This window comes from Actinophytocola sp., assembly GCF_036002505.1.
In the GTDB taxonomy this organism is placed as follows: domain Bacteria; phylum Actinomycetota; class Actinomycetes; order Mycobacteriales; family Pseudonocardiaceae; genus DASYTH01.
Map to the genome: position 1 here is coordinate 1 of NZ_DASYTH010000195.1, position 49,252 is coordinate 49,252.

The following is a 49,252-nucleotide window of genomic DNA, read 5'->3' on the forward strand; positions in this document are numbered from 1 at the left end:
GAGTCACGATTGATCAACGGAGAGTCGGGGATCAGGTGAACCGCGATGTCGGTGCGCGGCTCGGTCTCGTAGCTCAGCCCATACCGAACATGCGTACCTGCCTCCGACGGATCGGCGACAAGATCGACCGGCAGGCCGGTCTCGGCCAACGCCCTGGCTGTGGCGTGGACGGCGATGCGCGTGTCGGCCAAGCGCAACAGACCGGCGTGATCTTCCTCGTCCAGCCACTCCGACAGCCACTGAGCCGCGTTGATCCAGGCGGGCTCATCGGCCGACTCGAAAGGGGCGCGGAACCGAGGCAGCCCGTCTCCGGGTCGCCACAAGCCAAGCCACGAGCGATGAGCGGCCGGAAGCAGGGTCCGACGATCGTCACTTTCGGCGTAAGCGAGTGGATCAAGGTCGTAGGCTATGGCCAGTGCGAACCACATGCGCATGGTGATGGCGCGCCGACCGGCCCAGAACTCGGGCACGGTTCGGTCCTCGCCTTGCCGTCCGAGCGCCCGAGCGACATCGGCGGCGGTGACGTTGCCGCCAGCCTTTCGCCGAACGGCAGCCACCAGTTGCTGCTGGGCATACGCAGCGGCGACCTCCCCCGGATCATCGTGCTCCGACACCACCCAGCTGGGGTCGTCAGCAAACGATCCCGAACGGATGAACCGCAAGGGCGGGCCTGCCTCCGGCGGCCGGCCCCGGGGCCTTGTTGGCACGACGAACCTCCGGCGAGCCTCCCACCACGAAAATACGTCTGAACGTATTTTCAATGACGTCAGGCGCCAAAAGCCAGCGACGACCTGAAGGCGGACGATGGACATCGAGCAACTGGCGGAACAACTCCCGTCAACCGGGGAGCTACCCGGGATGGCGCTGTTGGTCGCACGCGATGTGATCGAGTCAGCGGTGATCGCTGGCCGCCTTGATGCACAAGCGGCATCCTGCCTGCGCTCCGCGGGCCACCATCTGAGGCAGGCTCGTGGCCGAAACCACGAACTGGACCAGCGCTCCTGGATCGGTGACGATCTCGTCCAGATTGCCGGGCTCGGACAGCTTCCCGATGAGTTCCGGCTCAAGCGGGTCCGAGACACGCTCCGGGACCTGGTTCGCGCAATACCAGCGGAGGGATCTGTTTCACTCGACGTCAAGTACGCGGGCTTTTGATGGCTCCACATCCAGGCGCATCACCCGAACCGGCACGATCCCCAGGACCGTGACGGCGCCGGCCGCACGCGCCGCCTTCACTACTCCAGCCATGGTGTACCCGGTGTGGTAGGCGTCGTCCACGACCAGAACGGTGCAACCCCTCAGGTCGTCCACCACGATAAACTCGTCGAGGAGTGCGGCGCGCTCGGCAGAGGTCATGTTCTTCGCCGAGCGCCTGAACTCCGTTCGAGAGTCCACGGTGACAAGGCTGAGACCCAGCAGTCGGTTAAGTGTCTCGCCGATGCGCACCCCCGCGCTGGGCGGCGCGAACTTGGGGTCGTGGCCTGGAACGGGAAGAACCCCGACAGCCGAACGCAACCAGGGATGCGCGGTAACCACGGCGACGAGCTTCTGGCATGAGTTCGAGACCCGCAGCCTCGATCTGAGCCCGAGGGGCGTACGCGTAGGACTTGATGGTTCGGACCAGAGTGCCCGCCTCGGTGTATTCGAGCCCCTGATCGGCCGCACACGACCGGCTGTAGAAGTCGAGCGCCACCGCACCATCAATGCCGTCGCGAACGCAGAGCACGAGGATGTGCCTCAGCAAGTCCAGATAGTCCCGCAGTCCGGCATCCGGGGGCCCGGGCAGGTGAGCGATGTGACCAGTACGGACCGTGGTGCCGCCGACGTTCAACGAGCTGAGCGCCTGGACAGCCCGCGACGACGTGCACAGCGATCTCCTGTGATCCCCGCAGCAACACGAACCACTCGTGCCCCACCTGCTCAAACTTCCATGCATCAAGCCTGTTGCCGCGGCGATCAGACCTGTACGAAGTGGCTGGTGAAGCTGAGAACAAGCGAGGATGTTCCTTCCGTGCTGCCTCCTCAGTGTGAACGTTCGCCTACGCAGAGAGCGAGAACTGCGCGTCTCGGCGTGTCGGTTAGCCTTGCCGAATTCGTGCACAAGCCGGAATAATAGAACGTATGTTCTAACGCCAGACCATGCCTTAGGGAGCGGCCTCGTGACGAGCACCAGTCCTTTCTCAGGGCATGTGGCCGTCGGTGATGACATGCTGCTCGCGATTCTCGGACCTCGGGCAGCTGGGGGCCCAGACGGCTGACCCAGCATCTGCTCCGCTCGGGGCGTCAGACGGCATGGGCAATGATCACTGAACTGCCCGCGTCCGAGAGAGCGGCGGCGGAGTCCGAAGCGGCCGCGATGAGCGATGACGGTGTCCGGGTGCTGCTCTGCGACGATCAGGCCTACCCCGACCGGCTTCGCCGGGCGCCCGGGGCACCACCTGCCTTGTTCTATCGCGGATCTCTCAAGCTCCTCGACACACCGGCGGTCGGTATCTGCGGCTCTCGGAATGCCAGCCCCGAGGGACTGCGTGCGGCGCGCGCCTGCGGCGCAGACGCTGCGCGGACGGGTGTCACCGTCATTTCGGGGTATGCCAAGGGGGTCGACAGCGAGAGCCACCTGGCCTCGCTCGTCGAGGGTGGAACCACCATCGCGGTACTGGCCGAGGGGATCGGGCAGTTTCGGCCCAAGCGGGCGTACCGAGATCTTCCGCAGGACAACATGCTGGTGATGTCCCAGTTCCCCCCGGGGCAGCGTTGGAACGTCGGTGCGGCGATGACCCGCAATCAGGTCATCGTCGGGCTTAGCCACGCACTCGTGGTGGTCGAGGCCGGCCCGACCGGCGGGACGCTGAGAGCCGGAGAGATGGCCATACAGGCTGGACGGCGGCTCCTCGTGCTGGGATTCGCCGGTGGCGACCCCGATGGCAACACCAAGTTGCTGGCACTGGGCGGACACCGCATCTCGGATCGAGCCACGTTGACGGCGGAACTGCGGCGGCTGCATTCCACCGGCTCGGGTGGACAACTCGTGCTCGTGTGACAACCTCGTTGGGGCTCAGGCCGGCGGCAGGGTGAGGCGGCTGGTCGGGGCGATCCGGCGGCGTTGCTCGCGGAACAGGAAGGCGGCGACGAGGCCGCCGACGAAGCCGGAGACGTGGCCCTGCCAGGAGATGCCGGCGGCGCCGTAGCCGATGGAGTTCCACATGGCGTACCCGTAGGACAGGGCGATGCCCAGGGACACCACGAGGTCGACCGGACGGCGGTCGATGAGACCGCGCATGAGCAGGTAGCCGAAGTAGCCGAACACCACGCCGCTGGCGCCGACGTGGAGGGTGTCGGGCGGGGCGAAGAACCAGACGCCGGCGCCGCCGACGACGATCACGGTAGCGGTCATCAGCAGGAACCGCCTGGTGCCGGTCACAGCCGCGATGAAACCAAGGCTGAACAGCGGAAGGGCGTTGCTGGCAAGGTGTTCCAGGCTGCCGTGCAGGAACGGCGCGGTGACGATGTCGATCAGGCTCTGGGGGTCGTGCGGGCGGATACCGCCGGCGATGGCCAGCCGGCGGTCGCTGGCCTCGTTCAGCAGCTCCACGATCCAGAGCAGAACCAGGTAGGCCACCATGAGGCCGGCGGCCCGGCCGAGAGGACTCCGCAACGATCCGTCGTCGAGGGGCGCCGGCGAGCTCATGTTGCGGAGCGTAGTCCGAAACGGCGGTGCGGCCGCGGAATCGCCGCTACGCTTGCGCTACGCAATTCCCTAGGGGAGAACGGTGGCAGCTCCGATTCCGTTACGGCGCAGGCCGGTCCAGCAGCGCAGTGCGCGGCGGGTCGAGCAGATGCTCGAGGCCTGCGCCGCCTTGATCGACGAGCTCGGGTACGACGGCGTGACCACCACGCTCATCGCCGAGCGCGCCGGCGTCGCCGTAGGTTCGCTGTACCAGTTCTTCCCGGACAAGCGGGCCGTGGTGCAGGCGCTGACCCAGCGCAACGTCGAGCACTTCATGACCGAGATGGCGCGCCGGCTGGACGAGACGGACCTGGCGCACTGGTGGGACGGCGCGGACATCGCGTTCGACATCTATGTGCAGATGTACCGCGAGGTGCCGGGGTTCGCCCGGATCCGGTTCGGCGACGTGGTCGATCTTCGGCTGATCGCCGGCGAGCGGGAGAACAACACGGTCATCGCGGACGGGATCACGGAGCTGATCGCGGAGCGGTTCACCATCGCGATGGACGAGGTGCGGCTGCCGATCGCGGTGGCCATCGAGATCGCCGACGGAATCCTCAACCTCGCCTTCCGCCGCAAGCTGTTCCCGGCCGAGACGGTCATCGCCGAGGCGCGGACCGTGGTACGGGCCTACCTTTCCGGCCGGCTCAACTAACCGAACGTGACTGCCTCGCCGCGGTAGGTGGGCACCGTGCGGCTCACCGCGTCGCCTTCGATCACGTGGTACTCGGTGAACCGCTCGGCCAGCTCGCCGGCCTTGGTGTGGCGCAACCAGACCCGGTCGCCGACCCGCAGGTCGCTCGCTGCCCGGCCGGCCACTGGGGTCTGCACCTCACCGGCGCCCTCCATCGGCAGCAGCCGCAGCCCCGCCGGCAGGTAGGGCGACGGCAGCCGGTCCCGGCCGGCCGGTCCGGAGGCGATGTAGCCGCCACCGAACAGGGTGACGATGCCCCGGGCCGGGCGGCGTACCACGGGCAGCGCGAACAGCACCGCCGGTTGCGGCGAGAACCGTTGGTAGTTGTCGAAAAGCGTCGGTCCGATGAGCCCGGAGCCGGCCGCCACCTCGGTCACCGAACGGTCCGCCGTCGTGGTCTCGATGCTGCCGGTCCCGCCGCCGTTGACGAACTCCAGCGGGCCCAGCGCGGTGATCTCGGCGACCGCCGCGGCCCGCCGCTGCGCCAGCTCCGCGGCCGAACGCCGCTGCATCCAGCGCAGGGTCGCGGCCAGCAGCGGGCGGCCGGCGGGGCTGTCGCCGAGGCCGGCGATCTGGCCCTCGTAGGCCATCAGCCCGACCAGCCGGAAACCGGGCCGGCGCAACACCTCCCGGGCCAGGCCGGCCGCGTCGCGCGGGGTGAACACCGGCGAGCGGCGGGGTCCGACGTGCACCTCGCCGCGGCCGAGCACGGGCCGCCAGGACACGTCCAGCTCCAGGCAGACCCGGATCTCCGGATGGTCGGTGCCGAGCGCGGCGTCGACGAGATCGAGGTGGTCCACCGAGTCGACCATGATCGAGATCGCGGCCCGGGCGGGCTCGTCGGCGGCCAGGCGGCGCAGCGCGGCATGATCGACGGTCGGGTAGGCAACCAGGAGATCGGTGCCGGCGAACTCGGTGCCCGACCAGATCTGGCTCAACCACAAGGCTTCCGGCAAGGTGTACGCCATCACCCCGGCGAACCCCGGGGTATGCAGCACCCGCTCGAGCAGGTACCGGCAGCGGACGGACTTGCTGGCCACCCGGATCGGCGTCCCGGCGGCGCGCCGCACCAGGTCGGCGGCGTTGTGATCGAACGCGTCGACGTCCACCACGGCCAGCGGCGGGTCGAGGTGCTTGGTGGCGGTGTCGAGCCGGGCCCGCGACGGGTTGGGGGACACACGACCACGGTACGGCAGGAGTCTTGAAATGTGAAGTTCTTTCACCTATTGTTCCTCCATGTCCACGGCACTATGGGCACTGCGGCGCGGAGCTCCACCATGAGCGGGCGGGGGCGGGGCAGAGGATGGTGGAACTGGGCCGGCACCGAGTCGGCCGTCGCCGCCGCGGTGGTGAAACCGCGCGACGTCAACGAGATCTGCAAAGCCGTCACCGGCGCCGCCGAGACCGGCCAGACCGTCCGCGCCCGCGGCAGCGGCCACTCGTTCACCGGTGCCGCCGCGGCGCACGGGGTGGCGCTCGACCTGTCCGGGTGGACCGGGATCGTCGCCGCCGACACCACCACCGGCCTGGTCACCGTCCGCTCCGGCACCACCATCCGGGCGCTCAACGCCGAGTTGGACCGGCTGGGGCTGGCCATGACCAACCTCGGCGACATCGACGCGCAGACCATCTCCGGGGCGATCGCCACCGGCACGCACGGCACCGGTGCGGCGTACGGCGGCATCGCCACCCAGGTCGAGGCGCTCGAACTGGTGCTGGCCGACGGTTCCGTGGTGACCTGCTCGGCCACCGAGCGGCCCGACCTGTTCGCCGCGGCCCGGGTCAGCCTCGGTGCCCTCGGTATCGTCAGCACCGTCACGCTGCGCACCGAGCCGTCCTTCGTGCTGTCCGCCGAGGAACGCCCGGAGCCGCTCGACGACGTCCTCGACGGGCTCGAGGAGCACATCACCGGCAACGACCACTTCGAGTTCTACTGGTTTCCCTACGGCGCAAAGGCGTTGACCAAACGGAACAACCGGCTGCCGGCCGGTGCCGAGCCGAAACCCCTCGGCGCGGTCCGCCGGTTCTACGAGTACCAGGTGATGGAGAACGCCGCGCTCGGCGCGCTGTGCCGGCTCGGCCGCCGCGTGCCGGGCACGGTGCGGCCGATGGGGCGGCTGATGTCCTCGCTGCTGTCCCCGCGGTCCTACCGCGACACCTCGCACCGGGTGTTCGTCACCAGCCGCGGCGTGCGGTTCGTCGAGTCGGAGTACGCGATCCCGCGCGGGTCGCTCGGCGCGGTGCTCGCCGAGCTGCGGGCGACGGTGCCCGGGCTGGCCGATCCGATCATGCTCCCGGTCGAGGTGCGGGTGGCCGCCGCGGACGACATCTGGCTGTCCACGGGGTACGAAAGGGACTCGGCGTACATCGCGATCCACCAGTACGTGGGAATGCCGTTCCGGACCTATTTCGACCTGTTCGAGTCGATCGCCGGCGCGGTCGGTGGGCGCCCGCACTGGGGCAAGATGCACACTCTGGACGCAGCCGTCCTGCGGGAACGTTATCCGCGTTTCGCCGACTTCGCCGCCGTACGCGCCACCCTGGACCCCGAGGGACGATTCGAAAACCCTTACACCGCAAAGGTTCTGGGCTCAGCTCGCTGAGACGATCTCCAGCGTCCGGCCGACGTCGTCCGATCGGTCCAGTAGCAGGACCACAGTGGCCGCAACCCATTCGCGGCTGACGGAACCGCCGGGAAGCGACTCGGCGACCCGCACCTGGCCGGTGGCCGGTTCGTCGGTGAGCCGGCCCGGCCGCAGAATGGTCCAGTCCAAATTTGTCCGGGCCCGCAGGTCCTCCTCGGCCGCGGCCTTGGCCCGGAGGTAAGCACCGAACACCTCGTCGATACCCGGGTCCTCGGCCCGGTCCAGCCCCATCGCGCTGATCTGAACGTGCCGCCGCACCCCGGCGCGCCCGGCGTCGTCGGCCACCAGCACCGCCGCCGCGTGGTCCACGGTGTCCTTGCGGGCCGCCCCGCTGCCCGGCCCCGCGCCCGCCGCGAACACGACCGCGTCCGCGCCGGCCAACACCTCGGCGACCTGATCAACGGAGGCGTGTTCCAGGTCGAGCACCACGGCCTGGGCACCGGCCGCCGCGAGGTCGTCGACGTGGTCGGGGTTGCGCACGATGCCCACGGGCTCGTCACCCCGCGCGGCCAGCAGCCGGGCCAGCCGCAGCGCGATCTTCCCGTGCCCTCCGGCGATCACCACCCGCATACGGGCGATGCTAGGCGCTACGAGACGGCGGCGCTGGCGAGCAGCTTGTCGTAGGCCAGCTCACTGATCCACCGGTGGATGCCGTCGATCCCGGCGTGCGCCCGCTCGGCTCGGCCGGGCAGGTCCAGGTCGACTGCGGCGTCCGGCTCGGTGCGCACGACGGCCACGCCGTAGGCCCGGGCCCGGGGCAGGCAGTTCACCACGTAGTCGTTGGTCAGCACGACCGAGGTGGGCAGCACCACGGCGGCGTCCCCGTAGCGCAGGAACGGCACCACGTTGGCCAGACCGGTCCGCCAGTGCCGGGCCACCGCGATGGCCCCCACCACGCGCACCGCCGGCTCCGGCACCATGCCGGCGAACTCCGGCCACACCCAGGTGGCCACGCTCGCCCGGTCGGTCACCGGCAATTGCCCCAGGCAGATCCGCTCGGCATGCGCCTCGGTCATCAGCTCGACCACCAGGCACACCCGCCGGCCCAGCAGCCGCATCTCCGGCAGCACCACACCGGACCAGCCGACCTCCTTGGCCGCCGCCACGGCCAGCTCATCGGCCGGCGCGGGCAACTCGACAGGAGGGACGAGTGGAGCCGGCAGCGCCTTGAGGTTCTCGGGAACTGCCGTGCGCCCAGACATGCCGCTCACGAACTCCGCCCTCTCCACTAGCCAGCTTCAACTCGTGTACATGTCCGGCCTACCAGCCATCCCCTTTGGAGTCGCAGACACGAACGCATCCCCTGCGACCGGCGGCATCCCACGCTCGTTAACCGGTCGCCAACCGGCACTTGGACTTCGCCCCGACTGTGCTGCCACTTGGCCGAACCCCCAGACGACCGGCACTAGCCAGAACGGCCCAACAGAGAGTGCAAGAAAAGGACCCCCGGGGGCCGCTGGTCCAAGACCAACGCGCCCAGCGCCGGGTCAGAAGGAGCCAGCACCGTGGGGGTCTGGGGGGTCGCCCCCCAGAAACGAAATCCGAGCCCACCCCGGTCCGCGCTCTCCGCGGACACGAATACCGGTGGGCGAGGGGGGAGTTGAACCCCCACGTCCTTACGGACACACGGACCTGAACCGTGCGCGTCTGCCATTCCGCCACTCGCCCGAGAAGCGGGAGGAAGCCTAGCACGTGCGGTTACCCGGCTTTGCACATCCCGGTGTCCTACTCGCTGTGCACGGATACGATCGACCAAGGAGCACCCACGGGAAGGAGGTCACCATGGGCATCGGCCAGCGGTTGAACCGCAAGCTGGAAGAGGTCGTGGGGAACTCGTTCGCGCGGGTGTTCGGTGGCAACGTCGTGCCCCAGGAAGTGGCACAGGCGCTGCAGCGTGAGAGTGAGCAGAACATCCGTGAACTGGCCGGCGGGCGGCTGCTCGCACCCAACCACTACGTGGTGCAACTGGGCGCGAGCGACCACCAGAACTTCACCGGCGACGAGCAACGGATAACCGCGCTGCTGGCGGACTGTGTGGCGGAGCATCTCGCCGAGCACGGTTGGGACACTTATGGTGACGTCGTAGTCTCCCTGGAGCGCTCCGACGCGCTGCACACCGGACAGTTTCGAACCCGCTCGACCGTCGACCCTGACGTCAAGGCAACCGGCGCCAGGGGTGCGGGCCACCAGGCCAGCACGCGGTCAGCACCACCTCGCAACGCAGGAGACCGATCCATGAGCCAGCCTCCCGGCCACGCGCCAGATGGCGACCCGTACGCCCAGTACGGGTACGGCCAAGGCCCGTACGGCCAAGATCCCAACTACGGTTACGGTCAGCAGCAGGGCGGTTACGACCAGGGCTACGGGCAGCAGCCGGGGTACGGCCAGCAGGGTTACGGCCAGCAGCCCGGGTACGGCCAGCAGCCCGGCGGTTACGACCAGGGCTACGGGCAGCAGCCGGGGTACGGCCAGCAGCCCGGCGGCTATGACCAGGGCTACGGGCAGCAGCCCGGTGGTTACGACCAGGGTTACGGGCAGCAGGGGTACGGCCAGCAGGGCGGCTACCCGCCGCCGGGCGGGGATCCGTACGCCCAGCAGGGCTACGCGCCGCCGGCGGTGCAGACCGGACCGCGCCAGCTCCAGGCCAGCCTGCAGCTCGACGACGGCTCCAACCGCACCTACTCGCTGAAGCAGGGCGGCAACGTCGTCGGCCGGGGTCAGGACGCCGACTTCCGGCTGCCGGACACCGGGGTCTCCCGCCGCCACCTGGAGATCACCTGGGACGGCCAGAGCGCCACGCTCGCCGACCTGGGTTCCACCAACGGCACGACGGTGAACGGCACGCCGGTGCAGACCTGGCAGCTCGCGGACGGTGACGTCGTCCGCATCGGTCACTCCTCGCTGGTGTTCCGCACCCAGGGCTGACCGCCCGGGGTTCCACGAACCACGCCGGCGAGCCGGTGCGGTGTGGTCAGTTGTCTCTTGATCGGCTGGAGCGTTAGCGACCGGTGCCAGAGCTCATCATGCAGCTGACCAGAGCAGGGTTCCTGGCCCTGCTCTGGTTGTTCGTGCTGGCCGCGTTGCGGGTGGTCCGCTCGGACCTGTACGCGGCCGCCGGGCTGCGGGTGGCGATGCCCGGGTTCGGCCGCTCCCGGGCGAAGCGCGGCGGCAAGGCCCCCCGCCAGCTGGTGGTCACCCACGGCGCACTGGCCGGGACCAGGATCGCGCTGGACGGCCGGCCCATCCTGATCGGCCGCGCCGACGACTCGACGCTGGTGCTCGACGACGACTACGCGTCCACCAGGCACGCCCGCATCTCCCTGCGCGGAACCGATTGGTACGTCGAAGACCTGGGCTCGACGAACGGCACGTACCTGGACCGGGCTAAGGTCACGGCACCCCAACGGGTGCCATTAGGCGCCCCGATCCGAATCGGTAAGACGGTGATCGAGCTGCGCTCATGACCCTCGTCCTTCGCTACGCCGCCCGCAGCGACCGGGGCCTGGTCCGCTCCAACAACCAGGACTCCGTGTACGCGGGTCCCCGCCTGCTCTCACTGGCCGACGGGATGGGTGGCCACGCGGCCGGCGAGGTGGCCAGCAAGGTGGTCATCGCCGCGCTCGCCCCACTCGACGACGACGAGCCGGGCGACGACCTGCTCAGCCAGCTCCGCGAGGCGACGCTGAACGGCAACAGCGCGATCGCCGAGCTGGTCTCCGGCGACCCCGAGCTGGACGGCATGGGCACCACGCTCACCGCGATCCTGTTCGCCGGCAGCCGGATCGGCCTGGTGCACATCGGCGACTCGCGCGCGTACCTGCGGCGCAACGGCCAGTTCACCCAGATCACCCACGACGACACGTTCGTCCAGTCGCTGATCGACGAGGGCCGGATCACCGACGACGAGGCGGCCCACCACCCGCAGCGCTCGCTGCTGCTCAAGGCGCTCACCGGGCACGAGATCGAGCCGAACCTGACGATCCGGGAGGCCCGCGCGGGCGACCGCTACCTGCTCTGCTCGGACGGCCTGTCCGGGGTGGTCACGCACGAGACGCTGAGCGAGGCCATCCAGATCGCCGACCCGCAGGTGTGCGCGGACCGGATGATCGAGCTGGCGCTCAAGGGCGGCGGGCCGGACAACGTCACGGTGATCGTGGCGGACGTGGTGGACATCGACTTCGGCGAGGACGCGCCGATCGTCGGCGGCGCGGCCGGCAACAGCTTCGACGAGCAGCCGCCGCCGGACTCGCCCGCGGCCCGCGCCCAGGCGCTCAACCCGCCCCGCCAGCAGCCCCAGCGGATCGAGCCGCCGGAGGAGCCGCCGGACCCGAAAGCCAAGCGCCGCAAGCGAATCCGGCTGTTCGTGATCTTGCTGGTGATCGGCATGCTGGTGGCCGCCGGCGCGGTCGCCGCGGTCATCGCGGTGAACCGGCAGTACTTCGTCGGCGAGGGCGAGAGCGGCGAGATCGCGATCTTCCAGGGGGTGCGCGGCAGCATTCTGGGCATCTCGCTGAACAAGCAGGTGCAGGGCTCCTGCGACCCGAACACCACCTGCGACAAGCGGTACGTGCAGGACCTGCAGCCGGTCGGCCAGGACTCGGTCCGGTCCGGCACGGAGAGCTTCGAGAGCATCAAGGAGGCGCAGGACTTCATCCAGGAGCTGCGCCGCAAGTACACCCTGCCGACCTGCTCGGAGTTCGCCCGCCGGCAGGAGCAGCAGGCCGGCGGCACGACCACCCCCAGCCCGCCGGCGCAGACCACCACCACGACGGAGCCGCCGGACGCGTCCAACTCGGCGGAGGTGCAGCCGCCGCCGGCCAGGACGGAGCCGGTCGAGGGGCAGAACTGCCGCAAGGACAAGGGCGGCGGCTGATGGCACAGCCGGCAGCCCCGGTGGCGGTGGCGGCGGGGCCGGGTAACGCCCCGCCGGACAGGTCGGCTCCGACCAGGCGCGGCACCGAGCTGTCCATGCTGGCCTTCGCCGCCGGGCTGGTCACCGGCGCGCTGATGCTCGTCGAGGCGAACCAGGAACAGCAGCTGACCCTGCGCATCGTCTGGTACGGGCTGGCTTACCTGGCGCTGTTCGGCGTGGCGCACGCCGCGGTGCGGGCCTGGGCGCCCTACGCCGACCCGCTGATCCTGCCGTGCGTGGCGCTGCTCAACGGCCTGGGCCTGGTCATGATCTACCGGCTGGACCTGGCCTACTCGGAGCGCGCGCTGGCGGCCAACCGCGAGATCAACAACCAGGTGCCCAAGCAGATCCTGTGGACCACGATCGCGCTGGTGCTGTTCCTGGTGGTGCTCAAGGTGTTGAACGACCACCGCACGCTGACCCGCTACGGCTACACCTTCGGCCTGGTCGGCCTCGTCATGCTGGCCCTGCCGGCGATGCTGCCCGGAGTGATCGCGCCGACCATCAACGGCGCCAAGATCTGGCTGCGGATCGGGATCTTCTCCATCCAGCCCGGGGAGTTCGCCAAGATCCTGCTGCTGGTGTTCTTCGCCGCGTTCCTGGTGTCCAAACGCGACCTGTTCATGGCGGCCGGGCGCCGGGTGGCCGGGGTGGACCTGCCGCGGGCCCGGGACCTCGGGCCGATCGTGGTCGCCTGGGCGGTCTCGGTCGGCGTGCTGATCTTCGAGAAGGACCTGGGCACCTCGCTGCTGTTCTTCGGCGTGCTGCTGGTGATGCTGTACGTGGCCACCGAACGGATCATCTGGGTGGTGGTCGGCCTGATCATGTTCGCCGGCGGCTGCGTCCTGGCCTACCAGGCGTTCGGCCACATCCAGTTGCGGGTGCACAACTGGCTGGACCCGTTCGCCGACTACGACGGCGGTGGCTACCAGATCGCCCAGTCGCTGTTCGGGCTCGGCACCGGCGGGGTGGGCGGCACCGGCCTCGGCGCCGGGCGGCCGGACATGGTGCCGCTGGCCAACAGCGACTTCATCACCGCGGCGATCGGGGAGGAGCTCGGCTTCATCGGCCTGGCCGCGCTGCTGCTGGTGTACACGCTGCTGGCGATGCGCGGCATGCGCAGTGCCCTGGCGGTGCGGGACACGTTCGGCAAGCTGCTCGGCGGCGGCCTCTCCTTCGCCTTGATCATGCAGGTGTTCGTGGTGGTCGGCGGCGTCACCAAGCTGATCCCGCTGACCGGCATCACCGCGCCGTTCCTGTCCGCCGGCGGTTCCTCGCTGCTGGCCAACTACGTGCTGGTGGCCCTGCTGCTGCGGATCTCCGACGCGGCCCGCCGCCCGCACGCCGGGTCGCGGCCGCGGATCGTCCCGCAGACGCCGATCGCCGAGGCGCACACGGTCATGGTCGAGCGGCCGGAGGAGCGACCCGAGTCATGAACACACCGCTTCGCCGGGTCGGCCTCGCCATGCTGGCCATGATCATCCTGTTGCTGGCCAACGCCACCTACATCCAGATCGTCAAGGCCGACGACTACCGCAGCGACAGCCGCAACAACCGGGTGCTGTACGAGGAGTACGCCCGGCAGCGCGGCCGGATCCAGATCCAGTCCCAGTACGGCGGGCAGATCATCGCCAACGTCTCCCCCACCAACGACCGGCTGCGCTACCGGCGGCAGTACCCGAACCCGCTGGTGTACGCCCCGGTGACCGGCTTCTACTCGGTGCGCTACGGCGCCACCGGGCTGGAGCGCGCCGAGGACTCGATCCTCAACGGCTCGGACGACCGGCTGTTCGTCCGCCGGCTCTCCGACCTGATCACCGGCCGGGACCCGCGCGGCGGCAACGTCGTGGTGACCATCAACCCGCAGGCGCAGCAGGCCGCCTACGACGCGTTGACCGCCAAGGACTTCAACGGCGCGGTGGTGGCCCTGCGCCCGCAGACCGGCGAGATCCTGGCCATGGTGAGCACGCCCTCGTTCGACCCCAACACGCTGGCCGCGCACGACGCCGAGGACCAGGAGAAGGCCTACAACCAGGTCCGGGACGCGAACGCGCCGCGCAAGCCGCTGCTGAACCGGGCCATCGCGGAGAACTACTTCCCCGGCTCCACGTTCAAGCTGGTGGTCGCCGCGGCCGCGCTGGAGGACGGCAAGGACAAGAACACCCAGCTCACCGGCGCCAACGGGATCAACGTGATCAACGGGCAGCCCTGCCAGGCAGGCGCCAACGAGTCCACCTGCCTGGCCAACTTCGGCAACAAGACCTGCGGCAACAGCGGCGGCGGCAACGTCAGCATGGAGACCGCGCTGCAGTTCTCCTGCAACACCGCTTTCGCCCAGCTCGCCCACGACCTCGGCGAGGACAAGATCCGGGAGCAGGCGCGCCGGTTCGGCATCGGTGAGGCCGACCTCACGATCCCGATGCCCGTGGTGCAGTCCTGCATCGGGCCGCGGACCGGCGGCAACTGCCTCAACGTGGTGGACGGGCCGGCCCTCTACCAGACCGGCATCGGGCAGCGCGACGTGCGGCTGACCGCCATGCAGAACGCCGAGATCGTCGCCACCATCGCCAACGGCGGCGAGCGGATGCGTCCCCAGCTGATCAACCAGGTGCTCGCCCCGGACCTGGACACGATCTCCAGCCTCGAGACCGACCGGGTGGACCGGGCGATGTCCGAGCGCAACGCCGCGACGCTGCGCGACATGATGAAGCTGTCCGAGGAGCACACGGTCGGCGGCACCCCGAACAACAACCCGGTGATCGCGTCCAAGACGGGCACCGCGGAGACCGGTTCCGACCCGAAGAACACGCCCCCGTTCGCCTGGTACGTGGCGTTCGCGCCGGCCGACCAGCCGAAGATCGCCGTGGCCGTGGTGGTGGAGAGCAAGGACGAGGCGGCCACCGGCGGCCGGCTGTCCGCCTCGATCGGGCGGGCCACCATCCGGGCCGCCCTCGCCGGGGGGATCTGAACGATGCTGACGTCGGGGCAGCTCCTCGCCGACCGGTACCGGTTGGCGCGGCGCATCGCGGTCGGCGGCATGGGCGAGGTGTGGGAGGCCGCAGACACCCGGCTGGACCGCCGGGTCGCGGTGAAGGTGCTCAAGCCGGAGCTGTGCGGGGACGCGGAGTTCCTGCACCGGTTCCGCACCGAGGCCCGCACCACCGCCTCGCTCAACCACCCCGGCATCGCCGCGGTGCACGACTATGGCGAGACCGCGGGCGTGGTGGACGGCCCGAAGGACACCGCCTACCTGGTGATGGAACTGGTCGAGGGCGAGCCGCTGGCGGCGATTCTGGCCCGGGAGCGGCGGATCAACGCCGAGCGCACGCTCGACATCCTGGAACAGGCCGGAACCGCCCTGCAGGCCGCGCACGAGCGCGGGTTCGTGCACCGGGACGTCAAGCCCGGCAACATCCTGATCACGCCGAGCGGTCAGGTGAAGCTGACCGACTTCGGCATCGCCAAGGCCGCGGACGCCGCCCCGGTCACCCGCTCCGGCATGGTCATGGGCACCGCGCACTACATCGCCCCGGAGCAGGCGCTCGGGCACGAGGCGGAACCGGCCAGCGACGTGTACTCGCTCGCCGTGGTCGGCTACGAGTGCCTCGCCGGGCACCGCCCGTTCCTGTCCGAGAACGCGGTGACCGTGGCGATGATGCACATCCGGGACCTGCCGCCGCCGCTGCCGCCCGACGTCCCGCCGCATGCCCGCGCGGTGATCGAGGCCACCCTGATGAAGGACCCCCGGCAGCGCTACGGCAGCGGCGCGGAGTTCGCCGCCGCGGTGGCCGCCGTACGTGCCGGAATGCCGTTACCCGCGCCGTCCGGCCGCCCGCTGGCCCGGGTGTATCACACTGGCGCTACGCCATCGAGCCAGGAATTCAGACACGGTCCTCCGACCGGGACACACCCGCGGATCACCCCGCTCGGCCCGCCCAGCCTGCCGGGCATGCCGCCCAGCGGGCCGTTTCCGATGGGTCCGCCCCCGCGGCGGCGTAACCGCACGTGGTTGTGGGTGCTCCTGGCGGTGTTGATCGCCGCCTTGATCCTGCTCGCCGCGTTGGGGATCCCCGCGATGTTGCGGTCGCGTGACTCGTCGGATAATCAGGACAACCCCGGGCCGGGTTCATCCGTCACCAGTCCGGGGGAGAATGCCGAGCCGGGCGGGCCACCCCGCCAGTCCGGCTTCCCCCGATCACCGGGAGCGAAGCCGGGGCGCCTGATCACTGTCGACCCGGCGCGGTATCTGGACCACCCGGCGACCTTCGCCGTCATGGAGTTGTCCAATGCCGGACTGAACACCACAGTGGTGACCCCCGCCGGGGTGGCGCCACAGGACCTGAGCACCTGTGTTGTCACCGAGGTAACGCCGGCCGGTGGGGCGCCGATCGGTTCCCAGGTGACCATCCGGTGCCGACCCAACGCACCACCTGGCTGAACCTCCGCTTGTCGGAGCGGGAAAACCGGCATGATGGGACGCACGTCAAGACGAGGAGCTGAGACGGCCCACCGATGACCACACCGCGACTGCTATCCAACCGCTACGAGCTGGGCGAGACACTCGGTTACGGCGGCATGTCCGAGGTTCACCGAGGTCGCGACGTCCGCCTCAGCCGCGAGGTCGCGGTGAAGGTCCTGCGCGCCGACCTGGCCCGCGACCCTCAGTTCCAGGAGCGGTTCAGACGCGAGGCGCAGAACGCCGCGGCCCTGAACCATCCTGCGATCGTCGCGGTCTACGACACCGGCGAGACCCGCACCAGCTACGGCCCGCTGCCCTACATCGTCATGGAGTACGTGGACGGCCGGACGCTGCGGGACATCGTGAAGACCGAGGGCCCGCTGCCCGGCCAGCGCGCCATGGAGATCATGGCGGACGTCTGCGCCGCGCTGGACTTCAGCCACCGGCACGGGATCGTGCACCGGGACGTCAAGCCGGCCAACGTGATGATCACGAAGAGCGGCGCGGTCAAGGTGATGGACTTCGGCATCGCGCGCGCGGTGGCCGACGGGCAGGCCGCGGTCACGCAGACCGCCGCGGTGATCGGCACCGCGCAGTACCTGTCGCCGGAGCAGGCCCGCGGCGAGGCGGTGGACGCCCGCAGCGACGTGTACGCCGCCGGGTGCGTGCTGTTCGAGCTGCTCACCGGTGAGCCGCCGTTCACCGGTGACTCCCCGGTCGCGGTGGCCTACCAGCACGTCCGGGAGGACCCCAAACCGCCGTCTGCGCTGAACCCGAGGGTGAACCCGGCGCTGGACGCCGTGGTGCTCAAGGCGATGGCCAAGGGTGCGGCCAACCGCTACCAGTCCGCCGCCGAGATGCGCACCGACCTGGTGCGGGTGCTGTCCGGGCAGCGGCCGCTGGCGCCGATGGTGATGACCGAGGAGCTGCGCACCGCGGTGATGTCCGCCGGGCGCCCGCAGCCGGAGCTGCCACGCGGCCGGCACCGCCCTGCGGCGCTGGCCGACGACTACGACGCCTACGACCCGTACGCCGACGAGGAGGAGGACCGCCGGCGCCGGCGGCGCAAGGCGTGGATGATCGCCCTGATCACGATCCTCGCGCTGGCCCTGGTCGGCGTCATCGCCTGGCTGGCCACCCTGGTGTTCGGCAAGACCGACACCCCGGGCGACAAGGTCACCGTGCCCAACGTGATCGGGCAGACCCAGTCCGAGGCGCAGCGGGTGCTGCGCGAGCAGGGGTTCAGCAACGTCACGGTGCAGGCGGTGCCGTGCCAGGCGGCCGCGGACGGCTCGCCGGGGCCGTGCGGTCCGGAGAACATCGGCAAGGTGCTCAACACCGAACCGGCGCCCAACAGCAGCGTCAGGAAGTCCGACAAGGTCACGCTGCAGGTCGGCGGCCAGCCCGACAAGGTCTCCGTCCCCGACGTCAAGGGCTTGTCGCAGCAGGACGCCACCAAGAAGCTGACCGACGCCAAGCTCACCGTCACGGTCAACCCGCAACAGATCGAGACCGATGATGACAAACTCATCGGCAAGGTGGCCGACCAGAGCCCACCCGGTGGCCAGTCGGTCAACGTGGGCAGCGCGGTCACGATCACCATCGGCAAGTCCGCCAACACGGTCACCGTGATCAACGTGATCGGCCAGGACGTCAACACGGCCAAGTCCAACCTGGAAGGCATCGGCCTGAAGGTCCAGGTCAACGAGGTCTCCTCGGACCAGCCCGCCGGCAAGGTGATCGACCAGAACCCCAAGAGCGGCAAGGTAAAGCCGGACACCACGGTGACGCTGAGCGTCTCCAAGGGCGACCAGCAAAAGATCAAGATGCCCGACCTGACCGGCCAGACCGTCAACGACGCCCAGCAGATCCTCCGCCAACGCGGCTGGACCGGTCAGTTCAACCAGATCGACGACCCCCAGTGCAACGTCACGGAGGTCAACAAGATCACCGACCAGCAGCAGCGGCCGAACTCGGACATCACCCCCGACGAGACCGTCGGCATCCAGGTCTGCAAGCGCGCCACCCAATAGTGCCTAGGTAACCATGTTGGCGTCTCACGTCACTGTGTTGGCGTGCCACGTCGTCGTGTTGGCTTGTGGCGTGGGTGTGTTGGCTGGTGACGACGACGTCGGACACCGCTGACGGCGACGCCACCACACGTTCGGCCAACACGGCGACGCCACGGGCCAACACGGCGACGTCAGAAGCCAACACACCGACCGGGCTGGGTGGCGCCTCAGGTGTGCGCGGCCTCGGCGAGGGTGCGCATGGCGGTTTCCAGTTCGACCACGCGGTGTTCGTCGACGGGGTGGCCGCAGGCGGTGAGCCAGTTGGCGAGCATGCGGTGGCCGCCCTCGGTGAGCACGGACTCGGGGTGGAACTGGACGCCCTCGACCGGGAGCTCGCGGTGGCGCATGGCCATCACCACGCCGGACTCGGTGCGGCCGGTGACCTCGAACTCGGCGTCCGGGATCGTCTCCGGGAGCACGGTGAGCGAGTGGTAGCGGGTGGCGGTGAACGGATCGGGCAGCCCGGCGAGTACCCCCGCGCCGGTGTGGTGCACCAGGCTCACCTTGCCGTGCCGTAGCTCCGGCGCGCGGTCCACGGTCGCCCCCCAGGCCACGCCGATCGCCTGGTGGCCCAGGCACACGCCGAGCACCGGCAGCCGGGCGTCCGCGCAGCGCTTGATCACGTCGATGCTCACGCCGGCCCGCTCCGGGGTGCTCGGGCCGGGGCTGACCAGCACGCCACCGAACCCGGCCAGTGCGTCCGGCCCGGACAGCGCCGGGTCGTCGTTGCGCCGCACCGTGCACTCGGCGCCGAGCTGGGCCAGGTACTGGACCAGGTTGTAGACGAAGCTGTCGTAGTTGTCGACGACCAGTACGCGCATGGCCTCAACGTACTGGCCGCGGCAAACGAGAAGCCGCTGCCCGGGAGGTCCGGCCACTCGGGCAGACCTCGCGCCTCATCGGCCCCTCATGAACCGGTCGCCCGATACGAACGTGTCTCTGCTGAGGGTGTGCGATTCGGGGAGGGAAACCGTTGCGGAAGCTTGCCGTGCTGACCGTGGCCGCGGGGTGCCTGCTGGGTTCCGCGCCGGCCGCGAGCGCCGCGGCGCCGGTTGACGAGGCTACCGCGGCGCTGCGGACCACGTCGGTGTACCTGGCGCCGGCCGCGAACCGGAACCTCGACGTCGAGGCCGTCCGCCGGGCCATCGGCAACGAGCCGATCAAGATCGCGATCATCCCCCGGATCGATAGCGTCAACGACGTGGCCGTGCTGCCCCGGCAGATGGCCGCCGCGTTGCCCGGCAACACCATCGGGGTGATCTCCGGGCGGTACTTCTACGCCGGCTCCGAGGTGGTCTGCGCGGGCGCCGCCGGCCGGGCCGCGGCGGACGCGATCAACGGCAACGAGGCGGCGCTGGACGCCAACAACACCCCGGACAACCCGAGCGACCTGACCAAGCCGGTGAGCGACTTCGTGGCCGCGGTCAAGGCCGCGCCGAAGTGCCCGACCGAGGCCGGCCGGCTCGACCGGTACGCCGACCAGCCGGGTGGCGGCGCGGCCGTGGCCGGCCCGGACGACACGGCGACCGTGCTGCCCTGGGTGCTCGGCGGCATCGGGCTCGGCGTGCTGGTCGTGGCCACGCTGGTGCTGCTCACCCGGCGGCGCACCCGCGGCACCGCCACACAGCACCGGGACGAGGCGCACACGCTGGTGCGCCAACTCGGCGAGGAGCTGGCCGAGCTCCCCGAGGAGGGCGACGCCCGCGCCGAAGCGGCCGCCAAGCACGGCGAAGCCGAGGCGATCCTGGTCAGCGCCACCACCGACGAGCAGTTCGCGGCCGCCCGGCAGGCCGCCCTTGACGGACTCACCGCCGCCCGGAACGCCCGCGCGGCCTGGACCGGAGGTAGGTAGCCGTGGTCAAGCAACTCACCCCACGGGCGCGGGATGCCGCACAGCGCAAGGTCAACCGGATCACCATCGGGATCATCGCGGCGAGCATCGCGGCGACCGCCGGCATCGGCGCCGGGATCGCGGTGGCCGCGCCGCCGCCCAAGCAGAACAACAAGACCGACTACGGCCAGAAGACGAAGACCAAGCCGGCCACCAAACCGACGAACGCCGGCCAGGCGCAGCCGCCGGTCAACGACAAGCCGGAGAGCTCCAGCGGCGACGAGACGACCACGTCGGGTGGATCATGAGCGACGTCAGCTTCCCCGCCCTCGGCACCACCGCGCACCTGCTGGTGACCGAACCGGCCATGCTGGCCACGGCCGAGGCGCTGCTCCGTGAGTTCCTCGACGACCTCGACCTGGCGTGCAGCCGTTTCCGGCCCGACTCCGCACTGTCCACTGTAAACAGTCAAGGTGGCGGGTCCGATGTGGACCCGGTGCTGTTTGCCGCGCTCGAGGTCGCACTCCAGGCCGCCCGGGACACCGACGGCCTGGTCGACCCGGCGCTCGGCCGGTGCCTGGTCGCGCTCGGCTACGACCGCGACTTCGGCTCTGTGCCAAAGGCTTCCCGGCGCCGGGTCCGTCCACTTCGGCCGGTTGCGACCTGGCGGGAGATCACCCTGGACGCGTCGGCCCGGTCGGTCACCCTCCCCGCGGGGGTTCAGCTCGATCTCGGCGCGACCGCGAAGGCCTGGGCCGCGGACGTGGCCGCCCGGGAGATCGCCGGGCGGCTCGACTGCGGCGTGCTGGTGAACCTCGGCGGCGACCTGTCGATCGCCGGGCCGGCACCGGCGGGCGGCTGGGGCGTGCGGGTCACCGCGGACCACCGGATCAGCACCGGCGGCCAGGTGGTCGCCCTGCGCTCCGGGGGCCTGGCGACGTCCAGCACCACCGCGCGCACCTGGAAGCGCGCCGACGAGGTGCTGCACCACGTGCTGGATCCGGCGACCGGCCTGCCGGCCCAACGGATCTGGCGCTACGTCTCGGTGGCCGCGGCCGACTGCGTCACCGCGAACACCGCGGCCACCGCCGCGCTCATCCTCGGCCACCGCGCCCCGGAATGGCTGGGCGAAAGGGATCTGGCCGCCCGGCTGGTCGCCGCCGACGGCTCGGTCACCGCGATCGCCGGCTGGCCCCACGAAGCAGAACTATCCACTGTGGAGGTAGCGTGATCACCGCCGCGCCGCTGATCAGCGAAAGCTCCTACTGGTACCTGACAAGGGCCAGCGGGTTCGTCTCGCTCGTCCTGTTCTCCGTGGCGTTCACGCTCGGTCTGCTCACCGCGGGTCGGGTCGTCTCGCCGCGCTGGCCCCGGTTCGTCACCGAGAGCCTGCACCGCAGCGTCTCGCTGGTCGCGGTGTGCCTGATGGTCCTGCATGTGGTCACGATCCTGCTCGACCGCTACGTCAAGATCGAGCTTCAGGACGCGTTCGTCCCGTTCGTCTCGGCGTACCTGCCGTTCTGGGTCGGCCTCGGCGCGACGGCCTTCGACGTGATCATCGTGCTGGTGCTGACCAGCCTGCTGCGCACCCGGCTCAACCGGTTCTGGTGGCGCGCCGTGCACTGGCTGGCCTACCTCGGCTGGCCGATCGCGCTCGGGCACACGATCGGCATCGGCACCGACCGGCTCTGGGTGCTCGGCGTGGTCGCCGCGTCCGTGCTGATGGTGCTGACCGCCGGCGTGTACCGGGTGACCGGCTGGCGGCGCGTGGCAGTCAGGAGACCGTTGTGAGCACACCCCAACTCGTCCACTACGACGGCCGGCCCCGGCTGCTGAGCGGCTGGCTGACCACCGGCCGGCCGGCCGCCCTCGGCGAGCACGCGACGGTGCACGGCCAGTTGCCGCTCCAGGTCGTGCCGCAACTGATCGACATGGTCGGCCGGGCCGGCCTACGCGGGCGCGGCGGCGCCTGGTTCCCCACCGGCCGAAAACTGGCCACGGTGGCGAGGAACGGCCGCGACGCCGGCGGCACACACGTGATCGTCAACGGGGCGGAGAGCGAACCCGCCGCAGGCAAGGACAAACTGCTGCTGCGCGCGGTCCCGCACCTGGTGCTGGACGGCGCGGAGCTGGCTGCGCTCGCGGTCGGCGCGAAGAAGGTGACCGTGTGCGTGCACCGCGGCACCGGCCTCGGCCAGGGGATCGCCGCGGCCATCGCCGAGCGGGCCGCGAACAACTGGGGCGGCAAGGCGATCGGCCTGACCGTCGAGGTGATGGAGCCGCCGCGCTGGTACGTCTCCAGCGAGTCCACGGCGCTGGCCAGCTGGGTCGGCGGCGGCGAGGGCAAACCGCGCGACGTGTCCACGTACAAGGCGGGCGTCGGCGGCAAACCGACCCTGGTGTCCAACACCGAGACGTTCGCCCATCTCGGCCTGATCGCCCGGCACGGCCCGGACTGGTTCCGCCTGGCCGGCACCGGCGACGCCCCGGGCACGGCGCTGTTCACGGTCAGCGGCGCGGTCCGCGCGCGCGGCGTCTACGAGCTTCCGGTCGGCGCCACCGGCAACGACATCCTGCGGGTGGCCGACGGCACCACCGAGCCGCTGCAGGCCGTGCTGCTGGGCGGCTACGGCGGCGCCTGGGTGATCCCGAGCGTTCTCGGGGTGCCGTTCACGCCGGAGGCGCTCAAGCCCTGGGGGGCCTCGCCGGGCGCCGGCGTGGTGGTCGCCCTGCCGGCCGGCGCGTGCGGGTTGGTGGAGACCGTCCGGGTGGCCGCCTGGCTCGCCTCGCAGAACGCCCGCCAGTGCGGCCCGTGCTTCAACGGCCTGCCGTCGATCGCCGACGACCTGGCCCGGGTCACCTGGGCGCGGGACCGGGTTGCCCTGGACCGCCTGCGGTTCCGCATGGGCATGGTGAACAAGCGCGGCGCCTGCGCGCATCCGGACGGCGTGGTCATGCTCGTGGACAGCGCGCTGCGGGTGTTCGGCGGCTGCGTCGAGCACCATCTCGCCGGCCGCGGTTGCCCGGGCCTCTACCGGCCGCCGATGCTGCCGGTTCCGGCCCCGCCGAACGTGAGCGAGGGATGGCGATGAGCGGGCCGGCGGTGTCTGGACTGACGAGCAGCGCAGGGAGCGAGCGCCAGCGAGCGACCGAGCAGCGCAGGAGGGAAGACACCGCGTCAAGGCCCGCTCCCGCGAGCGGAGCGAGCCGATTGGACACAGCATGAGCGAACGCCTGCACGTCAACATGATCGAGTGCGATGGCCACGGGTTGTGCGCGGAGCTGGTGCCCGAGCTGATCGGGCTGGACGAGTGGGGCTACCCGGTGATCTCGCCCGATCCCGTGCCGCGGAACCTCTCCCGGCACGCCAAGCGGGCTGTCACGCTCTGCCCGATGCTCGCCCTGAAGCTGGACGCCGGCCGCCAGAAGTAGGCGCGATCACTGGGTCGTGACCTCGTTGAACGGCAGAAGTGGCTCCAGCCAAGGGAAAACCACGAACATCAGCAAGGCCACCACGCCGGCGACCAGGACCACCGCGGTGCCGATGCGGACCGCCAGCGGGCCGGGCAGGTGCCGCCAGATCCAGCCGTACATCAGCTTTCCTTCATCTCGGGCGGCGGTTGGTTGGCGGGCAACCGATCCTTCGGGTGCTGGTCGACGAGCCGGGCGTGGATGATCAGCCGCTGCTTGGCGGAGAACTTCGGGTGGCAGGTGGTCAGCGTGAGCAGCGGCTCCTGCGAGGACTTGGCGAGCTTCGCGTTCGGCTTGTGCGGAATCGACGCGATCACCGAGCCGTCGGTCGGCTTCACGATCTCCATGCCGACCGTCTGCGTGTAGTCCGCCGGGATCGGGTCGACCTCCTGCACCCGCCCCTCGGACCCGACCACGTTGCAGTGCGGCTTGGACGTCTTGAGCTGCGCCCAGTTCTTCACCTCGCCGGACATCGGCAGCACGCGGTAGACGTACCAGCTGGTCTTGGTTTCGACGAGGATCGAGTCGCAGGACGTGAGCAGGTCCAGGTCGTTGAACGGGGCGCCCTTGCCGACCCGGTGCCCGGCGACGGCGAAGTTGCCCGGCTCGCCGGGATAGGCGGTGTCGGTGTAGTGCCCCGGCCCCACCTCGAGCGACTTCTCCGTGGTGCCCTCGACGATCGTGAAGTGGTAGTCCGGCCCGAACGAGGGGATGTAGAGCTTGGCGAAACCGTCGCCTTCCTTGAGCCCCTCGAAGTGATCGACCCGCTGCGGGTCCTCCTTGCCGACGGTCCACTGGTCGTCCAGCGCCGCGGTGGCGTCGCGCTGCTTGCCGGCGGAGAGCCAGTCCGTCACGTACACCTCGTAGACCACGAACAGCAGCAGCACCACGCCGAGCGTGATCAGCACCTCGCCGACGGTTCGAACCACCGTGCGCACCGGGTCCGGGCGGGCACCCCGGCGGCCCCGGCGGGGCGCGGGAACATCCGGGCCGGTCAGGGCCCCGGAGATGTGCCCAATACCCTGGCGGGTGTCCTCGACACTGCCCACGCGTCCTCCCGGCGAAGCGCTCACCCTATGCTCTAGTGGTTCGTCGGCCTGCTCGGTTACGTTAACGTGTTGAGTCAGGCTCCATAGTCAGGTGAGGACTCTCGATGCCCAAGTCCAAGGTCCGCAAGAAGGATGTATACACCGCACCGGCCGATCGCCGGACGCCGGTGAAGGTGAAGTCGGCCGGACCGTCCCACCCGATCTACGTCGCGGTGATGCTCGCCGTGATGATCCTCGGCCTGGCCTGGCTGGTGGTCAACTACATCGCCGGCGAGAAGGTCCCGGTCATGAAAGACCTGGGCAACTGGAACTTCGCCATCGGCTTCGCGCTGATGATCGGCGGGCTGCTGATGACCATGCGGTGGCGCTGACCGTTTGTTTTCGCGCCGCCGGTTATTCATACCGATACGGCCATTCAGCGTAGCGTCACTGAAACACACGGCTGTAACTCATCCCCAGTGTGGACAACCCCTGTGGACAACCAAGCCCTGCCCGAAACCCGTTCCTGGGCGCCGATTCCGGCCCTGGTAGGCCTCGCGTGGGTGCTGGCCGCCGGAGTGGTCGGCTGGGTGCTGCTGACCGATGACGCGCCGGGCCGGCTGCTGCTCGGCGTCGTCGCGCTGGTGCTGTTCCTGCTCGGCCTGTTCGGCACCGTGGCCCGGCCCCGGCTCGCCGCCGACCAGACCGGGATCACCGTGCGCGGGCTGCTCAGCCGGCGGCGCTGGGCCTGGGCCGAGGTGAACGTGCGGCTGGCGCACACCCGGCGGTTCGGCCGGGTGGTGACCACGATCGAGCTCGACGCCGACCCGGACCTGGTCGTACTGGGCCGGCTCGACCTCGGCGCCGACCCGGTCGACGTGATGGACGCGATCCTCGCGCTGCGAACCTGATCAGTGGCAGCCGAACTGCGCCGTGCAGAACAGCTCGCTGAGCTGGGCGCCCCGCACCATCGCCAACCCGATCAGCGCCGCGGCGAGGGCCAGCAAGGTGCCGGCCTGCCAGGCGTTGCGGGACCGGCGCGGCGGGTACACCATCGCCGCCGTCGCGATCGCGCCCACGACCAGGCCACCCAGGTGACCCAGGAGCGAGATCCCGGGCAGCGTCACGCTCATGAACACGTTGATGGCGATGATGCCCAGTGCCGGCCCGGGATTGAGCTTGAGCCGGAAGGTCACCACCGCGATGCCGCCCATCAGCCCGAACACCGCACCGGACGCTCCGGCCACCGCCGAGTTCACGTCCCCGAACAGGAACACCGCCACCCCGCCGCCGAGCAGCGACACCAGATACACCGCGGTGAACCGCAGCCGCCCGAGAATCGGCTCGAGATCCCGGCCGAGGATGTACAGCGCGATCATGTTCAACGCGATGTGCACCGGCCCGAAATGCAGGAACCCGGACGTGAACAGCCGCCACCACTCGCCGTCGGCGACGACCCCCGGGGCGAGGTACCAGTCCAGGAACAGCCGGCTGTTCTCGTTGTGCCCCACGCTTTGCGCCTGGTACGCGGTGACGGCGAAGACCACCAGGTTCAGCGCCACCAGCACCGGCATGACCACGAGCCGCTGCGTCGGCTGGGCGCCGGCGACGGTGGTTCCCCGCCGTACGGCGCTCCGGCCCTCGTTCACGCAGTCCACGCACTGGTAGCCGACCGACGCCTCGCGCAGGCACTCCGGGCAGGCCGGGCGGTCACACCGGGTACACCGCAGTCCCGTCGGCCGGTCCGGGTGCCGCGCGCAGCTCGGCATCGCCGCCTGCGTCCCCCAGGATTGCGGCGGTTCCGGCGGAGTGCTCAATTGGACCAGCACCTCGCAAGCTCGGTGCCGGCAACCCTCTCGCCTCGCAAGCTCGGCGACAGGGCGGTACCTATTGGCTCGCTCGCAAGCTCACTCACTAGCCCTCGGACTTCTCGATGGTGATCCGCTCGATCACGACGTCCTTGACCGGCCGGTCGGCCTTGGTCGCGGCGCGTGCGATCTCATCAACCACGGTACGCGAATCCTGGTCGGCGACCTCGCCGAAGATCGTGTGCTTGAAGTTGAGCCAGGTCGCCGGCGCCACCGTGATGAAGAACTGCGAGCCGTTCCGGTTCGGCTGGCCGGGGTTGGCCATCGCCAGCAGGTACGGCCTGTTGAACTGCAGCTCCGGGTGGAACTCGTCGGCGAAGTTGTACCCGGGCCCGCCTCTGCCGGTACCGGTCGGGTCGCCGCCCTGGATCATGAACCCGTCGATCACCCGGTGGAAGATCGACCCGTCGAAATAGGGGCCGGTCTGCGCGCCCTTGGCGTTGGCCGGGGAGTACTCCTTCGTGCCCTCGGCGAGGCCCACGAAGTTCGCCACGGTTTTGGGTGCGTGATCAGGGAAAAGGTTCAGCCGGATAGCACCCTGCGTGGTGTGCAGGGTGGCCGCCACTTTCATCCCAACGAAGGAACCGCTGCTGTCTGCCACCTGGTCATCGTGCCATCTTGGGCAGGATTGCCCGGCAGGGGGCACGATGGAAACGTCCCACTGAGCCACTGGAGCACACGATGGACGAGGTGAAGTCGATGACTCGGGCCGGAGAGACGGTCGGCAAGGCCGTCGCGGCCGGCCTGGATGTGATGCGCCGGGCCGGTCACGCCGGCGCCGAGGCGACCGCACGGGCCGCGCACGCCGCCGAGCACAAGCTGACCGAACACGGCGTCGGCCCCCAGCAACTGGGCGAGGCGCTGGCGGAAGGCGCCCAGGTCGCCCGCGACGAGATGGCCAAGACCACCCGCCGGGCGCGCCGCCGGCTCGCCCGCACCGCCAAGCACACCCGCAAGGAACTGGCCAAGGCGGCCAAAGACGCCCGCAAGGAAGCGGCAACGGTCAAGGCCAAGACCAGAAAGGTCGCCGCCACAACCAAGAGCGAGCTCAAGGCTGCGGCCAAAGCCGGCAAGAAGGCCGCCGCCAAGGAATCGGGCCACCGGCGCCGCCGCTGGCCCCTCCTCGTGCTGGCCGTCGGCATCGGCGCGAGCGTCGCCTACCTGCGCCGCTCGAAGTCCGAGCCCATCCCCTCCGCCCCGGAGCCCCGCGCACCCGAGGCCGAGCCCAGGGCGGCGACCCCGCGCCCCGAGTCCGAGGAATCCGAGAAGAGCCAGCACAACGGGCAGACCAAGCCCAAGCCGGCCACCCGCCCGAACTAGCAAGTGCGCTGAAGGCGTCGTTCCTCGCGCTGGCCGTGCGGAACGACGCCTTCACCGCATCCAGAGTCAGAGCGCCAACGCGGCAATGGTCTGCTCCGCCACCCGCTTGGCCTTGATCGTCTGCTTCTGGTTCGTCGTGATCACGACCGCCGACTTCTCCTTCGCCACGGCGAACACGGCCCCGGTGCTGGTCGACTGCGAACCACCCGCCCAGCCGTCCGCCAGGGTCGCCGGATCGGCCGTGCTCACCGGCGCCACCTTGTCCACCAACGCCTTCGCACTGCCCGCGTCCCCCACATACACCTGCACGCTCAGCTGGATCTTCCCGTCCGACCGGTAGAAGAAGCACGCCGGATGCGGCTTGTCCGCCGACACCCGCACCTTCCCCACCCGCTGCCCGTTCGCATCAGCGACGTACGCACTCTCCAGGTAAGGACACTTCGCCTCGACCCCCGGCACCGGATTCGCCGGCGGCACCGCACTGGTGGTCGGCACGGTCGTCTCCGGCGCACTCGCAGGCGGCACCTCCGGCTGCGCGGCCGGCTTGGCGGTACATGCCGCCAGCCCGGCCACCAGGCAGCCCATCATGATCACGGCTCGTCGACCCATAGCGCCGCACAGTCAACCAGATCCGTGATGGACCTCAAACATGGTAGAGTTTTTATAACTCACGGGTGGAGGTGGCGTGGCTGCACCGGCGATTGCGGTGTACAAGGACGATGACGCACCGCGCATGCTCGCCTCGCTGGGTATCCGGCTCGAATGGCTGGATGACGCAATCCGCGCAGGGTTCGACGCCGCCATCAACACCTCGACGGACGAGCCGTCAGTCGCGGCCGGGTTCAAGAACTGGATGGCCAGGGTCGGTACGCTGCGCCAGCGCCTGCGGGAGGAGGCCGACTGGGTCCGGTCCGACCAGCTCAACATCCCGCTGGTGCGCAACCCCGAGAAGACGATCGCGCTCGGCGTCATGCTGGGTAACGAGATCACCGGCTTCTCCTACGGCGGTCAGATGACCAGCAAACGCCCGATGGGCCCGGCGTATGCCAAGGTCACCGCGGGCAACCACACCCTTCCCCTGCTGAGCAGGGCCGAAGTGGCCGGCACGGGCCTCCTCGAGGATCACGAGCTGGCCGAGCTCAACATCTGGTTCCTGCTCATCAACGCCGTGCCGGACAGCGGTGAACTACACGTGCATCGCGAGGTATCCCTGCCGGCGCCCACTACCGAAGGCAGCAAGATCACCTCCTGGTTGGCGCGGATCCTGTTGCCGCCCATGAACCTCGGCCCGGTCGTGCTCCCGGGCGGCGTCCCCGGGAACCTCGAGGGCCTGGACGTTCTCGTCGAGCCGCTGTAGCTCCAGTTCGCCGCGTCGACAACAATGAGCCGGCCATGTTCAATCCGCAGCGCCTCGTCCTGGCCCGAAAGCGGCGCGGGCTCACCGCCACCGAGCTCGCCCGCCGAGTCGCGCTGACCGGGCAGAGCATCTCCAACTACGAGCGCGGCCGCAGCACCCCATCCGCGCGCACGCTCGACCGGATCGCCGCCGAGCTCGGCTTCCCCCTACCCTTTTTCAGCGGTCCGGACATCCCCGACCTGCCCGAGCCCGCCCTCGCGTTCCGCGCCCGCACCAAGCTCGCCGCGTCCCAACGGGATGCTGCACGCGGCGCCGCCTGCCTCGCCATCGAGTTCAACTCCTGGCTGGAGCGCCACTTCCGCCTCCCCGAACCCGATGTGCCCACATTGGACAAACCCGATCCCGAGACCGCGGCCGAGATGGTCCGCTCCCGCTGGGCTCTCGGTACCACCCCCATCCCGAACACCGTGCATCTCCTCGAGGCCCACGGCGTCCGCGTCTTCTCCCTCGCCACCGACTGCACCGAAGTCGACGCCTTCTCCTTCTGGCACAACGGACGCCCCTTCGTCATCCTCAACATGCTGAAGTCCGCCGAACGCGGCCGCTTCGACGCCGCCCACGAACTGGGCCATCTCGTACTCCACTCCGGCTCCGCCCCCCACGACGAGTTCGAAGCCAACGCCTTCGCCGCCGCCGTCCTCATGCCCCGCACCAGCATCCAGGAGCAGCTCCCCCCATCCCCCCTGCTCACCCACATCCTCCGAGCCAAACACGCCTGGAAAGTCTCCGCCCTGGCCCTGACCTACCGCCTGCACGACCTGGGCCTTCTCACCGACTGGCAATACCGCCACACCTGCGTCGAACTGGCCAAACGCGGCTACCGCCGAGCTGAACCCGACGGCCTCCCCCGCGAAAACTCCCAACTCCTCACCAAGGTCTGGCAACACCTCCGCCACACCGGCACCACACCCACCGACGCAGCTGCCGCCCTCAACATCACCCCCGAAGACCTCCACAGCCTCACGTTCGGCCTCACTCTGGGCCCTACGCCCGGATCTGGCGGGTTTCCCGGCACGGGCACACCGCTCGTCCGCCCCAAACTGGCGCTGGTACGCGATCCAGACGGGCGTCGGCCACCGGCCGAACAAGCCGGCAACTAGCTCGGCTTCGTCAGCCGCAGAGCAGACGGCCGGCGTTCGGTGCGCGGTTCGAGGACGGTGTCGGATCCCCAGGTGTGTTCGCTGCCGGTGACGAGCAGATCAGGGAGCACGGACAGGGCAGCGGTCACGTTGCCGCCGTCCATGAACACCAGGAGGTTCCGGCGTCGTACTAGCTGCGGGCTCGGCCCCGCAAAATGATGACGGACGACGCAGTCCGCGGACACACGTCCGCCGAGGACGTGGAGACGAGGGGAATCGAACCCCTAACCCCTGCCTTGCAAAGGCAGTGCTCTGCCAATTGAGCTACGTCCCCAGGCGGCGCGGGCCCGAGCCCGCACCGAAAGCTACTTCTTGGCGTCGCCAGCCGGGGCCGTGGCCTCGCGCCACAAGTCCGCCTCAGCCTTGGCCGCGCTCTTCCGCCGCAACACGAAGAACACCCCGCCAGCGGCGACCGCGAGTGCGAGCAACTTCTTCACGTTCAATGCCTCCCTTGGCACAACGACCATGACCCACACGGGCCTGCCTGCTAGAACCCCCAGTCTGCCACAACCCCACCCACGCCCACCCGGCCCAACCCACCAACCACGAGCATCAGTCGAGGTGTGCGACCCGCCCCGGGGTCCAAGGGCCGAAGCCCCATGCTGGTCCAAACCAACGCCCCCAGCGCCGGGTCAGAAGGAGCTAGCACCGTGGGGGGTTTGGGGGCTCGGCCCCAACATGATGACGACCGACCAGGCGAGGCGGCACCGCCGCCAAGCAGGCCAAGCCAGAGGTCGTGGGCCTAGGAGGACTTGAACCTCCGACCTCTTCGTTATCAGCGAAGCGCTCTAACCGTCTGAGCTATAGGCCCGGGTGCGCGAGGAAGGTTACCTGAACCGTTGGTGCGGCCTCAAACCAGTACCTCACTCCCGTTCGGCGAGGGTGACTTCGAGACCGCCGACGAGGTCCGCGGAGACGTTGTAGACGAACGCGCCGACCGTGGCGAGGGCGCTGAACAGGACGATGTTGACGGCGCCGACGATGGCGGCGATGCCGAAGACGCGGCCGGCGCTGATCAGGGGTTGGGAGCTGCCCTCGTTGCCCTGGAGCAGGTCGGTGGAGATGCCGTTGACCTTGTCCCAGACGCCCATGCCGTCGAGGACGGCGTAGAGCGCGCCGACGGCGACGAGCCAGACGAAGAACAGGGCGACGCCGAGGACCAGGGAGAGCTTGAGGACCGACCAGGGGTCGAAGCGCTTGATCTGCAGGTTGGCCCGGCGGGGACCGCGGCCGGGGCGGCGCAGCACGTTGGGCGCGGAGGCGGTGGCTGTGGGCGGGCGTGGGATGCCGGCGCCGGGGGTGGCGCCTTCGAGGTGGACGGTGGTGCGCGGGGGCAGGGCGTAGCCGGTGCCGCTGGGCGGGGTCGGCAGGGGCTCGCCGAACAGCCGGGGGGCGGCGGTGCCGGTGACCACGGGATGGTCCACCGGCACCGCCAGGGTCGGCTCGTCCGAACCGGGGACGGGGCGGGTGAACGCCGCGTCGTGGCTCACCCGCTGCCACGGGGGCGGGGCTCCGTTACCCAGTTCGACGTTCTCGGTCGCCTCGGCCCGGCCGACGGACACGGTGGGTGCGTCGGCAGCCGGGACGTCCTCGGCGGAGACCACCACGGTCGTCCGCTCGGCCTCAGGTTGCGCTTCCTGACCGTTGCGACTCGGCTTCTCGGATGGTGTCACGAGCGTCCCGTCCCCTACCTTTGCTTACTGCGATGGCCCGGCGGCGTCCCCGTCGCCGTTGCCACTCCCGTTCCCGTTGGCATCCGAAGGCTCGTCCGCACTCCGTGCGATCGCGACCAGGCTGGCGCCCTCGCCGAGGTTCATCAACCGCACTCCCTTCGTCTGCCGACCGGCCTTGCGTACCTCCTTGGCGGTGGTCCTGATCACCCCGCCCGTTGACGTGATGGCAAACACCTCGTCGTCGATGTCGACGATGAGCGCACCCACCAGCCTGCCACGCCTGCGGTCATATTGAACGGTGAGTACGCCCTTGCCACCCCGGCCCTGTACCGAGTACTCCTCGATCGGTGTCCGCTTGGCATAGCCGCCGTCCGTCGCGACCAGCACGAACGTGTCCTCCCGGACCACTCCGAGGGTGAGCAGCTCGTCGCCGGTGTTGAACCGCATGCCGAGCACTCCGGACGTCGCCCGGCCCATCGGCCGCATCGCCTCGTCGGTCGCGTGGAACCGGATCGACTGCCCGCCCGCGGAGACCAGCAACAGGTCGTCATCGGCCGAGCACAGCACGGCACCGACCAGCTCGTCGTCCTCACGCAGGTTGATACCGATCAGACCCCCGGTTCGGTTGGAGTCGAAATCGGACAGCTTGCTCTTCTTCACCAGACCGCTCTTCGTGGCGAGCACGAGGTATGGCGCGGCCTCGTAGTCCTTGATCTGGATGACCTGCGCGATGTGCTCGTCCGCCTGGAACGCGAGCAGGTTCGCCACGTGCTGGCCGCGGGCGTTGCGTGAGGCCTCGGGCAGCTCGTAGGCCTTGGCCCGGTACACCCGGCCCTTGTTGGTGAAGAACAGGATCCAGTCGTGGGTGGAGCACACGAAGAAGTGCGCCACGATGTCGTCCTGTTTCAGGCCGGCGCCCTGCACGCCCTTGCCGCCGCGCTTCTGCGCCCGGTACAGGTCGGTCTTGGTGCGCTTGGCGTAGCCGGTGCGGGTGATCGTGACGACCACGTCCTCGACCGCGATCAGGTCCTCGATCGACACCTCGCCGTCGAACGGGATGATCCGGGTGCGCCGGTCGTCGCCATGCTTCTCGACGATCTCCATCAGCTCGTCGCGGACGATCGTGCGCTGCCGCTCGGGGCTGGCCAGGATGTCCTGCAGGTCGGCGATGATCCGCTCGATCTCGGCCAACTCGTCGATGATCTTCTGCCGCTCCAGGGCGGACAGCCGGCGCAGCTGCATGTCCAGGATCGCGGTGGCCTGGATCTGGTCGATGTCGAGCAGCTCCATCAGGCCGGTGCGCGCCTCGTCAACGGTGGGCGAGCGCCGGATCAGCGCGATCACCTCGTCCAGCGCGTCCAGCGCCTTGACCAGGCCGCGCAGGATGTGCGCCTTCTCCTCGGCCTTGCGCAGCCGGAAGCGGGTGCGCCGGACGATGACCTCGACCTGGTGCCGGACGTAGTGCCGGATCATCTGGTCCAGCCGTAGCGTCCGCGGCACGTCGTCGACCAGGGCCAGCATGTTCACACCGAAGTTGTGCTGCAGCTGGGTGTGCTTGTACAGGTTGTTCAGCACCACCTTGGCGACCGCGTCCCGCCTGAGCGTGATCACGATGCGCATGCCGCTGCGCTTGTTGGACTCGTCGGCGATCTCGGAGATGCCGGTGAGCTTCCCGTCCCGGACCAGCTGGGCGATCGTCTCGATCAGGTTGTCCGGGTTGACCTGGTACGGCAGCTCGGTGACGACCAGGATCGTGCGACCCTTGGCATCCTCCTCCGCTTCCACGATGGCGCGCATCCGGATCGAGCCGCGACCGGTGCGGTAGGCGTCCTCGATGCCCTGGGTGCCGAGGATCAGGCCGTGTGTGGGGAAGTCCGGACCCTTGATCCGTTTCATGGCGGCGGCCAGGGTCTCCTCGTCCGAGGCGTCCCAGTTCTCCAGCGCCCAGACCACGGCCTCGGCGACCTCACGCAGGTTGTGCGGCGGGATGTTGGTCGCCATTCCCACCGCGATCCCGCCGCTGCCGTTGATCAGCAGGTTGGGGATGCGGGACGGCAGGACGGTCGGCTCCTGGGTCTTGCCGTCGTAGTTGTCGCGGAAGTCGACGGTGTCCTCGTCGATGTCCCGCAGCATGGCCAAAGCCAGCTGGGTCATCCGCGCTTCGGTATACCTCATGGCGGCTTGTGGATCATTGCCTGGGGAGCCGAAGTTGCCCTGGCCGTCGATCAGCGGGTAGCGCATCGACCACGGCTGGGCCAGCCGCACCAGCGCGTCGTAGATCGCGGTGTCGCCGTGTGGGTGGTAGTTGCCCATCACGTCGCCGACGATGCGCGAGCACTTGACGTGGCTGCGGTCCGGGCGCAGACCGGTGTCGTGCATGGAGTAGAGCACCCGGCGGTGCACGGGCTTGAGCCCGTCGCGGACATCCGGCAGGGCGCGACTCACGATCACGCTCATCGCGTAGTCGATGTAGGAGCGCTGCATCTCCTGCTGGATGTCGACCGGCTCGACGCGATCGCCCTCGGGCGGCACGGTTGTTTCCGTCACGGCGTGGAGCAACCTTTCCGTAAGTCGGTTCTGCGGTGAACTATCAGGCGGTGTCAGACGTCGAGGAAGCGGACGTCCTTGGCGTTGCGGGTGATGAACGAGCGGCGGGCCTCGACGTCTTCGCCCATGAGCACGCTGAACAGCTCGTCCGCGGTTGCCGCGTCGTCCAGCGTCACCTGGAGCAGCAGCCGGTTCGCCGGGTCCATCGTGGTCTCCCAGAGCTCCTCGGCGTTCATCTCGCCGAGACCCTTGTACCGCTGGATGCCGTCGTCTTTGTTGATCTTCTTTCCGCCGGCCAGGCCCTGCTCGAGCAACCCGTCGCGCTCGCGGTCGGAGTAGGCGAACTCCGGGTCGATGCGCTGCCACTTGATCTTGTACAGCGGCGGCTGGGTCAGGTAGACGTGGCCGTGCTCGATCAGCGGGCGCATGAACCGGAACAGGAAGGTGAGCAGCAGCGTGGTGATGTGCTGGCCGTCCACGTCGGCGTCGGCCATCAGCATGATCTTGTGGTAGCGCAGCTTGGACAGGTCGAACTCGTCGTGGATCCCGGTGCCCAGTGCGGTGATCAGGCTCTGCACCTCGGTGTTCTTGAGCACCCGGTCGATCCGGGCCTTCTCCACGTTGATGATCTTGCCGCGGATCGGCAGGATGGCCTGGAACAGCGACTCCCTGCCCTCCTTGGCCGAGCCACCGGCCGAGTCACCCTCGACGATGTAGAGCTCGCACTCCTCGGGGTTGGTGGAGCGGCAGTCCTTCAGCTTCCCGGGCAGCCCGCCGACGTCCAGCGCGCCCTTGCGCCGCACCAGCTCCTTGGCCTTGCGCGCGGCGATCCGGGCCTGCGCCGAGGACACCGACTTGGACACGATCGCCTTGGCGTCGGCCGGGTTGCTCTCGAACCAGTGCGCCAGCCGCTCGTTGCAGGTGGTCTGCACGAAGGTCTTCGCCTCGGTGTTGCCCAGCTTCTGCTTGGTCTGGCCCTCGAACTGCGGCTCCGCCATCTTGATCGACACGATCGCGGCGAGGCCCTCACGGACGTCGTCGCCGGTGAGGTTGGTGTCCTTCTCCTTGAGCAGCTTCTTCTCCCGGGCGTACACGTTGACCACGCGGGTGAGCGCCGCCCGGAAGCCCTCCTCGTGGGTGCCGCCCTCGGCCGTGTTGATCGTGTTGGCGAAGGTGTACACCGACTCGCTGTAGCCGGTGTTCCACTGCATGGCCACCTCGACTTCGAGCCCGTCCCCCTTGGCCTCGAAGGAGATCACCTTGCGGTGGATCGGCTCGCGGGCGTGGTTGATGTGCTTGACGAAGTCCTCGAGACCGCCCGGGTAGCAGTAGGTCCGCTCCTTGACCCGGGCCGCTTGCCCGCTGGCGTCGGCCTCGGTGTCCGCGTCGGACACCCGCTCGTCGCGCAGCGAGATCGTGAGGCCCTTGTTGAGGAACGCCATCTCCTGCAGCCGGCGGGCGATCGTCTCGGCGTTGTACTCGGTGGTCTCGAAGATGGTCGGGTCCGCCCAGAACGTGACGGTCGTGCCGGTCTTGCGGGTGGGCTCGCCCTGGCGGAGCGGATGCGCGGGCTGGGTGTTCTCGTAGCGCTGGGTCCACACGTGGCCGTCCCGGAGGATCTCCACCTCGAGCGCGGAGGACAGGGCGTTGACCACCGAGACGCCCACGCCGTGCAGCCCGCCGGAAACCGCGTAGGACTCGCCGTCGAACTTGCCGCCGGCGTGCAGCGTGGTCAGCACCAGCTCGACGGCCGGGCGCTTCTCCACGGGGTGCATGTCGACCGGGATGCCGCGGCCGTCGTCGACCACCCGCACCCCGCCGTCGGCGAGCAGGGTGGCCTCCACCCGCGTGGCGTGGCCGGCCATCGCCTCGTCGACGGCGTTGTCCACGACCTCCCACACCAGGTGGTGCAGCCCGCGCTCACCGGTGGAGCCGATGTACATGCCGGGCCGTTTGCGAACCGCTTCCAGGCCCTCGAGCACGGTGATTGACTGCGCGTTGTAGTCGTTCTGCTTGGCTGCCACGGGCCTGGTGTCTCCTCGTGCTCTCAGGACGATTCCCCCGCCTCTCATTCTACTGGTGGGCCCACCCAGAACGGGGGCAAGGACACCCCTAGCGCGCTCCCAGACGCCCGGACTAGGAGCGGCACGACCCGGGACTCCCGGCGTGGGGTCCGAACCCCGGATATTCAGCCGTACGTGTCCCTGGGACCGCGACCTGAAACGTGCCGGGGACCGTAGCGCCAACTCGGGGCCGCCGGGCCCTGCACCTTGATCCGCTTGACCACGCCGTTGCCCACACCGGCGGAGATCTTGGCGAGCAGCTGTTGCTGGAGTAACCGTAACTGCGTGGCCCAGGCGGTGGACGCCGCCTGCACGGTCAGCACGCCGCCGTCCAGCGCCACCGGGGTGGCGTGCTCGGCCACGTCCTCGCCGACCAGTGTGGCCCACCGGCCGAAGACATGGCCGCCGGCCAGGCGCTCGGCCCAGCCCCGGTCGGTGGCCAGCCGGGCGGCGAGCCGGCCGAGCGGCTGCGGGTCGCGGTCGTCGGGTCCGGCCCCGGACCAGCGGCGGCGCCGGCGGGATCCGGTGCCGCCGGTGACGGTGCGACGACGCGGTGACCCGGCGGCGGTTCGGGAGGTCTTCGCGGCCTCGCGGGCGGCCCGCAGCGCGGCCCGGGCCAGATCCGACCCGCGCGGCTGTGTTGACTGGTCGCTGCAGCTCGGCCGCCCGGAGGTGTCAGCGTTCCCTCGTGCGCTGCTCGGTGCTCGTTCCTCGCCCCTGCGCTGCTCCTCGGTCACACCGACACCGCGGCCTCGCTTACGCGACTGTGGACGGTTACCCTCGGTCGCCGACACGCCGGTCTCACTGTGATCAACACCCGCGCGAGTGGCCGTATCACCGGAAATCGCCGTATTTTGTCCAGTCTCCGGGCGCACAGTGACAGCGTTATCCACACTATCCACAGGGTTGTCCCCAGATGTGGGACGTTGACCATCACTCAGTGTAACCCGTGGGACGAAGAAGAATCCCGGCTTAGGCCGGTTGGGCACGGCGCACCTCCCCGTCCGACACGACATATCGAGCGGTACCCAGCTCGTCCGGGACATCCTCCTCCACCGCGGCCGTGACCAGGACCTGTTCCGCCCCGGCGGCCACTTCGGCGAGTCGCCGGCGGCGGCGCTGGTCGAGCTCGGCGAACACGTCGTCGAGCAGCAGCACCGGCTCGCCGGCCTCGGCCCGGAGCAGCTCGTACGACGCCAGCCGCAATGCCAGCGCGAACGACCACGACTCGCCGTGGCTGGCAAAGCCCTTGGCCGGAAAGTCGTCCAGTATCAGCTCGAGCTCGTCGCGGTGCGGGCCGACCAGGCTGACCCCGCGGTCCAGCTCGGCGTCGCGACCGGCGACCAGGGCGGCGAGCAGCGCATCGGTCAGCACCTCGGCGTCGGCCCGGCTCGTGGTCGAGGTGCCGTACTCCGGCGGCAGGCTCTCCGCGATCGTGGACCGGTAGGCGATCCGGACCGGCCTGGACTCCGGCGCGATGCCGGCGTACGCGGATGACACGTGCGGCGCGAGATCGGCCACCAGGTTCAGCCGGGCGGCAAGCAACTCCGCGCCGTGCTGGGCCAGATGCCCGTCCCAGACATCCAAGGTCGCGATGTCCCCGCGCTTCCCGGCCCGCCGCGCGGCGCCGCCGGTCTTCAACAGGGCGTTGCGCTGCCGCAGCACCCGCTCGTAGTCGGCACGGACACCGGCGAACCGCGGCGCCCGCAACACCAGAAGATCGTCGAGGAACCGGCGCCGCTCCCCGGGATCCCCGCGCACCAGCGCCAGGTCCTCGGGCGCGAACAACACGGTGCGAAGAATCCCGAGCACGGCCCGCGGTCGCGGCACCGGCCCACGGTTCACCCGCGCCCGGTTCGCCTTGCCCGGCGTGATCTCCAGTTCGACGGTCAGTTCGCGGCCCGCGTTGACCACCGTCGTCCGCACGATCGCCCGGGCCGCGCCGTGCCGGATCAGCGGGGCGTCGGTGGCCACCCGGTGCGAGCCGAGCGTGGCGGCGTAACCGATCGCCTCGATCAGGTTCGTCTTGCCCTGACCGTTGCGCCCGATGAGAACGGACGCACCTGGTTCGAGCTCCAGGTCCGCGAACTCCCACGAGCGGAAGTCGGTGACCTGAAGGCGCCGGACGTACACCTCAACCTTGGGCCTGGTGCACGGCGTGCCCGCCGAACTGGGCGCGCAGCGCGGCGACCGCCCGCATCGCCGGCGAGTCCTCCTGCCGCGAGGCGAACCGGGCGAACAACGCGGCCGCGATCACCGGCGCCGGCACCGCGTTGTTGATCGCCTCCTCGACGGTCCACCGGCCCTCGCCGGAGTCTTCGACATACCCACGCAGGTCGTCCAGCTCCGGGTCGGACTCGAGCGCGCGAACCAGCAGGTCGAGCAACCACGACCGGACGACCGTCCCGCGCTGCCATGCCTTGATCACGGCCGGCACGTCCTCGACGATCTCCGCCGCGTCGAGCAGCTCGAAGCCCTCGGCATACGCCTGCATCAACCCGTACTCGATGCCGTTGTGCACCATCTTGGAGAAGTGGCCCGCGCCGACCGGGCCGGCGTGCGCGAAGCCCTCCTCCCGTAGTCCCTCCGGACGCAGCGCGTCGAAGACCGGCATCAGCCGTTCGACGTCCGCCGCGTCGCCGCCGACCATCAAGCCGTAGCCGTTGTCCAGGCCCCAGACACCGCCGGAGACGCCGCAGTCCAGGTAGTGGATCTCCTTGGCGGCCAGCAGATCCGCGTGCCGGCGGTCGTCGGTGTAGCGCGAGTTGCCGCCGTCGATGAGCACGTCGCCCGGGTCGAGCAGCTCGGCGAGCTCCGTGACGGTCTGCCGGGTCGGCTCGCCGGACGGAACCATCACCCAGATCGCGCGCGGGGCCTCGAGCTTTGACACCAGATCGGCGAGCGAGGTGCTGTCGGTGACGTCCGGGTTGCGGTCGTAGCCGACCACCTCGTGGCCGGCCCGGCGCAACCGCTCGCGCATGTTGAACCCCATCCGGCCGAGGCCGACGAGTCCGAGCTGCACTGTGCTTCCTTTCTCCGGCTCGATGGCGAAGCGCCAGTACTCCTCCACACTTAGCCCGGCAGCCGCACCGGCATCAGCAGGTACAGGTAGCCGCCGATGACCGAGCCCTCGGCGTCCACACCCTTGATCAGCGCCGGCCGGTTCGGCGTGGTGAACGACAGCTCGGCGCGGTCGGCGTGCAACGCGCCGAGGCCCTCCTGCAGGAACCCGGGGTTGAACGCGATCGTCACCGGGTCACCGGTGAACTGCACGGCGAGCTCCTCCTCGGCGCTGCCCTCGTCCTCACCGCCGGCCGACAGGCGCAGCCCGCCGTCGGCGAACTCCAGGCGCACCTGGGTGCCGCGCTCGGCGACGAGCGAGACGCGTTTGATCGCTTCGAGGAACGGCCCCACGTCGACGACCGCGGCCGCGCTCTGCTCGCTCGGCAGCAGCTGGCGGTACCGCGGGAACTCCGCGTCCAGCAACCGGGTCGTGGTGCGCCGGCCGGAACCGGACAGGCCCAGCAGCCCGTCGCCGGGAGCGAGCGCGACCTCCACCGTGCTGCCCGCGGTGCCGAGCGACTTCGCCGCCTCGTTCAGCGTGCGCGCCGGCACCAGCACGGCGACCTCGCCGGCGTCGGCCATCGTGGCGTCCGGTTGCCAGGTGAACTCCCGCATGGCCAACCGGAACCGGTCGGTGGCGACCATGGTCAGCTTGTCCCCGTTGATCTCCAGCCGGACGCCGGTGAGCATCGGCAGCGTGTCGTCTCGGCCGGCGGCCACCGCGACCTGACCGACCGCCTGGCCGAACACCTCGCCGGCGAGCTGACCGGCGTGCGGCGGCATGGCCGGCAGCTGCGGGTAGTCCTCGACCGGCATGGTCGGCAGGCTGAACCGGGCGTTGCCACAGGTGATCATCACCCGGGCGCCGTCGACGAGGATCTCCACCGGCTGGGCCGGCAGCGCGCGGGTGATCTCGGCGAGCAACCGCCCGGAGACCAGTGTCCGGCCGCCGTCGGCGATCGTGGCCGGCACGCCGACCGTCGCGGACACCTCGTAGTCGAAGCCGGAGATGGTCAGCGCCTCCGACCCGCCGGCGTCCACCAGGATTCCACCCAGCACGGGCACCGGCGGCCGCGACGGCAGGCTGCGGGCGACCCAGGCGACGGCGTCGGCGAGACCGTCGCGCTCGACGCGGATCTTCATGAGAGTCCTTTCCTCGCTCGGAACTCACCTTGCCGCCACCGCGGCATGCCCGAGACGCAAACGCATGGAAGGCCAACCGTAGCCAGCTTGTGCGCGGTACCCGCCCACCGGGGGCGAGCCCCACCACCGGCCCCGGGCACTCCGTGGGTGGATTCAACACCCTCGGCGGTGCCGGCGTCACGTCGGCCCGTGACCCGGCGGCTCGCCCCGGCGAAGTTGTCCACCGCGCTTAGCTCTTTGCTTGTGGACTCTTTTAAGAGATCAAAACAGCAGTAGTAGTAGGGGGTGTGGATTGTGTGGGCAACTCGTGTCCCCGCAGGCCCGGCCGGCGGTGTCGCTGTGGAGAACCCCCTGGCCGGATCCGTGGACAGCTTGGCGTGCCGGTGGATGAACGCGGCTGTGGATCGATTGCTCCACAGCGAAGCCAAGTTGTCCACAGATCCCTCCCCAGTTGTCCCCGCGGTCGTACACAGGGTGCGAGCGTAAAGACTTCCCCGTTACGGGTGACCGAAGTCGGCTTCAGAGATCGACTCTCAGCCGCGGGCGCGCTGTTTGATGCGGGAGGTGAGCTCCTGCACCTGCTCGTAGATCCGGCGCCGCTCCGACATCTCCTTGCGGATCTTCTTGTCCGCGTGCATGACCGTGGTGTGGTCGCGGTTGCCGAACGTCTGGCCGATCTTGGGCAGCGACAGGTCGGTCAGCTCCCGGCACAGGTACATGGCGATCTGCCGGGCCTGCGCGAGCGCCTTGGTTTTCCCCGGCCCGCAAAGGTCTTCGATGGTCACGCCGAAGAACTCGGCGGTGACCGCCATGATGATCGCCGCGGTGATCTCCGGGATCTGCGAGTCAGGGATCAAGTCCCGCAACACGATCTCGGCCAGACCGACGTCGACCGATTGCTGGTTCAGCGAAGCGAACGCGGTGACCCGGATCAGCGCGCCCTCCAGCTCGCGGATGTTGTGCTCGATGCGGGCCGCGATGAACTCCAGCACCTCGGCCGGCGCGGCGAGCTTGTCCTGCGCGGCTTTCTTGCGCAGGATGGCGATCCGCGTCTCCAGCTCGGGCGGCTGGATGTCGGTGATCAGACCCCACTCGAACCGCGTGCGCAGCCGGTCCTCCAGCGTCTCCAACCGCTTCGGCGGCCGGTCCGAGGACACCACGATCTGCTTGTTGGCGTTGTGCAACGTGTTGAAGGTGTGGAAGAACTCCTCCTGGGTTCCTTCCTTACCTTCCAGGAACTGGATGTCGTCGACGAGCAACACGTCGATGTCGCGGTACCGGCGCTGGAACGCCACCTTCCGGTCGTCCCGCAGGGAGTTGATGAAGTCGTTCGTGAACTCCTCTGTGGACACATAGCGGACCCGCATGCCGGGGAACAGCCGTTGCGCGTAGTGGCCGACCGCGTGCAGCAGGTGCGTCTTGCCCAACCCGGACTCGCCCCAGATGAACAACGGGTTGTACGCGCGGGCCGGCGCTTCCGCGACGGCGACCGCGGCCGCGTGGGCGAACCGGTTGGACGCGCCGATGACGAACGTGTCGAATGTGTACTTCTCGTTGAGCCGGGTCTTGGAGGTCTGCGGCTGGGCCGGCGCGGTGAACGGCTGCCCACTGATGGCCTGGGATCCGGTGAAGGTGGGCCAGATCTCGTGCACGGTGGCGAGCGCCTCGCCCTCCTCGTCCACCTCGTCCCCGTCGCCGTCCGGCTCACCGTCGGCGCCGAGGGAGAGCTGGGCGCCGGGCACCGGTTCGGGCAGCTCCATTCCGTTGCCGGCCGCCGGTTCGTGCGGGGCGCCGCCGTTGGCCGCCGGGACGGCTGCCGGCGCGGGAGGCTCGACCTTGACCGCGAGCGACACCTCGCGGCCGAGCCGTCGGGACAGCGCCTCGGTGATCGGCTCGCGCAGTGCCCGTTCGATCGCGTCCTTGGCGAAGTCGCTCGGCGCGGCCAGCAATGCGGTGCCGTCGAGCAGACCGATCGGCCGGGTCACCCGCATCCAGGCGCGCTGCTGCGGTGAGAGCGTGCCGGCGGACAACTCCCGCACCACCTGCTCCCACACCACACCAAGGTTCAGTTGATGGTCGGACACCTGAGTGGCTCCCCTCCCCCCGTCGGCGTTGCGTCATCCCCTGGCGCCGTGCGGGGGCTTGCCCCCACGACCCACCCCCGCGGCGGTCGCACCATGTAGGGCCTCCAGTGTCAACGCGCGCCGTCCGGGATGCCAACTCGGCATCCACAGGGTTGTCCACAACTGTGCACGAAAGTGCGGGCGAACCTGCGGAGGCGGCGGAGGTTCAACCCACTTCAGTTGCGCAGCAGGGACTCCCACTCCCATGTGGCCAACCAAGAGCCCGCACGCTAACAAGCGCGGCGCCCTGCCACAAGACGCACCAGTAGGCAAACATTTGAATGGGGACGGCGTGTCGCCTGGCGGTACCAGGCAGTGAGACGCCGGCCACCCGGCGCGGCTTCCGGCGTACCCGGATTTGGCCGCCGCCGGGCGGGTGCGTAACCTCGTAAGGTCCCCCGTGCGCGGTGGGCGTGTTTCGTGTGCCCGTCGACGCTGGCGCGAGAAGCACCTGCCGACCTTGACGGGCGCGACCGCCAAGACCTGACCGAAAATAATCGGGGAGATCCGACCGTGAGCAAGCGCACCTTCCAGCCGAACAATCGCCGCCGGTCGCGGACCCATGGTTTCCGCCTGCGGATGCGGACCCGTGCCGGCCGGGCGATTCTCGCGGCCCGCCGACGCAAGGGCCGCACCCGCCTGTCGGCCTGACCGCCCCGCGACGGGGGACGTTGCACGTGCTTCCGGCGACCGCGCGGCTGACCCGCAGCGCGGACTTCCGGCTGGTGACCAGGCAAGGTCGCCGGGCCGGCGGTCCGCGGATCGTGGTGCACGCACTGGCCCAGGCCACCGCCGACGGTCGCGAAGTGGTCCAGACCAGTTCGAGCGCCCGGATCGGGTTCGTGGTGAGCAAGGCGGTCGGCAACTCCGTGGTCCGGCACCGGGTGGCGCGCCGGCTGCGGCACGTCGTGCGGGACCGGCTCGGAACTCTCCCCCCCGGCAGCGCGTTGATCGTGCGGGCGCTGCCCTCGGCGGCCGGTGCGTCCAGCGCCGAGTTCCGGCAGGACTTCGACAGTGCGCTGCGCCGGCTGCGGCTGACGGTCGACAACGATGGCGGTGGAGTGTGAACGGGGCGGTGGCGGTCGACCTGGCCGTGCGCGACGACCCCGAACCCGAGGTTGTCCGGCCCAGCCCGGCCGCCCGCCCGCTGCTGTTCCTGGTGCGCTTCTACCGCAGCTGGATCTCTCCCGTGCTGCCGCCGAGCTGCCGGTTCGAACCCAGCTGCAGCGCCTACGCGCTCGAGGCGCTGACCACACACGGCGCCCTGCGCGGCACCTGGCTGTCGATCCGCCGGTTGCTGCGCTGCGGCCCGTGGCACCCCGGCGGCTACGACCCGGTGCCACCGCGACGTAATCGTTCCGATGAGCCGGCGTCGGCTCAGCCCATCGCTGGCGAGGAGTAACTCGTGCTCGATTTCATCTATTACCCCGTGTCGTTCATCCTCTGGTGCTGGCACTGGGTTTTCGGACACGTGTTCGGCGAGGCCAGTGGCATCGCATGGGCGCTGGGCATCATGTTCCTGGTCTTCACCCTGCGCGCGATCATGTTCAAGCCGTTCGTCAAGCAGGTCCGCTCGATGCGGGCCATGCAGCAGTTCGCGCCGGAGATCAAGAAGCTGCAGAAGAAGTACGCGAACGACAAGCAGAAGCAAGCCCAGGAGATGCAGAAGCTGCAGCGCGAGCACGGCTTCAACCCGCTCGGCGGTTGCCTGCCGATGCTGCTGCAGATCCCGGTCTTCATCGGCCTCTACCACGTGCTGCGGTCGTTCGGTAACAGCCCGAATGAGAACTACTTCTTCAAGGCGCGCGAGGTCTCGTCTTATCTGCAGGCGAATCTGTTCGGCGCGCGGCTGTCGAACTTCATCGCGCAGCCGACTGAGATTCTCACTCGGTTCGGTGCCAACCGCACATCGGTGATCCTCGTATCGATCCCGTTGATGGTTCTGGCGAGCTTGCTCACCCACCTGACCGCGCGGCACTCGGTCGAACGGCAGAACCCCGAGTCGGCCACGGCCCAGACCGCGATCATGAACAAGATCACCATGTACGTGTTCCCGCTGGGCGTGCTGGTGTTCGGCTTCTTCTTCCCGATCGGCCTGCTGCTCTACTGGCTGGCCAACAACTCCTGGACGCTGATGCAGCAGCGGATCGTGTACAAGCGGATCGACCGCGAGGAAGAGGAGAAGAAGGCCGCGGCGATCGAGAAGCGGTCCGCGCTCGGCCCGAAGCCCGGGCAGAAGCCGACCCAGGTCCGCAAGCGCCCGCCGGCCAAGCCCGCGACGGAGACCGGTGCGACGAACGCCGCGACGGACAAGCCCGCCGGCGGAGCCGTCCCGAAAGCGAAGCCGGCCGCCGGCTCGACCGGATCGGCCGCGTCGAAGGGCGCCGGCAACGGTGCGCCGGCCAACCGCAAGCCCCCGGCCAAGAGCAAGCCGGCCGCTACCCCGCCGTCCGAGGACGGCCCCGAGATTCCCGGTCTGATCACAGACCAGTCCCGTAGCAAGAGGTCAGGTCGACGGAACCGCTAGGCGCATCGACCTGGAGAGGAGAGGGCCGTGCCGGAAACGGTGCAGGAGTCGGACGTCGAGTTGGAGGCCACGGACGGCGAGGTGGACGCGGAGGCCGACAACGACGAGGAGGATTCGTCGGGCTCCGGCGACGATCTCCTGGTTCGTGAGGGCGACATCGCCGGGGACTACCTCGAGCGCCTGCTCGACCTGCTCGACTACGACGGCGACATCGATCTGGATGTCGAGGCGGGCCGCGCGGTGGTGAGCATCGACGGCGGCGAGGACCTGGAGAAGCTGGTCGGCCCGCGCGGCAACGTGCTCGAGGCGCTGCAGGAGCTGACCCGGCTCGCGGTCCAGCAGGAGACCGGCACGCGCAGCCGGCTCATGCTGGACATCGCCGGCTGGCGGGCCGACCGACGCAAGGAGCTGAGCGACCTCGGCAAGGCGACCGCGGAGAAGGTGCTCGCCAGTGGTGAGAAGATCCGCCTCCAGCCCATGACCCCGTTCGAGCGCAAGGTGGTACATGACGCGGTCGCCGTGATCAAGGGTGTGCACAGCGAGAGCGAAGGCGAGGACCCGCGCCGCCGAGTCGTGATATTCCCCCAGTCCTGATCGCAACACTGCAGACGAGACGCGGTCCGCTCCGGCGGGCCGCGTTTTTCGTTGATCCCGTTTCACGTGAAACGGGATCAACGGTGGGGCGCCTCCGAACGTGCCCGCGGTCGTCGGGGAGAATGACCGGACACGGTTTCACGTGAAACACGGACGGGGATCGCGCATGACGGAAGTGGCACCGCCGGCCGCGGAGACGCTGTTCGGTGCCGAGTTGCCGCGTGCCGTCGCCTACGCCGAACTGCTTGCCCGCCATGGGCCGGAGCGCGGTTTGATCGGTCCGCGGGAAGTGGAGCGGCTGTGGGACCGGCACCTGCTCAACTCGGCGGCGATCGCGCCGCTGATGCCTCGGCGGGCACGTGTGGTCGATGTCGGGTCGGGAGCCGGGCTCCCGGGCATCCCACTCGCCCTGGCGCGGCCCGATCTTCGGGTCACCCTTCTGGAGTCGATGGCTCGTAGGGTTGAATGGCTCGAGCACGTCGCCGGTGCCCTCGGGTTGTCCGTGACCGTTGTTCGTGGGCGGGCCGAGGAGCGGGCCATCCGCCGCCAGATTGGCGATGCCGACGTCGTTGTCGCGCGGGCGGTCGCTCCGTTGGCGAAACTATGTGAGTGGAGTATGCCGTTGCTGCGTGAGGGCGGATCGCTCGTGGCGATGAAGGGAGCCACCGCTGCGGACGAGGTGGCCCGGGACCGCGTGGCGGTGCGCAGGGCCGGCGGCGGTGAGCCCCGCATCGAGACGTGTGGAGCGGATGTGCTGAGCGATCCGGCAACGGTAGTGCTCGTGGACAGGGTGAACCGCCAGGACCGGCGGATGAGGAAGGACCGGTAGGAACGATGTTTCACGTGAAACGGGGGTGCGACCGATGACAGCCGGTTGGACCCCCATCGCCGAAGAGGCCGAGCGAGCGACCCGGGTGCTGCACCCGGGTGAGCCATTCCCACCTCCGGCCCGCCGGCGGGTGCTGACCGTGGCCAACCAGAAGGGCGGCGTCGGCAAGACGACGAGCGCGGTGAACCTGGCCGCCGCCATGGCCCTCAACGGCCTCAAGGTGCTCGTCGTCGACCTCGACCCGCAGGGCAACGCGAGCACCGCGCTCGGCGTCGACCACCGCTCCGGGACCCCGTCGGTGTACGAGGCGCTGATCGGCGAGGTGTCGCTGGCCGACGCCGCGGTGGTCAGCGATCAGTCGGACAACCTCTACTGCGTGCCGGCGACCATCGATCTGGCCGGCGCCGAGATCGAGCTGGTGTCCATGACCGCGCGAGAGGGCCGGCTGAAGGAGGCGATCTCCCCCGAGGCGCTCGATCAGATCAAGCCGGACTACGTGTTCATCGACTGCCCGCCCTCGCTCGGGCTGCTCACGGTGAACGCCATGGTGGCTGCCGAAGAGGTGTTCATCCCGATCCAGTGCGAGTACTACGCGCTGGAGGGGTTGAGCCAGCTGCTCAGCAACATCGAGCTCGTTCAGGGCCACCTGAACCAGAACCTCTGGGTGTCCACCATCCTGCTCACCATGTACGACGGCCGGACCAAGCTGGCCGACCAGGTGACCGCCGAGGTCCGCCGGCACTTCGGCGAAACCGTGCTGCGCACCGTCATCCCCCGCAGCGTCAAGGTGTCCGAGGCTCCGGGCTTCGGGCAGACCGTGCTCGCCTACGACCCGGGTTCACGGGGTGCGCTGAGCTACCTGGACGCGGCCCGCGAGATGGCCGAGCGTGGCGCCGTGGTGGAGGCGAGCACGTGACTGCGGAGCGCAAGGGGGGACTCGGCCGCGGGTTGGCAGCGCTGATCCCGAGCAGCCCGGGGGCCGACGGCAGCCCGGGCCCGGTCCGGCTGCCGGCCCGGCCCGGCCCGCGCACCGGGGAGGCGGCCCCCGAGCCGAGCGGGGTGGTGGCCGGGGCGGTCTACCGCGAAGTGCCCACCGGGGCGATCAAGCCCAACCCCAAGCAGCCGCGTCAGGTGTTCGACGAGGAGGCGCTCGCCGAGCTCGAGCACTCCATCCGCGAGTTCGGCCTCATGCAGCCGATCGTCGTGCGCGAGCTCGGCGAGGGCAGCTACGAGCTGGTCATGGGCGAGCGCCGGCTGCGGGCGGCGCAGCGGGCCGAGCTGACCGCCATCCCTGCCATCGTCCGGCAGACCACCGACGACGCGATGCTGCGCGACGCCCTGCTGGAGAACATTCACCGGGTGCAGTTGAACCCACTCGAGGAGGCGGCCGCCTACCAGCAGCTGCTCGGCGAGTTCAACGTGACGCACGAGCAGCTCGCCGACAAGATCGGCCGCAGCCGCCCGGTCATCACCAACACCATCCGCCTGCTCAAGCTCCCGCTCCCGGTGCAGCGCCGGGTTGCCGCCGGGGTGCTCTCCGCCGGCCACGCCCGGGCCCTGCTCGCTCTGGACGAACCCGGCGCCCAGGAGGACCTCGCCGCCCGCATCGTGGCCGAGGGCCTGTCGGTCCGCGCCACCGAGGAAGCGGTCACGCTCGCCAAGAACCAGCCGACCGCCAAGCCCAAGCCGGCGCCCCGCAAGCCGATGCAGGCCCCCGGCCTCCAGGGCGTGGCGGAGCGACTTGCCGACACGTTCGACACCCGGGTCAAGGTGGAGATGGGTCGCCGCAAGGGCCGGATCGTCGTCGAGTTTGGCTCCGTCGACGACCTGGAGCGCATCGTCGACATGATGACTAGTCCGCCTCTCCGGAATTAACTGCTGTCGTTTCGTTCCAGCTGGCGGTGCGGGTTATCGGGTTGAGTGTGGCTGAGTGACGTCACGGTCCCCTGAGGTCCCGTTGTGATCACACACGGCAGTTACGTCACGGTGACGGTGGCCGGCGGGCGAGGGCGCGCTCGATGAGGGCGGCGTAGATGTCGCCGAGGGAGCGGCCGGCGGCTTCGATGGCCATCGGCAGGAGCGAGGTCTCGGTGAGGCCGGGCGAGGA

The 49,252-nt window shown here is 69.7% G+C and carries 51 protein-coding genes, 3 tRNA genes and 1 pseudogene; 30 read left to right on the forward strand and 25 right to left on the reverse strand.

Annotated elements, in window-relative coordinates:
• A partial coding sequence (locus tag VGR06_RS16120; RefSeq protein ID WP_327559890.1) for a hypothetical protein occupies positions 1 to 662 on the reverse strand: 662 nt, incomplete at its 3' end.
• Positions 663 to 804: 142 nt separating this feature from the next.
• Here VGR06_RS16120 and VGR06_RS16125 point away from each other — a divergent pair.
• Positions 805 to 1,155, forward strand: coding sequence for a hypothetical protein (locus VGR06_RS16125; RefSeq protein WP_327559891.1), 351 nt, complete (start codon positions 805 to 807; stop codon positions 1,153 to 1,155).
• Here VGR06_RS16125 and VGR06_RS16130 read toward each other — a convergent pair.
• Positions 1,126 to 1,536: a phosphoribosyltransferase gene (locus tag VGR06_RS16130; RefSeq protein ID WP_327559892.1), complete on the reverse strand. Its 411-nt coding sequence runs from the start codon at positions 1,534 to 1,536 to the stop codon at positions 1,126 to 1,128. The two genes, VGR06_RS16125 and VGR06_RS16130, sit on opposite strands and share 30 nt — an antisense overlap.
• Positions 1,537 to 2,299: 763 nt before the next feature.
• On the opposite strand from VGR06_RS16130, the gene VGR06_RS16135 reads away from it, so the two are divergent.
• Positions 2,300 to 3,040 carry a DNA-processing protein DprA gene (locus VGR06_RS16135; RefSeq protein WP_327559893.1) on the forward strand — a complete coding sequence of 247 codons (741 nt, stop codon included), beginning with the start codon at positions 2,300 to 2,302 and terminating at the stop codon, positions 3,038 to 3,040.
• 15 nt (positions 3,041 to 3,055) lie between these two features.
• Here VGR06_RS16135 and VGR06_RS16140 read toward each other — a convergent pair whose 3' ends face one another.
• Complete coding sequence (locus VGR06_RS16140) at positions 3,056 to 3,688, reverse strand: rhomboid family intramembrane serine protease (protein ID WP_327559894.1); 633 nt, start codon at positions 3,686 to 3,688, stop codon at positions 3,056 to 3,058.
• 82 nt (positions 3,689 to 3,770) lie between these two features.
• Between VGR06_RS16140 and VGR06_RS16145 the strand changes: the two genes are divergently transcribed.
• On the forward strand, positions 3,771 to 4,382 hold the full coding sequence (locus VGR06_RS16145) for a TetR/AcrR family transcriptional regulator (RefSeq protein WP_414637272.1): 612 nt from the start codon (positions 3,771 to 3,773) through the stop codon (positions 4,380 to 4,382).
• On the opposite strand, the gene VGR06_RS16150 is transcribed toward VGR06_RS16145, so the two are convergent.
• Positions 4,379 to 5,599 carry an amino acid deaminase/aldolase gene (locus VGR06_RS16150; protein WP_327559895.1) on the reverse strand — a complete coding sequence of 407 codons (1,221 nt, stop codon included), beginning with the start codon at positions 5,597 to 5,599 and terminating at the stop codon, positions 4,379 to 4,381. The genes VGR06_RS16145 and VGR06_RS16150 overlap by 4 nt on opposite strands.
• A gap of 99 nt (positions 5,600 to 5,698) precedes the next feature.
• Between VGR06_RS16150 and VGR06_RS16155 the strand changes: the two genes are divergently transcribed.
• Positions 5,699 to 7,024 carry a D-arabinono-1,4-lactone oxidase gene (locus VGR06_RS16155; protein ID WP_327559896.1) on the forward strand — a complete coding sequence of 442 codons (1,326 nt, stop codon included), beginning with the start codon at positions 5,699 to 5,701 and terminating at the stop codon, positions 7,022 to 7,024.
• Here VGR06_RS16155 and VGR06_RS16160 read toward each other — a convergent pair.
• The 3 genes from VGR06_RS16160 to VGR06_RS16170 form a co-directional block, all read right to left on the reverse strand.
• A complete protein-coding gene (locus tag VGR06_RS16160) occupies positions 7,013 to 7,636 on the reverse strand; it encodes an NAD(P)H-binding protein (RefSeq protein WP_327559897.1) in 624 nt (207 codons plus the stop codon). The two genes, VGR06_RS16155 and VGR06_RS16160, sit on opposite strands and share 12 nt — an antisense overlap.
• 17 nt (positions 7,637 to 7,653) lie before the next feature.
• Positions 7,654 to 8,268, reverse strand: coding sequence for a hypothetical protein (locus tag VGR06_RS16165; RefSeq protein WP_327559936.1), 615 nt, complete (start codon positions 8,266 to 8,268; stop codon positions 7,654 to 7,656).
• A 383-nt stretch (positions 8,269 to 8,651) separates the two neighbouring features.
• Positions 8,652 to 8,734: transfer RNA gene (locus tag VGR06_RS16170), tRNA-Leu, on the reverse strand.
• Positions 8,735 to 8,848: 114 nt separating this feature from the next.
• Between VGR06_RS16170 and VGR06_RS16175 the strand changes: the two genes are divergently transcribed.
• From VGR06_RS16175 to pknB, 7 genes are all read left to right on the forward strand, one after another.
• On the forward strand, positions 8,849 to 9,991 hold the full coding sequence (locus tag VGR06_RS16175) for a DUF3662 and FHA domain-containing protein (RefSeq protein ID WP_327559898.1): 1,143 nt from the start codon (positions 8,849 to 8,851) through the stop codon (positions 9,989 to 9,991).
• An 83-nt stretch (positions 9,992 to 10,074) separates the two neighbouring features.
• Complete coding sequence (locus tag VGR06_RS16180; protein ID WP_327559899.1) at positions 10,075 to 10,530, forward strand: FHA domain-containing protein FhaB/FipA; 456 nt, start codon at positions 10,075 to 10,077, stop codon at positions 10,528 to 10,530.
• Positions 10,527 to 11,939 (forward strand): PP2C family protein-serine/threonine phosphatase, encoded by a 1,413-nt coding sequence (locus VGR06_RS16185; protein ID WP_327559900.1) that lies wholly within the window; start codon positions 10,527 to 10,529, stop codon positions 11,937 to 11,939. The genes VGR06_RS16180 and VGR06_RS16185 overlap by 4 nt, the downstream gene beginning before the upstream one ends.
• Positions 11,939 to 13,414 (forward strand): FtsW/RodA/SpoVE family cell cycle protein, encoded by a 1,476-nt coding sequence (locus VGR06_RS16190; protein WP_327559901.1) that lies wholly within the window; start codon positions 11,939 to 11,941, stop codon positions 13,412 to 13,414. Before VGR06_RS16185 ends, VGR06_RS16190 begins: the two co-directional genes overlap by 1 nt.
• The gene (locus VGR06_RS16195) at positions 13,411 to 14,946 is read left to right on the forward strand and encodes a penicillin-binding protein 2 (protein WP_327559902.1); all 1,536 of its coding nucleotides are present in this window, start codon (positions 13,411 to 13,413) and stop codon (positions 14,944 to 14,946) included. The genes VGR06_RS16190 and VGR06_RS16195 overlap by 4 nt, the downstream gene beginning before the upstream one ends.
• A gap of 3 nt (positions 14,947 to 14,949) precedes the next feature.
• The gene (locus tag VGR06_RS16200) at positions 14,950 to 16,416 is read left to right on the forward strand and encodes a serine/threonine-protein kinase (protein WP_327559903.1); all 1,467 of its coding nucleotides are present in this window, start codon (positions 14,950 to 14,952) and stop codon (positions 16,414 to 16,416) included.
• A 74-nt stretch (positions 16,417 to 16,490) separates the two neighbouring features.
• A complete protein-coding gene (gene pknB / locus VGR06_RS16205) occupies positions 16,491 to 18,470 on the forward strand; it encodes a Stk1 family PASTA domain-containing Ser/Thr kinase (protein ID WP_327559904.1) in 1,980 nt (659 codons plus the stop codon).
• Between the two features lie 206 nt (positions 18,471 to 18,676).
• Here the strand turns inward: pknB and VGR06_RS16210 are convergent, their stop codons facing one another.
• Positions 18,677 to 19,330 carry an aminodeoxychorismate/anthranilate synthase component II gene (locus VGR06_RS16210; RefSeq protein WP_327559905.1) on the reverse strand — a complete coding sequence of 218 codons (654 nt, stop codon included), beginning with the start codon at positions 19,328 to 19,330 and terminating at the stop codon, positions 18,677 to 18,679.
• 152 nt (positions 19,331 to 19,482) lie between these two features.
• On the opposite strand from VGR06_RS16210, the gene VGR06_RS16215 reads away from it, so the two are divergent.
• The 6 genes from VGR06_RS16215 (at position 19,483) to VGR06_RS16240 (ending at position 23,772) form a co-directional block, all read left to right on the forward strand.
• Positions 19,483 to 20,361, forward strand: a complete 879-nt coding sequence (locus VGR06_RS16215; RefSeq protein ID WP_327559906.1) for a hypothetical protein — start codon at positions 19,483 to 19,485, stop codon at positions 20,359 to 20,361.
• A gap of 2 nt (positions 20,362 to 20,363) precedes the next feature.
• Positions 20,364 to 20,648 (forward strand): hypothetical protein, encoded by a 285-nt coding sequence (locus tag VGR06_RS16220; RefSeq protein ID WP_327559907.1) that lies wholly within the window; start codon positions 20,364 to 20,366, stop codon positions 20,646 to 20,648.
• On the forward strand, positions 20,645 to 21,571 hold the full coding sequence (locus VGR06_RS16225) for an FAD:protein FMN transferase (RefSeq protein ID WP_327559908.1): 927 nt from the start codon (positions 20,645 to 20,647) through the stop codon (positions 21,569 to 21,571). Before VGR06_RS16220 ends, VGR06_RS16225 begins: the two co-directional genes overlap by 4 nt.
• Complete coding sequence (locus tag VGR06_RS16230; RefSeq protein WP_327559909.1) at positions 21,568 to 22,131, forward strand: ferric reductase-like transmembrane domain-containing protein; 564 nt, start codon at positions 21,568 to 21,570, stop codon at positions 22,129 to 22,131. Before VGR06_RS16225 ends, VGR06_RS16230 begins: the two co-directional genes overlap by 4 nt.
• Positions 22,128 to 23,432 carry an NADH-ubiquinone oxidoreductase-F iron-sulfur binding region domain-containing protein gene (locus tag VGR06_RS16235; protein ID WP_327559910.1) on the forward strand — a complete coding sequence of 435 codons (1,305 nt, stop codon included), beginning with the start codon at positions 22,128 to 22,130 and terminating at the stop codon, positions 23,430 to 23,432. Before VGR06_RS16230 ends, VGR06_RS16235 begins: the two co-directional genes overlap by 4 nt.
• 130 nt (positions 23,433 to 23,562) lie before the next feature.
• A complete protein-coding gene (locus VGR06_RS16240) occupies positions 23,563 to 23,772 on the forward strand; it encodes a ferredoxin (protein WP_327559911.1) in 210 nt (69 codons plus the stop codon).
• A gap of 6 nt (positions 23,773 to 23,778) precedes the next feature.
• Here the strand turns inward: VGR06_RS16240 and VGR06_RS16245 are convergent, their stop codons facing one another.
• Positions 23,779 to 23,934: a hypothetical protein gene (locus VGR06_RS16245; RefSeq protein ID WP_327559912.1), complete on the reverse strand. Its 156-nt coding sequence runs from the start codon at positions 23,932 to 23,934 to the stop codon at positions 23,779 to 23,781.
• Entirely contained in the window at positions 23,934 to 24,860 is a 927-nt protein-coding gene (locus tag VGR06_RS16250; RefSeq protein WP_327559913.1) for a class E sortase, read from the reverse strand. The genes VGR06_RS16245 and VGR06_RS16250 overlap by 1 nt, the downstream gene beginning before the upstream one ends.
• Before the next feature lie 104 nt (positions 24,861 to 24,964).
• Here VGR06_RS16250 and crgA point away from each other — a divergent pair, with 104 nt between their 5' ends.
• Positions 24,965 to 25,231 carry a cell division protein CrgA gene (crgA, locus tag VGR06_RS16255; RefSeq protein WP_327559914.1) on the forward strand — a complete coding sequence of 89 codons (267 nt, stop codon included), beginning with the start codon at positions 24,965 to 24,967 and terminating at the stop codon, positions 25,229 to 25,231.
• Between the two features lie 102 nt (positions 25,232 to 25,333).
• A complete protein-coding gene (locus VGR06_RS16260; protein WP_327559915.1) occupies positions 25,334 to 25,750 on the forward strand; it encodes a PH domain-containing protein in 417 nt (138 codons plus the stop codon).
• Here VGR06_RS16260 and VGR06_RS16265 read toward each other — a convergent pair whose 3' ends face one another.
• Together VGR06_RS16265 and VGR06_RS16270 are read right to left on the reverse strand one after the other, a co-directional pair.
• Complete coding sequence (locus VGR06_RS16265) at positions 25,751 to 26,656, reverse strand: rhomboid family intramembrane serine protease (protein WP_414637273.1); 906 nt, start codon at positions 26,654 to 26,656, stop codon at positions 25,751 to 25,753.
• A 97-nt stretch (positions 26,657 to 26,753) separates the two neighbouring features.
• The gene (locus VGR06_RS16270; RefSeq protein ID WP_414637275.1) at positions 26,754 to 27,278 is read right to left on the reverse strand and encodes a peptidylprolyl isomerase; all 525 of its coding nucleotides are present in this window, start codon (positions 27,276 to 27,278) and stop codon (positions 26,754 to 26,756) included.
• Positions 27,279 to 27,406: 128 nt separating this feature from the next.
• Here VGR06_RS16270 and VGR06_RS16275 point away from each other — a divergent pair, with 128 nt between their 5' ends.
• The gene (locus tag VGR06_RS16275; protein WP_327559917.1) at positions 27,407 to 28,027 is read left to right on the forward strand and encodes a hypothetical protein; all 621 of its coding nucleotides are present in this window, start codon (positions 27,407 to 27,409) and stop codon (positions 28,025 to 28,027) included.
• Between the two features lie 66 nt (positions 28,028 to 28,093).
• Here the strand turns inward: VGR06_RS16275 and VGR06_RS16280 are convergent, their stop codons facing one another.
• Positions 28,094 to 28,636 (reverse strand): DUF2020 domain-containing protein, encoded by a 543-nt coding sequence (locus VGR06_RS16280; protein WP_327559918.1) that lies wholly within the window; start codon positions 28,634 to 28,636, stop codon positions 28,094 to 28,096.
• 76 nt (positions 28,637 to 28,712) lie between these two features.
• On the opposite strand from VGR06_RS16280, the gene VGR06_RS16285 reads away from it, so the two are divergent.
• Entirely contained in the window at positions 28,713 to 29,384 is a 672-nt protein-coding gene (locus VGR06_RS16285; RefSeq protein WP_327559919.1) for a hypothetical protein, read from the forward strand.
• Between the two features lie 35 nt (positions 29,385 to 29,419).
• Positions 29,420 to 30,544 carry an XRE family transcriptional regulator gene (locus VGR06_RS16290; protein ID WP_327559920.1) on the forward strand — a complete coding sequence of 375 codons (1,125 nt, stop codon included), beginning with the start codon at positions 29,420 to 29,422 and terminating at the stop codon, positions 30,542 to 30,544.
• Here the strand turns inward: VGR06_RS16290 and VGR06_RS16295 are convergent.
• From VGR06_RS16295 to dnaA, 12 genes and pseudogenes are all read right to left on the reverse strand, one after another.
• Positions 30,541 to 30,687 (reverse strand): hypothetical protein, encoded by a 147-nt coding sequence (locus VGR06_RS16295; RefSeq protein WP_327559921.1) that lies wholly within the window; start codon positions 30,685 to 30,687, stop codon positions 30,541 to 30,543. The two genes, VGR06_RS16290 and VGR06_RS16295, sit on opposite strands and share 4 nt — an antisense overlap.
• A gap of 97 nt (positions 30,688 to 30,784) precedes the next feature.
• Positions 30,785 to 30,857, reverse strand: a tRNA-Ala gene (locus tag VGR06_RS16300).
• Between the two features lie 52 nt (positions 30,858 to 30,909).
• Positions 30,910 to 31,020: pseudogene (locus tag VGR06_RS16305) on the reverse strand (DLW-39 family protein); the annotation flags it as partial.
• A 300-nt stretch (positions 31,021 to 31,320) separates the two neighbouring features.
• A tRNA-Ile gene (locus tag VGR06_RS16310) sits at positions 31,321 to 31,394 on the reverse strand.
• A 52-nt stretch (positions 31,395 to 31,446) separates the two neighbouring features.
• Positions 31,447 to 32,256, reverse strand: coding sequence for a DUF3566 domain-containing protein (locus VGR06_RS16315; protein ID WP_327559922.1), 810 nt, complete (start codon positions 32,254 to 32,256; stop codon positions 31,447 to 31,449).
• Between the two features lie 24 nt (positions 32,257 to 32,280).
• Positions 32,281 to 34,803 carry a DNA gyrase subunit A gene (gyrA, locus tag VGR06_RS16320; protein ID WP_327559923.1) on the reverse strand — a complete coding sequence of 841 codons (2,523 nt, stop codon included), beginning with the start codon at positions 34,801 to 34,803 and terminating at the stop codon, positions 32,281 to 32,283.
• Positions 34,804 to 34,856: 53 nt separating this feature from the next.
• On the reverse strand, positions 34,857 to 36,827 hold the full coding sequence (gene gyrB / locus VGR06_RS16325; RefSeq protein WP_327559924.1) for a DNA topoisomerase (ATP-hydrolyzing) subunit B: 1,971 nt from the start codon (positions 36,825 to 36,827) through the stop codon (positions 34,857 to 34,859).
• A 164-nt stretch (positions 36,828 to 36,991) separates the two neighbouring features.
• A complete protein-coding gene (locus tag VGR06_RS16330) occupies positions 36,992 to 37,603 on the reverse strand; it encodes a DUF721 domain-containing protein (protein ID WP_414637274.1) in 612 nt (203 codons plus the stop codon).
• 235 nt (positions 37,604 to 37,838) lie between these two features.
• Positions 37,839 to 38,999 carry a DNA replication/repair protein RecF gene (recF, locus tag VGR06_RS16335; protein WP_327559925.1) on the reverse strand — a complete coding sequence of 387 codons (1,161 nt, stop codon included), beginning with the start codon at positions 38,997 to 38,999 and terminating at the stop codon, positions 37,839 to 37,841.
• 1 nt (position 39,000) lies between these two features.
• Positions 39,001 to 39,912, reverse strand: coding sequence for a phosphogluconate dehydrogenase (NAD(+)-dependent, decarboxylating) (gene gnd / locus VGR06_RS16340; RefSeq protein ID WP_327559939.1), 912 nt, complete (start codon positions 39,910 to 39,912; stop codon positions 39,001 to 39,003).
• Positions 39,913 to 39,938: 26 nt separating this feature from the next.
• Positions 39,939 to 41,072 (reverse strand): DNA polymerase III subunit beta, encoded by a 1,134-nt coding sequence (dnaN, locus tag VGR06_RS16345; protein WP_327559926.1) that lies wholly within the window; start codon positions 41,070 to 41,072, stop codon positions 39,939 to 39,941.
• 533 nt (positions 41,073 to 41,605) lie between these two features.
• Complete coding sequence (gene dnaA / locus VGR06_RS16350; protein WP_327559927.1) at positions 41,606 to 43,156, reverse strand: chromosomal replication initiator protein DnaA; 1,551 nt, start codon at positions 43,154 to 43,156, stop codon at positions 41,606 to 41,608.
• Between the two features lie 552 nt (positions 43,157 to 43,708).
• On the opposite strand from dnaA, the gene rpmH reads away from it, so the two are divergent.
• The 8 genes from rpmH (at position 43,709) to VGR06_RS16390 (ending at position 49,020) form a co-directional block, all read left to right on the forward strand.
• The gene (gene rpmH, locus VGR06_RS16355) at positions 43,709 to 43,846 is read left to right on the forward strand and encodes a 50S ribosomal protein L34 (protein ID WP_327559928.1); all 138 of its coding nucleotides are present in this window, start codon (positions 43,709 to 43,711) and stop codon (positions 43,844 to 43,846) included.
• A gap of 26 nt (positions 43,847 to 43,872) precedes the next feature.
• Positions 43,873 to 44,262 carry a ribonuclease P protein component gene (rnpA, locus tag VGR06_RS16360; protein WP_327559929.1) on the forward strand — a complete coding sequence of 130 codons (390 nt, stop codon included), beginning with the start codon at positions 43,873 to 43,875 and terminating at the stop codon, positions 44,260 to 44,262.
• Positions 44,259 to 44,597 (forward strand): membrane protein insertion efficiency factor YidD, encoded by a 339-nt coding sequence (yidD, locus tag VGR06_RS16365; protein ID WP_327559930.1) that lies wholly within the window; start codon positions 44,259 to 44,261, stop codon positions 44,595 to 44,597. The genes rnpA and yidD overlap by 4 nt, the downstream gene beginning before the upstream one ends.
• A 3-nt stretch (positions 44,598 to 44,600) precedes the next feature.
• On the forward strand, positions 44,601 to 45,722 hold the full coding sequence (gene yidC, locus VGR06_RS16370; RefSeq protein WP_327559931.1) for a membrane protein insertase YidC: 1,122 nt from the start codon (positions 44,601 to 44,603) through the stop codon (positions 45,720 to 45,722).
• Positions 45,723 to 45,803: 81 nt separating this feature from the next.
• Positions 45,804 to 46,316 carry a protein jag gene (locus VGR06_RS16375; protein ID WP_327559940.1) on the forward strand — a complete coding sequence of 171 codons (513 nt, stop codon included), beginning with the start codon at positions 45,804 to 45,806 and terminating at the stop codon, positions 46,314 to 46,316.
• Positions 46,317 to 46,482: 166 nt separating this feature from the next.
• Positions 46,483 to 47,145: a 16S rRNA (guanine(527)-N(7))-methyltransferase RsmG gene (gene rsmG / locus VGR06_RS16380; RefSeq protein ID WP_327559932.1), complete on the forward strand. Its 663-nt coding sequence runs from the start codon at positions 46,483 to 46,485 to the stop codon at positions 47,143 to 47,145.
• 34 nt (positions 47,146 to 47,179) lie between these two features.
• Positions 47,180 to 48,061: an AAA family ATPase gene (locus VGR06_RS16385; RefSeq protein ID WP_327559933.1), complete on the forward strand. Its 882-nt coding sequence runs from the start codon at positions 47,180 to 47,182 to the stop codon at positions 48,059 to 48,061.
• Positions 48,058 to 49,020: a ParB/RepB/Spo0J family partition protein gene (locus VGR06_RS16390; protein ID WP_327559934.1), complete on the forward strand. Its 963-nt coding sequence runs from the start codon at positions 48,058 to 48,060 to the stop codon at positions 49,018 to 49,020. Before VGR06_RS16385 ends, VGR06_RS16390 begins: the two co-directional genes overlap by 4 nt.
• The last annotated feature ends 232 nt before the right edge of the window (positions 49,021 to 49,252 follow it).

Bases quoted from the DNA above. Each gene is read 5' to 3' on its own strand.
- crgA (WP_327559914.1), top strand. From the start codon at position 24,965: ATGCCCAAGTCCAAGGTCCGCAAGAAGGATGTATACACCGCACCGGCC.
- VGR06_RS16280 (WP_327559918.1), bottom strand. From the start codon at position 28,636: ATGGGTCGACGAGCCGTGATCATGATGGGCTGCCTGGTGGCCGGGCTG.
- VGR06_RS16275 (WP_327559917.1), top strand. From the start codon at position 27,407: ATGACTCGGGCCGGAGAGACGGTCGGCAAGGCCGTCGCGGCCGGCCTG.
- VGR06_RS16240 (WP_327559911.1), top strand. From the start codon at position 23,563: ATGAGCGAACGCCTGCACGTCAACATGATCGAGTGCGATGGCCACGGG.
- rsmG (WP_327559932.1), top strand. From the start codon at position 46,483: ATGACGGAAGTGGCACCGCCGGCCGCGGAGACGCTGTTCGGTGCCGAG.
- VGR06_RS16385 (WP_327559933.1), top strand. From the start codon at position 47,180: ATGACAGCCGGTTGGACCCCCATCGCCGAAGAGGCCGAGCGAGCGACC.
- VGR06_RS16290 (WP_327559920.1), top strand. From the start codon at position 29,420: ATGTTCAATCCGCAGCGCCTCGTCCTGGCCCGAAAGCGGCGCGGGCTC.
- VGR06_RS16270 (WP_414637275.1), bottom strand. From the start codon at position 27,278: ATGAAAGTGGCGGCCACCCTGCACACCACGCAGGGTGCTATCCGGCTG.
- VGR06_RS16200 (WP_327559903.1), top strand. From the start codon at position 14,950: ATGCTGACGTCGGGGCAGCTCCTCGCCGACCGGTACCGGTTGGCGCGG.
- VGR06_RS16125 (WP_327559891.1), top strand. From the start codon at position 805: ATGGACATCGAGCAACTGGCGGAACAACTCCCGTCAACCGGGGAGCTA.
- dnaN (WP_327559926.1), bottom strand. From the start codon at position 41,072: ATGAAGATCCGCGTCGAGCGCGACGGTCTCGCCGACGCCGTCGCCTGG.
- VGR06_RS16185 (WP_327559900.1), top strand. From the start codon at position 10,527: ATGACCCTCGTCCTTCGCTACGCCGCCCGCAGCGACCGGGGCCTGGTC.
- VGR06_RS16160 (WP_327559897.1), bottom strand. From the start codon at position 7,636: ATGCGGGTGGTGATCGCCGGAGGGCACGGGAAGATCGCGCTGCGGCTG.
- VGR06_RS16295 (WP_327559921.1), bottom strand. From the start codon at position 30,687: ATGGACGGCGGCAACGTGACCGCTGCCCTGTCCGTGCTCCCTGATCTG.
- VGR06_RS16210 (WP_327559905.1), bottom strand. From the start codon at position 19,330: ATGCGCGTACTGGTCGTCGACAACTACGACAGCTTCGTCTACAACCTG.
- VGR06_RS16135 (WP_327559893.1), top strand. From the start codon at position 2,300: ATGATCACTGAACTGCCCGCGTCCGAGAGAGCGGCGGCGGAGTCCGAA.
- VGR06_RS16245 (WP_327559912.1), bottom strand. From the start codon at position 23,934: ATGTACGGCTGGATCTGGCGGCACCTGCCCGGCCCGCTGGCGGTCCGC.
- VGR06_RS16140 (WP_327559894.1), bottom strand. From the start codon at position 3,688: ATGAGCTCGCCGGCGCCCCTCGACGACGGATCGTTGCGGAGTCCTCTC.
- VGR06_RS16155 (WP_327559896.1), top strand. From the start codon at position 5,699: ATGAGCGGGCGGGGGCGGGGCAGAGGATGGTGGAACTGGGCCGGCACC.
- VGR06_RS16225 (WP_327559908.1), top strand. From the start codon at position 20,645: ATGAGCGACGTCAGCTTCCCCGCCCTCGGCACCACCGCGCACCTGCTG.
- VGR06_RS16175 (WP_327559898.1), top strand. From the start codon at position 8,849: ATGGGCATCGGCCAGCGGTTGAACCGCAAGCTGGAAGAGGTCGTGGGG.
- pknB (WP_327559904.1), top strand. From the start codon at position 16,491: ATGACCACACCGCGACTGCTATCCAACCGCTACGAGCTGGGCGAGACA.
- VGR06_RS16190 (WP_327559901.1), top strand. From the start codon at position 11,939: ATGGCACAGCCGGCAGCCCCGGTGGCGGTGGCGGCGGGGCCGGGTAAC.
- VGR06_RS16165 (WP_327559936.1), bottom strand. From the start codon at position 8,268: ATGTCTGGGCGCACGGCAGTTCCCGAGAACCTCAAGGCGCTGCCGGCT.
- VGR06_RS16195 (WP_327559902.1), top strand. From the start codon at position 13,411: ATGAACACACCGCTTCGCCGGGTCGGCCTCGCCATGCTGGCCATGATC.